General features: G+C 43.8%; 47 protein-coding genes, 1 pseudogene and 1 riboswitch (1 of these 49 running past the window's edge). Of the genes and pseudogenes, 26 read left to right on the top strand and 22 right to left on the bottom strand.

Translation table 11 applies throughout. The annotated features are described in order from the left end of the window. The 3 genes from AAC006_RS12715 to AAC006_RS12705 form a co-directional block, all read right to left on the bottom strand. Positions 1-1,172, bottom strand: partial view of a TonB-dependent receptor gene (locus AAC006_RS12715; protein WP_013783082.1) — the 5' portion only. Its footprint begins 943 nt before the window's first position; only the first 1,172 of its 2,115 coding nucleotides appear in the window; its start codon is at positions 1,170-1,172; its stop codon lies beyond the left edge, outside the window. 93 nt (positions 1,173-1,265) lie between these two features. Then, positions 1,266-4,523, bottom strand: coding sequence for a hypothetical protein (locus tag AAC006_RS12710; RefSeq protein WP_013783081.1), 3,258 nt, complete (start codon positions 4,521-4,523; stop codon positions 1,266-1,268). Positions 4,524-4,860: 337 nt separating this feature from the next. Continuing rightward, positions 4,861-5,754 (bottom strand): SDR family NAD(P)-dependent oxidoreductase, encoded by an 894-nt coding sequence (locus AAC006_RS12705; RefSeq protein ID WP_013783080.1) that lies wholly within the window; start codon positions 5,752-5,754, stop codon positions 4,861-4,863. Positions 5,755-6,487: 733 nt separating this feature from the next. Between AAC006_RS12705 and AAC006_RS12700 the strand changes: the two genes are divergently transcribed. The 7 genes from AAC006_RS12700 (at position 6,488) to AAC006_RS12670 (ending at position 12,970) form a co-directional block, all read left to right on the top strand. Continuing rightward, a complete protein-coding gene (locus tag AAC006_RS12700) occupies positions 6,488-6,907 on the top strand; it encodes a hypothetical protein (protein ID WP_013783079.1) in 420 nt (139 codons plus the stop codon). A gap of 214 nt (positions 6,908-7,121) precedes the next feature. Next, a complete protein-coding gene (gene cyoA / locus AAC006_RS12695; RefSeq protein ID WP_013783078.1) occupies positions 7,122-8,063 on the top strand; it encodes a ubiquinol oxidase subunit II in 942 nt (313 codons plus the stop codon). 2 nt (positions 8,064-8,065) lie between these two features. Further along, entirely contained in the window at positions 8,066-10,054 is a 1,989-nt protein-coding gene (cyoB, locus tag AAC006_RS12690) for a cytochrome o ubiquinol oxidase subunit I (RefSeq protein WP_126871583.1), read from the top strand. Beyond that, positions 10,051-10,677, top strand: coding sequence for a cytochrome o ubiquinol oxidase subunit III (gene cyoC, locus AAC006_RS12685; protein ID WP_126871582.1), 627 nt, complete (start codon positions 10,051-10,053; stop codon positions 10,675-10,677). The genes cyoB and cyoC overlap by 4 nt, the downstream gene beginning before the upstream one ends. Next, on the top strand, positions 10,677-11,069 hold the full coding sequence (cyoD, locus tag AAC006_RS12680) for a cytochrome o ubiquinol oxidase subunit IV (RefSeq protein WP_013783075.1): 393 nt from the start codon (positions 10,677-10,679) through the stop codon (positions 11,067-11,069). The genes cyoC and cyoD overlap by 1 nt, the downstream gene beginning before the upstream one ends. 53 nt (positions 11,070-11,122) lie before the next feature. Continuing rightward, complete coding sequence (gene cyoE / locus AAC006_RS12675) at positions 11,123-11,998, top strand: heme o synthase (protein WP_202945453.1); 876 nt, start codon at positions 11,123-11,125, stop codon at positions 11,996-11,998. A 228-nt stretch (positions 11,999-12,226) separates the two neighbouring features. Beyond that, a riboswitch (yybP-ykoY riboswitch) is annotated at positions 12,227-12,402 on the top strand. A gap of 7 nt (positions 12,403-12,409) precedes the next feature. Continuing rightward, on the top strand, positions 12,410-12,970 hold the full coding sequence (locus AAC006_RS12670) for a manganese efflux pump MntP family protein (RefSeq protein ID WP_339891537.1): 561 nt from the start codon (positions 12,410-12,412) through the stop codon (positions 12,968-12,970). A gap of 284 nt (positions 12,971-13,254) precedes the next feature. Here the strand turns inward: AAC006_RS12670 and AAC006_RS12665 are convergent, their stop codons facing one another. The 4 genes from AAC006_RS12665 to AAC006_RS12650 all read right to left on the bottom strand — a co-directional run bounded on the left by AAC006_RS12665 (position 13,255) and on the right by AAC006_RS12650 (position 16,414). After that, on the bottom strand, positions 13,255-13,779 hold the full coding sequence (locus AAC006_RS12665) for a DUF305 domain-containing protein (protein ID WP_013783072.1): 525 nt from the start codon (positions 13,777-13,779) through the stop codon (positions 13,255-13,257). Between the two features lie 272 nt (positions 13,780-14,051). Further along, a complete protein-coding gene (locus AAC006_RS12660; protein WP_013783071.1) occupies positions 14,052-14,744 on the bottom strand; it encodes an SDR family oxidoreductase in 693 nt (230 codons plus the stop codon). A 74-nt stretch (positions 14,745-14,818) separates the two neighbouring features. Further along, positions 14,819-15,370 (bottom strand): type 1 glutamine amidotransferase domain-containing protein, encoded by a 552-nt coding sequence (locus AAC006_RS12655; protein ID WP_013783070.1) that lies wholly within the window; start codon positions 15,368-15,370, stop codon positions 14,819-14,821. Between the two features lie 309 nt (positions 15,371-15,679). Continuing rightward, positions 15,680-16,414: a glutaredoxin gene (locus tag AAC006_RS12650; protein WP_339891560.1), complete on the bottom strand. Its 735-nt coding sequence runs from the start codon at positions 16,412-16,414 to the stop codon at positions 15,680-15,682. Between the two features lie 461 nt (positions 16,415-16,875). Between AAC006_RS12650 and AAC006_RS12645 the strand changes: the two genes are divergently transcribed. Then, positions 16,876-17,589 carry an alpha/beta hydrolase gene (locus tag AAC006_RS12645; protein WP_339891536.1) on the top strand — a complete coding sequence of 238 codons (714 nt, stop codon included), beginning with the start codon at positions 16,876-16,878 and terminating at the stop codon, positions 17,587-17,589. 178 nt (positions 17,590-17,767) lie between these two features. Here the strand turns inward: AAC006_RS12645 and AAC006_RS12640 are convergent, their stop codons facing one another. Then, entirely contained in the window at positions 17,768-19,582 is a 1,815-nt protein-coding gene (locus tag AAC006_RS12640; protein WP_339891535.1) for a DUF885 domain-containing protein, read from the bottom strand. Positions 19,583-20,092: 510 nt separating this feature from the next. Here AAC006_RS12640 and AAC006_RS12635 point away from each other — a divergent pair. Together AAC006_RS12635 and AAC006_RS12630 are read left to right on the top strand one after the other, a co-directional pair. Next, positions 20,093-22,654, top strand: coding sequence for a TonB-dependent receptor (locus AAC006_RS12635; protein ID WP_339891534.1), 2,562 nt, complete (start codon positions 20,093-20,095; stop codon positions 22,652-22,654). A gap of 217 nt (positions 22,655-22,871) precedes the next feature. Next, positions 22,872-23,111 carry a hypothetical protein gene (locus tag AAC006_RS12630; protein ID WP_013783065.1) on the top strand — a complete coding sequence of 80 codons (240 nt, stop codon included), beginning with the start codon at positions 22,872-22,874 and terminating at the stop codon, positions 23,109-23,111. Positions 23,112-23,396: 285 nt separating this feature from the next. On the opposite strand, the gene AAC006_RS12625 is transcribed toward AAC006_RS12630, so the two are convergent. From AAC006_RS12625 to AAC006_RS12615, 3 genes are read right to left on the bottom strand one after another with little or no spacing between them, the layout of a single operon-like run. After that, positions 23,397-24,446 carry a DUF2955 domain-containing protein gene (locus AAC006_RS12625; protein ID WP_013783063.1) on the bottom strand — a complete coding sequence of 350 codons (1,050 nt, stop codon included), beginning with the start codon at positions 24,444-24,446 and terminating at the stop codon, positions 23,397-23,399. A 10-nt stretch (positions 24,447-24,456) separates the two neighbouring features. Next, positions 24,457-25,521, bottom strand: a complete 1,065-nt coding sequence (locus AAC006_RS12620) for an HlyD family secretion protein (protein ID WP_288389635.1) — start codon at positions 25,519-25,521, stop codon at positions 24,457-24,459. After that, entirely contained in the window at positions 25,511-26,020 is a 510-nt protein-coding gene (locus AAC006_RS12615; RefSeq protein ID WP_339891532.1) for a MarR family transcriptional regulator, read from the bottom strand. Before AAC006_RS12615 ends, AAC006_RS12620 begins: the two co-directional genes overlap by 11 nt. Before the next feature lie 197 nt (positions 26,021-26,217). Between AAC006_RS12615 and AAC006_RS12610 the strand changes: the two genes are divergently transcribed. From AAC006_RS12610 to AAC006_RS12590, 5 genes are all read left to right on the top strand, one after another. After that, a complete protein-coding gene (locus AAC006_RS12610; protein ID WP_339891531.1) occupies positions 26,218-28,830 on the top strand; it encodes an excinuclease ABC subunit UvrA in 2,613 nt (870 codons plus the stop codon). Positions 28,831-28,955: 125 nt separating this feature from the next. Continuing rightward, positions 28,956-29,915 carry a YihY/virulence factor BrkB family protein gene (locus AAC006_RS12605; RefSeq protein WP_126871577.1) on the top strand — a complete coding sequence of 320 codons (960 nt, stop codon included), beginning with the start codon at positions 28,956-28,958 and terminating at the stop codon, positions 29,913-29,915. A gap of 69 nt (positions 29,916-29,984) precedes the next feature. After that, on the top strand, positions 29,985-32,009 hold the full coding sequence (locus tag AAC006_RS12600; RefSeq protein WP_339891529.1) for a RecQ family ATP-dependent DNA helicase: 2,025 nt from the start codon (positions 29,985-29,987) through the stop codon (positions 32,007-32,009). Positions 32,010-32,296: 287 nt separating this feature from the next. Next, positions 32,297-32,845 (top strand): YaeQ family protein, encoded by a 549-nt coding sequence (locus AAC006_RS12595; RefSeq protein WP_126871575.1) that lies wholly within the window; start codon positions 32,297-32,299, stop codon positions 32,843-32,845. Positions 32,846-32,957: 112 nt separating this feature from the next. Further along, on the top strand, positions 32,958-33,689 hold the full coding sequence (locus AAC006_RS12590) for a glycosyltransferase family 25 protein (protein ID WP_158306757.1): 732 nt from the start codon (positions 32,958-32,960) through the stop codon (positions 33,687-33,689). A gap of 28 nt (positions 33,690-33,717) precedes the next feature. Here the strand turns inward: AAC006_RS12590 and AAC006_RS12585 are convergent, their stop codons facing one another. Further along, positions 33,718-33,951, bottom strand: coding sequence for a hypothetical protein (locus tag AAC006_RS12585; protein WP_339891527.1), 234 nt, complete (start codon positions 33,949-33,951; stop codon positions 33,718-33,720). A 134-nt stretch (positions 33,952-34,085) separates the two neighbouring features. Between AAC006_RS12585 and AAC006_RS12580 the strand changes: the two genes are divergently transcribed. Then, entirely contained in the window at positions 34,086-35,006 is a 921-nt protein-coding gene (locus AAC006_RS12580) for a LysR substrate-binding domain-containing protein (protein ID WP_339891526.1), read from the top strand. A 7-nt stretch (positions 35,007-35,013) separates the two neighbouring features. Here the strand turns inward: AAC006_RS12580 and AAC006_RS12575 are convergent, their stop codons facing one another. The 3 genes from AAC006_RS12575 to AAC006_RS12565 all read right to left on the bottom strand — a co-directional run bounded on the left by AAC006_RS12575 (position 35,014) and on the right by AAC006_RS12565 (position 36,775). Beyond that, on the bottom strand, positions 35,014-35,310 hold the full coding sequence (locus tag AAC006_RS12575; protein ID WP_013783053.1) for a chaperone modulator CbpM: 297 nt from the start codon (positions 35,308-35,310) through the stop codon (positions 35,014-35,016). After that, complete coding sequence (locus AAC006_RS12570; protein ID WP_013783052.1) at positions 35,303-36,262, bottom strand: DnaJ C-terminal domain-containing protein; 960 nt, start codon at positions 36,260-36,262, stop codon at positions 35,303-35,305. The genes AAC006_RS12575 and AAC006_RS12570 overlap by 8 nt, the downstream gene beginning before the upstream one ends. A gap of 204 nt (positions 36,263-36,466) precedes the next feature. Further along, complete coding sequence (locus tag AAC006_RS12565; RefSeq protein ID WP_013783051.1) at positions 36,467-36,775, bottom strand: hypothetical protein; 309 nt, start codon at positions 36,773-36,775, stop codon at positions 36,467-36,469. 387 nt (positions 36,776-37,162) lie between these two features. On the opposite strand from AAC006_RS12565, the gene AAC006_RS12560 reads away from it, so the two are divergent. From AAC006_RS12560 to AAC006_RS12540, 5 genes are all read left to right on the top strand, one after another. Continuing rightward, positions 37,163-37,777 (top strand): hypothetical protein, encoded by a 615-nt coding sequence (locus tag AAC006_RS12560; RefSeq protein ID WP_013783050.1) that lies wholly within the window; start codon positions 37,163-37,165, stop codon positions 37,775-37,777. Between the two features lie 49 nt (positions 37,778-37,826). After that, a complete protein-coding gene (locus tag AAC006_RS12555; protein ID WP_208806373.1) occupies positions 37,827-38,270 on the top strand; it encodes a ricin-type beta-trefoil lectin domain protein in 444 nt (147 codons plus the stop codon). A gap of 192 nt (positions 38,271-38,462) precedes the next feature. After that, the gene (locus AAC006_RS12550) at positions 38,463-41,867 is read left to right on the top strand and encodes a winged helix-turn-helix domain-containing protein (RefSeq protein WP_339891522.1); all 3,405 of its coding nucleotides are present in this window, start codon (positions 38,463-38,465) and stop codon (positions 41,865-41,867) included. A gap of 19 nt (positions 41,868-41,886) precedes the next feature. Then, complete coding sequence (locus AAC006_RS12545) at positions 41,887-42,426, top strand: hypothetical protein (RefSeq protein WP_013783047.1); 540 nt, start codon at positions 41,887-41,889, stop codon at positions 42,424-42,426. 194 nt (positions 42,427-42,620) lie between these two features. Next, a complete protein-coding gene (locus tag AAC006_RS12540; RefSeq protein ID WP_013783046.1) occupies positions 42,621-43,049 on the top strand; it encodes a hypothetical protein in 429 nt (142 codons plus the stop codon). Positions 43,050-43,112: 63 nt separating this feature from the next. Here the strand turns inward: AAC006_RS12540 and AAC006_RS12535 are convergent, their stop codons facing one another. Further along, entirely contained in the window at positions 43,113-44,540 is a 1,428-nt protein-coding gene (locus tag AAC006_RS12535; protein ID WP_126871568.1) for a PLP-dependent aminotransferase family protein, read from the bottom strand. 261 nt (positions 44,541-44,801) lie between these two features. Between AAC006_RS12535 and AAC006_RS12530 the strand changes: the two genes are divergently transcribed. After that, a complete protein-coding gene (locus AAC006_RS12530) occupies positions 44,802-45,404 on the top strand; it encodes a LysE family translocator (protein WP_041452715.1) in 603 nt (200 codons plus the stop codon). Positions 45,405-45,546: 142 nt separating this feature from the next. Here the strand turns inward: AAC006_RS12530 and AAC006_RS12525 are convergent, their stop codons facing one another. The 4 genes from AAC006_RS12525 to AAC006_RS12510 form a co-directional block, all read right to left on the bottom strand. Then, entirely contained in the window at positions 45,547-46,098 is a 552-nt protein-coding gene (locus AAC006_RS12525) for a hypothetical protein (protein ID WP_013783043.1), read from the bottom strand. Positions 46,099-46,192: 94 nt separating this feature from the next. Continuing rightward, complete coding sequence (locus tag AAC006_RS12520; protein ID WP_339891518.1) at positions 46,193-47,287, bottom strand: YHYH protein; 1,095 nt, start codon at positions 47,285-47,287, stop codon at positions 46,193-46,195. Positions 47,288-47,503: 216 nt separating this feature from the next. After that, positions 47,504-48,001: a YgjP-like metallopeptidase domain-containing protein gene (locus AAC006_RS12515; RefSeq protein ID WP_013783041.1), complete on the bottom strand. Its 498-nt coding sequence runs from the start codon at positions 47,999-48,001 to the stop codon at positions 47,504-47,506. A gap of 207 nt (positions 48,002-48,208) precedes the next feature. Then, positions 48,209-49,036, bottom strand: coding sequence for a galactosyltransferase-related protein (locus AAC006_RS12510; RefSeq protein WP_013783040.1), 828 nt, complete (start codon positions 49,034-49,036; stop codon positions 48,209-48,211). 394 nt (positions 49,037-49,430) lie between these two features. On the opposite strand from AAC006_RS12510, the pseudogene AAC006_RS12505 reads away from it, so the two are divergent. Beyond that, positions 49,431-50,660: pseudogene (locus AAC006_RS12505) on the top strand (sodium:proton antiporter). Positions 50,661-50,747: 87 nt separating this feature from the next. Here AAC006_RS12505 and AAC006_RS12500 read toward each other — a convergent pair. Next, complete coding sequence (locus AAC006_RS12500; RefSeq protein WP_013783038.1) at positions 50,748-51,170, bottom strand: CBS domain-containing protein; 423 nt, start codon at positions 51,168-51,170, stop codon at positions 50,748-50,750. A gap of 429 nt (positions 51,171-51,599) precedes the next feature. Between AAC006_RS12500 and AAC006_RS12495 the strand changes: the two genes are divergently transcribed. Continuing rightward, a complete protein-coding gene (locus AAC006_RS12495) occupies positions 51,600-51,929 on the top strand; it encodes a four-helix bundle copper-binding protein (protein WP_013783037.1) in 330 nt (109 codons plus the stop codon). Between the two features lie 101 nt (positions 51,930-52,030). On the opposite strand, the gene AAC006_RS12490 is transcribed toward AAC006_RS12495, so the two are convergent. Beyond that, positions 52,031-52,543: a hypothetical protein gene (locus AAC006_RS12490; RefSeq protein ID WP_126873722.1), complete on the bottom strand. Its 513-nt coding sequence runs from the start codon at positions 52,541-52,543 to the stop codon at positions 52,031-52,033. A gap of 422 nt (positions 52,544-52,965) precedes the next feature. Between AAC006_RS12490 and AAC006_RS12485 the strand changes: the two genes are divergently transcribed. Both AAC006_RS12485 and AAC006_RS12480 read left to right on the top strand, forming a co-directional pair. After that, complete coding sequence (locus AAC006_RS12485) at positions 52,966-54,822, top strand: alpha-amylase family glycosyl hydrolase (protein ID WP_339891515.1); 1,857 nt, start codon at positions 52,966-52,968, stop codon at positions 54,820-54,822. A 350-nt stretch (positions 54,823-55,172) separates the two neighbouring features. Further along, positions 55,173-57,575, top strand: a complete 2,403-nt coding sequence (locus AAC006_RS12480) for a membrane-bound PQQ-dependent dehydrogenase, glucose/quinate/shikimate family (RefSeq protein ID WP_185864198.1) — start codon at positions 55,173-55,175, stop codon at positions 57,573-57,575. Positions 57,576-57,671 lie beyond the last annotated feature (96 nt).

Genomic DNA, 57,671 nt, shown 5'->3' with positions numbered 1-57,671 from the left:
TTTAAAAGAGATTCACCTACAAGCGAGCCACTAGCAGAGGAAACCAAGGTAAGCTCCCTTTCATCAATAGTTACCCCCTCCCGTCCCAACAACTGAACTTGCCAGTTTACCTGCCAGTTATTGATACGTGCGTTACTGCCAACATCAAATCCGAAGTCTAACGCCTCGCTTTCACTTTCGTTTATCCGATCCTCGGGTCTTAAAATGTGGGTGTCCAATGTGGATTGGTGCCACCAAAGGCTGCTAAATATATTAGAGAATGCAAACGTCATTTTGCCTAGCCAGTGCGTATTTTCTGGGTAGGTTGTTACTCTATCTTCTGGAAAGTCGCTACTGGATTTACCGATATCACGGTTGTCTGAATACAACGTCCAGGCTTCTTTCAGCACACCATTATCCGGCCGATGCCTTAAAAACAAGGCGGTTTGTTCAAACTTATCGAACAGGGTATTGCCTTGTGCGTCAGAGCCGTTATTGCCTTTACGATACGACAGGTTCCAGTCGGTATTGCCTGCATAATCGGCATAACTGTAGTCTTGTGCCTGCTGGTTACTGCTCCACCCTATTTGAAGGTTAGATTTAGTGTTGTACGGTAGTAACAAATCCACAGCGCCACCTATAGCGCCCGAACCTAAATAGGTAGAGGCAGCGCCAGGAATGACGGCAACACCTTGAATAAATGAGGGAGGAACAAACCCAACACTCGCCCCTGCGCGGCGATCACTCACAATAGGTACGCCATCAAGCAAGGTTTGTATTCGCCAGCGAGAAAAGCCCCTAATATTGATATTTTGAATTTGCCCACCTTGCCCATTTAAGTTAACTGAAGGCGATTGGAGCAAAATGTCATTAATGTGGGGGCTACCCACAAGATTCGATTTATCGTAAGTATATTGGGGGAAGATGCTGTTTAAGGTTTGATTGTAATAGGCGCGCTCTGCGGTGACAGTGTACCGCTCGACTTCCTTAGCGCTAATATCGTTGGAGCTTGCATTGTTAGCCCCTTCAGCATCAACACCTTCACTATCAGCGCCTTGAGCATCAGTAGCACTGGCACAAAAAACGGGGACGGCTAAAAAAGAAACGGTTAACAATAGTCTAAAAGGGGCTAATCCAAAACGCGAAAACTTAGCGGAAGATAAAAAACAGAAAGAATACGACAGGCTTTTCATTGGGTCTTGCTACGGTAGTAAAGCTAAAAAAGAAGGGTGAAAATAAAAAACGCGGCAGCGTAACGCTGCCGCATCTGTTTGCACTAACGCCCGTTAGTTTGCAATAACCGGAATGCCAGCGGTCCACGGACCACCTTCATTCACCACCGCTTGCTGAAGCGCAGGCAGCGTGGTTTCATGCAACGTTTTAATACGCGCAATTACTTGGCTTAATTCATCTTCAGCGTAACCAAGTTGGTCTTTATGCTGTTGAGTCGGCCCATAAGATGAATTTAATGCCGAACGTGCATAGCGCAAACGGCTCATAATATTAGCCGGTTTAATCCCTTTGCGATTGCGCGACTCTAAGCCAGTAAACGCTTTATTAATATCGTTTATTTCACTTTGAATACTCGCAAATTGTGCTTCAAATTGGGTTACATTACTTGGTGTGCGGTCAATTGCCACACGAAGCAACGCCATAGTGTCTTTTACCTGTTTAAGCACAGTGGTTGAAGACATTGCACGTTTCTGCGCTTTAGTTAAGGCGTTCCCATAAGTTGTAATTTCTTCAGCAGATGCCCCTTCAAGCGCACCTTCATAGATAGATTCCAACGTAAACTGAACAGGCTCAGCTAATTGAGTAACTGTTGCACCTTCACGCTTAAATAACGTCGCACTATAGGTTCCCGGCAATGCCATTAAGCCGTTATTTTTGCTGTCTTTCTTAGTAAGCGGCGTAGTATTCGAATACTTCATATCCCACGTAATGCGGTGAAGCCCTTTCTTGGTGCTGCCCGATACGCGATTTATTACGTCGCCCGCATTGTCACGAATCTCGACATAAACAGCAGGTTCTGGCTCTTGAAGTTCAGCTTCTATCGCTTCCCAACTTGGGTATTTAGGATATTTGTCATCTTCAAGTAGCTTTTTCTCAGCTTCTTGACGCTTACCCTTCGCGGTTAACAAACTGTCTTTTAAGAAATAGGTTAACGTAGCGCCATGTGCTGGGTTTTCAGCTACAAAGCGATCATCACCGTCCGAGTCAGAGTGCCTAGTGTCTAACTTAAACCATTTAACTGGGCGGCTGGGCGCAAATAAAAGCGCGTCTTGTTGCATCGATTTTTCAGTTAATGCGCGAAGTGGTGCGTAATCATCTAGAATATAAATACCACGGCCAAATGTACCGGCCACCAAGTCGTTTTCTCTGCGCTGAATTTTCACATCGCGAGTAGAAATGGTTGGTATACCGCCATCAAGTTCAACCCACTTTTTACCGCCATTCACCGTAAAGAAAACACCAAACTCAGTACCAATGAACATCAAATCTTTGTTCACATGATCCTGCACAATACGCCAAACAAGGTGTTTTGCAGGTAGGTCGTCAGCAAGTGACGTCCACTTTTTACCTAGGTTCGTCGACTTGATCAAATAGGGTTTGAAGTCGCCATATTTATGGTTGTCTAGAGCAACATATACGGTATTCGGATCGTATAAATCAGCACGGATATCATTTACATAAGCGGTAGCAGGAATACCTTTAATAGCGTCTAATTCAATCTTTTTCCACGACTCACCGCCGTTGGTAGTGACTTGAATGATGCCATCGTCGGTACCAGCCCACAGAATGTTTTCATCTACTGGGCTTTCAGAGAAGTTAGCAATGGTGTGGAATTCTGTCATGGCGTACAAATCCCAGCCCGCTTCTACCGACCACGTTCTGCCCATCATAGGCATATGCATACGGTTTCCGTTTTTGGTAAGGTCGCCAGAAACGGCTGTCCAGCTATCGCCACGGTTATCAGAACGCCATACGCGCTGTGATGCAAAATAAATACGAGCAGGGTCGTGGCTAGACACATTAATAGGTGCATCCCAATTATAGCGCTCAGCAGGGTCGCCCGGTAATGGCTGCGGCTTAACATAAACCCCTTCTTTGGTGGTCATGTCTACGCGGGTAAGGTTACCCTGTTGCCACTGAGAATACATAATATCTGGGTTGCCCGGCTCAACCGCTGGCTGATGCCCATCGCCGCCTAGGGTTAAGAACCAATCTTTGTTCTTAATACCTTCTTCGCGCATTGTGCGCGATGGCCCACCTTGGGTAGAGTTATCTTGTGCGCCCGCATAAATCATGTAGAAGGGTTTTGAATCATCCGGCGCCACTTTATAAAACTGCGTTAACGGCAAGTTCGCCATAAAACGCCAATTCGCCATTCTGTCATGAGACATATAAATGCCGCCATCTGATCCCATCAATACAAAATCAGGATCAGTCGGGTGGAATGCCATAGCATGGTCATCTACGTGCTTGCGCTTAGTATTGATTGGCGTCCATGTTTTGCCGCCATCGTCCGACACTTTGCTGTAGTTACTGGCAATATAAACACGGTCAAACTGGTGTTGATCAGCAAAGATTTCTTGGTAATAGTGAGGGCCTGTACCTGCACCTATTTCATCAGAGACCTTGGTCCAACTTGCGCCTTGGTCGGCTGAACGATAGAAACCGCCTTTGCGATTGTCAGTTTCGATAGTGGCGTAAAGCACGTCTGGGTTCATAGGTGATATCGCCATGCCTATTTTACCCATGTTACCTTCTGGCAAACCGGTTTTAAGTTCGGTCCAGGTTTCACCGCCATCGTCAGACGTATGAATGCCTGCCCCTTCGTTAGTCCCTACATATACGGCAATAGAACGTTGGCGAGCCCATGTGGCTGCATAAAGTTTATCTGGGTTACGCGGATCGATAAGTAAGGAGGTTACGCCCGTCCATTTGTCAGCAGGCGTGAGTACTTGCTTCCATGTGTCGCCACCGTCAGTGGTTTTGTAAAGACCGCGTTCACCGCCACCAGACCATAGCGGCCCTTGAGCAGACACCCACACAATATCAGGGTTGGTAGGGTGAATAATAATGTCAGAGATATGTTCAGACTTCTCTAGCCCCACATTATTCCATGTTTGACCGCCATCTACAGACTTATATACGCCGTCACCAAAGCTAATATGACGCCCGCCGTTGTTCTCACCAGTACCTACCCAAATAATGTTTGAGTTACTAGGTGCAATAGTCACATCGCCAATAGAGTAAACCGCTTGTTTATCGAAAATAGGCGTCCACGTATTACCTGCGTTTGTGGTTTTCCACACGCCACCAGAACCTACCGCGGTATACCATGTTGAAGGGTTATTTTGATCGATAGCAATATCAGCTATTCGGCCAGACATATAAGCAGGGCCAATATTTCTCAGCTCCATGGCTTTAAAAGTTGAACTGCTAAAAATAGGTTTGTCGTCGTTAGGTTTTTCTGCAAAAACAGTCGAGCTTGAGAGTGCAAGAGATACAGCTACTGCAGCTTTAAGAAGCTTTTTCATTATTATTATCCACAGAGTGTTTATTTGAATTTAGAATTATAGGTATTAACACTATATAGAGTTACTAACAAACCTATAAAGTTTCAATAAACACACGACCAACCACTGAATATAGAGGTTAAAAAATGGTCGTCAGTGGATAGGCATTGTAAGGGAAAATTTTTATACTCCCCCCAAATTATGGCTGGCATGTTTGATTTGTATGTCTGGTTTTAGGGGTAATAGCTATGCTTTTTTAACCGCTAAAATAACGGTTAAGAAGTACGGCGCTTATAAAAAGCGCAGCACTTGATAAGCAGCTCACAATAAGTAGCTCAAAATAAGCAAATGTATCTTATTAAAAAGTGACGATGTCATCGTTAATTAAATGCCCTACTACAGAACTGTTTTCAGCGTCGACAAACCCGTTGTCGATAGCTTTAGCACGGCCGCGAGTTACTTTGCGATAGTTAGGGTGGGTATAAATATAAGTTTGCTTTGAACGTAATGCTTCTAACACACGTTCTGCCAACATAGATACAGGAATACCAGACTCCACCGCCATCGTGGCCGCTTTGGCCCCTGCTTTTAGTTTTTCTTTATCGATACGCTTTTCTGTGGCTACCGCATATTTTTCTTGTCTGTTGCGATAAGACTCATGAATACGGGTTTTTACAAATGCAGGGCATAACACCGACGTGTGGATATTAAATGGCTCTAGCTCTGGCATCCAGCTTTCAGTCATAGATACTACTGCTGCCTTAGAGGCACAGTATGCGCCCGCGTATGGCATACCCATCAAGCCAGCCATCGATGCCACGTTTAACACCCAGCCCCCTTCACCATGTTCTTTAATGGCAGGAACACAAGCTTGAGCACCATACAAAACGCCCATCACATTCACGTCCATTACCCAGCGCCAAGTTTCAGCTTCAGAGTCTTCAATTTTTCCAGGAGAACCACCCACACCTGCGTTATTGATGACCATATGGATTTTGCCAAATGCCTCTTTGGCTTCAGCTACAACACCTTCCCATTGGGCATAATCGGTGACATCAAGTGAACACGTGATTACCTTGTAGCCTTTTGAGCGCAAGTCTTCGCTAGACTGTGCAAGCGCTGCGGCATCTATATCGGCCATAACAATATTCATTCCCTGCGCCGCTAATGCTTCACTTAGGGCTAAGCCAATTCCACCCGCTGCGCCAGAAATAACCGCGGTTTTACCTGAAAATTCATTAGACTGAGACATCTGCTCTCCTGTTGCCTTTATTCCTGCAGCTCAATTAATTGCTGCAACTGCCGTTTGCCGCCATCACTATGGCCGAATGCATATAAGGCCATCGAAATGCGAAGCATAAATAATGAAATAGTGAGTTGTTCAGCAAGTAGACTAGTCTGATGACGTAAGGGTAGATACTTTATTTGGCTAATTTCAGATACTTCATGAAATCAATAATATGGAGAAAACAGGCTACTGCTTTTTAGTGTGGCTAATAAAAATAGCGCGTTTTATGATTTTAATAATATGACGTCTTAATTAAATATGACTGATATTCATCAATATTTAGGTTGTAAGCCAAAATTGAGTGCTTCTACTCATCGCAAAAATCGGCTTACTTAACGGTTATCCTAACTTACTTCGTGAAAGCTAAAACATGCAGAAAGATAAAACATTAAATTAACAAAACGAGACTTTAGCGGTGAACAAAGCATACAAATAGAATGCACAGGCCCAATTTATCAAGTATTCAGCTAAAAATAGCATTTACACTCTCAACCTTTAAAAAATTAATTTTTTGTTAACACAAGGGAAAATAGAGAGTTTATATTGAGACGACTTCTAATAAGGTGGTCCTGCTCCCCCTTGTGATAAATAGAATTAATCATTACTCTCCCACGCTCAAATAACGGCTCAAGTTCATTCGATTATCTAGGCAATTTCAGTCTAGGCAATTGCAATTTTCGAGGATTCTTACGTAAGCATGGCCAATCCATACCCTTCCATTGATGTTTTTCTGCAGCCTGCTTTCGCAGCATTTGTGCAGAAGCTTCAACGCTACACCACGGGTGTAGGGGTATTCCTATGGATTGCGAACGCAGCCTTACTGCTTAACGTAGCATTGATAGCCAGCGGCACAATGGCCGATTCAGGCGAGTTTGTTAGTGCACTTCACGACAATATTGTTATTGAGCCTTTTTTCATTGCGGCTTTTAACCAAGCGCTTTCCCTGTTTTCTCTTCCAACCATAATATTGGTGCTGGTTGGCCTTCAAGTTCATGCCTGTGCCACCGCTAGAGCTCAATTTGTTGGCAATGACCAACCTGTTCCATTCGTTTTTCACAAATACCCTCATCCCTTTATTCAAAAAATTGGTAGCCGAGCACCTCCTACTCTTAGCTAACCGTTTTTGATGTCGATGTGTAAACACTAATCGTTACCCGAAAACGCTAAATTGCGTGCTTGTCTTTGCGGATTAAGCACAGCGGCTATCTATTGTCTTCGATATACATATCGATGCTCTATTTGCTGCTTATTTTGCTGCTCGTCGGTGCTGTTTATCTGCGCTGGCTAATTGCCGCACTCCCTTGAACTTACGGGTTATAGGAAAAATATTTTTGTCTATTCGTAACCTCTTTAAATTAACTTTTACCACAATCGTGCTGATGCTGGCCGGTTGCAGCGGCGGCGTACTCGATCCTAAAGGGCAAGTAGGTGTGGATGAAAAGAATCTCATCATTCTTTGCACCATTCTTATGCTCATTGTTGTGATCCCCGTCATTGTGCTAACACTTTATTTCGCTTGGAAATATCGCGCCAGTCGCGACTTTGAAATTTACACCCCGAAATGGGCCCACTCTACCAAAATTGAAGCCTTGGTATGGTCGGTTCCGGTACTCATTATTATTGCGCTAGGCGTTATTACTTGGCGTTCAACGCAAGCGTTAGACCCCTACGCGCCGCTCGAAGGCAAAGGTGAGCATCTCACTGTAGAGGTGGTGTCCTTAGACTGGAAGTGGCTATTCATCTACCCAGAGCAAGGCATTGCTACGGTTAACGAATTAGTTTTTCCTGCTAACAAACCCATCGCCTTCAAAATTACCTCTGAGAACGCCATGAACTCATTTTTCATTCCTCAATTGGGCAGTCAAATCTACTCAATGGCCGGAATGGAAACCAAGTTACACCTCATTGCAAATGAGCCTGGTACGTTTAAAGGCATTTCATCCAACTACAGTGGCGCTGGTTTTTCGGGCATGAAATTCGATGCTATTGCCACCCCTACTGAAGCTGATTTCGACGATTGGGTACAAAAGGTTAAGCAAGAAGATACAGTATTAACTTCTGGCACTTACAAAGAACTCGCAGAACCGACCGAAAATCACCCTGTGACCTACTACAGCGATGTAAGTGATGGGTTATTCCACGAAATACTAATGAAATATATGAAAGACCACGGCTCAATGGATTTTTACAGCAAGCCTAATAACGCTGCTACAGGTATGAAAAAAGCTATGCCTGATATTCACAAGGGTCATCATGAAGAGGTTAACGAATAATTATGTCTTTTTTAGGTAAATTATCTATAGAGTCAGTGCCTTACCACGAACCTATTATTATGGTTACGTTGGCAGTGATTGCTGTAGTGGGTATTGCTATTGCGCTACTCATTACAAAATACAAGCAGTGGGGCACACTGTGGAATGACTGGATCACGTCTGTGGATCACAAACATCTAGGCATTATGTACATTGTGCTGGCTATGGTGATGTTACTACGTGGTTTTGCCGACGCCATTATGATGCGTACCCAACTTGCGGTAGCGACTAATGGTGCGCCTGGCTATTTGCCACCGGAACACTACGACCAAATTTTCACCGCCCACGGCGTGATTATGATCATCTTTATGGCCATGCCATTTATGATTGGTTTAATGAACATTGTGCTGCCGCTGCAAATTGGTGCTCGTGATGTTGCCTACCCCTTTTTGAATAATTTAAGTTTTTGGCTTACCGCTGGCGGCGCCATTCTCATTAATATTTCATTAGGTATAGGTGAATTTGCAAAAACAGGTTGGGTAGCTTATCCGCCAATAGCGGGGCTTGAATTAAGCCCGGGGGTTGGCGTCGACTACTACATATGGGCCTTGCAGATATCAGGGCTCGGCACGCTACTTACTGCGGTTAACTTTTTAGTGACTGTATTTAAGATGCGTGCACCGGGCATGAAATTGATGCAAATGCCAATTTTCACGTGGACATGCACGTGGGCAAATATCCTTATTGCCGCGTCGTTCCCTATTCTTACGGCAGTGCTAGCCATGCTAACACTAGACCGCTATCTAGACTTCCACTTCTTCACTAACGAAGCAGGTGGTAACTCTATGATGTACATTAATTTATTCTGGGCTTGGGGCCACCCTGAAGTTTATATTTTGGTGCTACCAGCTTTTGGTATTTTCTCAGAAGTTATTTCAACCTTTACGGCAAAACGCTTATTCGGTTACACCTCTATGGTGTATGCATCGGGCGCAATTGCTATTTTAGGCTTTGTGGTATGGCTACATCATTTCTTTACCATGGGCTCAAGCGCCAATGTAAATGCGTTCTTCGGTATTATGACCATGGTCATCGCCGTGCCGACAGGGGTGAAACTATTCAACTGGTTATTCACCATGTACCGTGGCCGATTGGTACTCAGCGTGCCTGTACTTTGGGCATTGGGCTTTATGGTGACCTTTACCATTGGTGGAATGACCGGTGTGCTATTGGCTATTCCTGGTGCCGACTATGTGCTTCACAACAGCTTATTTTTGATTGCTCATTTCCACAACACCATTATTGGTGGTGCAGTATTTGGTTACTTAGCGGGTTTTGCATTTTGGTTCCCGAAAGCCATGGGCTTCAAGCTTGATGAAAGAACCGGTAAGGCCGCCTTTTGGTGCTGGCAAATTGGTTTCATGATGGCGTTCTTGCCTTTGTATGTGCTGGGCTTCTTGGGCATGACCCGCAGGCTTAATCACACCAATAACCCTGACTGGAACCTATGGCTCTACATTGCGGCAGTAGGTGCGTTTGTTATTGCCCTTGGTATTTTCTTCCAATTATTGCAGTTGTTCATAAGCTTTAAAAACAAAGACAAGCTTAACGATACCACAGGCGATCCGTGGAATGGACACACACTGGAATGGTCCACGGCGTCTCCGCCTCAATTCTATAACTTCGCCAATATTCCACACATCAAAGATATCGATGCATGGACAGACACAAAAGAACGTGGCGATTCCTATCAAAAGCCTGAGAAATACGCGCCTATTCACATGCCGAAGAATACCTCTGCGGGTGTATTTATGAGTATGAGCTTCACGGTAATGGGCTTTGCGCTTATTTGGCATATTTGGTGGTTAGCTGCTGTTGGGCTTATTGCTGGAATAGGTGTATTTATTAAGCGTTGTTACACCTCTGATGTTGATTACTACGTTCAGGTAGATGAGATTGAAAAAATTGAACACGCGCATTTAGCTGCCAATGCGAAAGGAGCGTCTGTATGAGCGCACTAGCAAATGATATAGCTCACGATATTCACGAAGAGCACGCTTTAGACCACGACCACGAACATCACGAAAACAATACGGTATTCGGCTTTTGGCTGTACTTAATGACCGATTGTTTGTTATTCGCTTCATTCTTAGCCACTTATGCGGTGTTATTTATGAACACCGCTGGCGGGGTATCTGGTAAAGATATTTTCGAACTAAACTTTGTGGCGGTTGAAACCGCTGCCCTGCTCGTTAGTAGTATCACCTTCGGCTTCGCCATGATTTGTGCGCACAAGCAAAACAAAAGCGGTGCGTTAGCATGGTTAGCTATCACCTGGGTTTTGGGTGCGACGTTCATCGGCATGGAAGTATATGAGTTCCATCACTTAATCGTACATGGCAATGGCCCTCAAGAAAGTGCGTTTCTTACCGCCTTTTTCTCGCTAGTAGGGTTACACGGGCTTCATGTTACGTCGGGGCTTATCTGGATGACCATTTTGTTCATCGAGGTATCCCGCCGAGGCTTACCTGAAAAAACCGTAACGCGCCTGAGTTGCTTAAGCTTGTTCTGGCATTTCCTCGATATTGTGTGGATTTGCGTATTCACCGTGGTGTATTTAATGGGGGCAATATAATGACAGGCCATCGTTCTAATAAATTTAGCACCAGTGCCTTAGCGGGAAATAGTGCTAACGATGACAATGCAAACTCAGTCAATCACGCTGCCGAGCATGGCAGCGTAAAAACTTATCTTATTGGCTTTGTGCTATCGGTGATATTGACGCTTATTCCATTTGTTATGGTTATGGAAGGCGACTTCTCAAAAGTAACTACCCTGTGGAGCATCGTCGTTTTCGCACTTGTACAAATTTGGGTTCACCTGAAGTACTTTCTTCACCTTAACTTTGTGACTGAAGACGGCAGAGCCAGTACCATTTCGTTTTTATTCAGCGCACTTATTATCTTCATGGTAGTAGGGCTGTCTATTTGGATAATTTACGAGTCTAACGCGATGATGATGTATTAGCGTATTGCTATTCATTATGCATAAGTAACAAGGTAAACAGTAAAATGAACGCGATATTTCGACGCTATTTATCGGTCACCAAGCCCGGTATCATCATGGGCAACTTAATTTCCGTAGCAGGTGGTTTTTTACTTGCCGCCCGCGGGGATGTTGACTGGCCTTTGATGGTAGCGACCTTGATTGGCTTGTCTTTAGTGGTGGCTTCTGGATGTGCAGTTAACAATTGCATAGACAGCGACATCGACACCAAAATGCAGCGAACACGCACTAGAGTGACTGTCACCGGCGAAATGTCGTTGAAAGCAGCCTTCTGGCACGGTGTAGTGCTAGGGGTTGCTGGTTTCGCTTTACTGGCTTTTTACACCAATCTTACGGCAGTGCTTTTCGCTGCCTTAGGTTATGTGGTTTACGTAGGCGTGTATAGCTTATACATGAAGCGTAACTCTGTGTATGGCACCCTTGTTGGTAGCTTATCTGGCGCGGTACCGCCCGTGGTAGGTTACTGTGCAGTAACCGTTGAGTTCGACACCGCCGCCGCGATTTTGCTAGTGATGTTCAGTATATGGCAAATGCCCCATTCTTATGCCATCGCTATCTTCCGTTTCAAAGATTATGAAGCTGCCAATATACCGGTATTGCCGGTGGCAGAAGGCATCGCAAAAGCTAAGCAACACATCGTATTATACATTGCGGTATATGCCATGGTTACGCTGCTGTTGCCAATTAGTGGTTATACGGGTGTGGGCTTTTTGGCAGTCGCATTTTCCACCAGCTTATGGTGGTTGATTATGGCACTGCGAGGATATCGCCGCGATATCAATATTGAAGGTTGGGCACGACAAGTGTTCGGGTTCTCTATCGTCAATATTACTGCGTTATCAATTGCTATGGCGGTAGATTATCACTCTCAGGCACAGTTTATTTTTTGATTATTTATATAGGGACCGGTGGTGTCTACAGTAAATACTCGGCCCCCATATCGTGTGATCACCAAGGGGAAACTGACGGTATACGCATCAAGCGGGTTTAACGCGTCTGATGTGACTAGTAGACGCTTATTCTTTTGAGAAAATCGCAACGCGCCACCTAACTTAAATATTACTAAGCAAATCTTGTGCTTAATCAAGTTGCTTTGGTTCCAAAATTTATATTATTATTTACACTTCGTTGGGGAGTAGCCTGTTTCCATTATCCATGGAAAAGTTTGTGTCAACATAATTGGTCACATGACCATGGTACAAACACCTCTTGGTTGGCGAGACCATCGATATTTCCATGCCCTAAGGTCAGGCGTGTGGTTTTATCGTGGACTCAATATTGCCTGACCGGAGTTTTGAAGTATGAGTATCTTTGCTCTCATTTTACTTGCCTTTGCTATGTCTACTGATGCTTTTGCTGCCGCTATAGGTAAGGGTGTCAAAATAAAGAATCCTCGTTTTAGCTTTGCTATCAAAGTCGGCTTTACATTTGGTTTAATAGAAGCAATCACTCCTGTTATAGGTTGGATAATAGGACATGCAGCTTCTTCTTATGTAGAAGCGTGGGATCATTGGATTGCGTTGATTATTCTTACCGGCTTAGGCGTTTATATGGTCTTTGAAAGCTTTCAACCTGCCATTGATGATGAAAGTAAAACGCAAAAGCAGTCGTTTATTTTGCTATGTGTGACTGCGTTTGGTACTAGCATAGACGCAATGGCGGTTGGCGCAAGCCTTGCCTTTGTTGATGTAAATATCATGACGGCCTCCGGCTTAATTGGTTTGGCCACGTTTTTGATGGTAACGATAGGTATTATGCTGGGTAGTTTAATGGGCTCTTTAATAGGCAAACGAGCCGAGACATTTGGTGGAGTCATACTTATTTCGGTGGGTATGTGGATTTTTGCAACCCACACTCTTTAGAATTCAATACTCTTTAGAATTCAATAGTTTTTAGAATACGACACTATAACAATGCCGCTACTTAACGTAGTTGCACATATCTGTAATCGCTAACTGTCTTCTTCATAGACTCAGCTTTATCTATAGTTCACTAAATCAAGGGCGACCTAGACAGCATGCTCGCCCCTTTCATAGTGATTAACGAATACTGCCGGTTAGCGTATAGAGCATTGTACGCCCACTTGCGTTAGTCGTTATTGGTCGGAGCAAGTGTTCCCCGCTCCATTGTTAGTCACGTTGCATGCCTAATTAACCTCTGGATTTAGTTTTGCCTCGAAATTCGGCACAGAACGCTTTTCAGCTTCAGCTGCCGAAGTAACTTTTCCGTTGCTCTCAATATCCTTAACAAGCCACTCCATCTCTTTTATCTCTCTGCGCTGCGCTAAGATGATATTGTCAGCGAGTTCACGCACTCGAGTATCCTCTATATTTGCCCGTTCACTAGTAAGAATTGCAATTGAATGGTGAGGGATCATCGCCTTCATATACGCTGAATCTGAAACAGTTGCTTGTGACCGAACTAAGTATAAACACACCGCAAACAAGGCGATTGCAGCAATGAATATAGACGCGTTCAGTTTCTTATTGGTATACATACCCAACATAAACGAGAGCATGATGATTGCCATTCCCGCGCCCATATACAACGCCATATAAGTACGGGTTTCGCTAAACCAAATATGGGAAATGGCATAAGTGTTTAGGTACATCATGATAAACATGACGATGGTAGAGGTGACTATCATCGCTGCAAATCTTGAATATTTCATATGTATTCCTTACCAATATTGAGCTGTTTGAATAATTTCATTCTCGCTTAAAATACGCTAGGCGTTTGTTGAACTGCCAAATTCAACTGTCAAATTCAACTCCCAAATTCCACTTCCGGATTTGACCGAAGATTGAGTAGATAAGAGTGGAGGCAAATGTAACGACAAACTTGTGAAAACTTTGAATCATCAATGCATATAGCAGGGGATTTCTTACATCCCCTGCTATATGCCTACTGCGAACTTGTAGGCAATTGAGCCTGTTACATTATTTACGATGTTGGCATAACGTACACTTCTCGTACGCAGGCCGAATCGTTAGCTGAAAGGGCAAACACAACCGACTTTGCTATATCTTCGGGCTGAAGTTTGTCTTCCTTGGGCTCATCGAAGAAAGGGGTGTTCACCATTCCAGGGCAAATTGTGGTACATCTACCGCCCCACTCTCTCATTTCTTCCGCTAAGTTTTGGCCAAAACCGTAGGCAAACCATTTACTTGCGCCATAAACCGAGCCTTTTAAAGCAATACGCCCTGCCACCGAGCTTGTTAGAATAAAGTGACCTTTAGTCTTTTTCAGCAAAGGAAGCCCAAGCTTTGCGGTGTACAGCAAGCCGTTCACGTTTGCGCCTAACATACTTTTCCATTCAGCAACGTCGCCGTTCTCAATACCGGCACTTTTTGCACCTGTACCGGCATTTGCAAATACTCCATCTACGTGGCCATAATGCTGAGCCACTTTGCTAAATGCTTTCTCTAAATCATTGAAATCGCTCACATCGGCAGTAACGGCAAAGGCATTAGCCTCGCCAAGATCTGCCACCAAATCGTTAAGCTTGTCTTCACTTCTGGCAATTAAGGCAACTTTATTACCTTCATCTACCAGTGCTTGTGCAGTCGCTTTGCCTATCCCGCTTGACGCACCGGTTATTACAATTACCTTTGAACCTGTTTTCTGACTAGACATGCATACTCCTGTTAACGCTAATTACTTGCTCGCTTAAAATTCTACCTGTGAGTTTATATTCTCACTTTACAAACCTAAGCAATGAGTTGACTAATCTTCTCTACAAAAGCTGGGATGTCATCTGGATTTCTGCTGGTTACCAATTTGCCATCTTGTACCACTTGCTCATCTTTCCAGGTAGCACCGGCATTAATTAAATCTGTTTTGATACTGGGAAAAGAAGTAACTGTACTGTTTCTTGCTAGCTCAGATTCAACCAGTAACCATGGCCCATGACATATAGCAGCAAGTGCTTTAATGCGAGGCTCTGCGTGGGCTTGCTTAATAAATGAAACCGCATCGTTATTAGTACGTAAGATATCTGGGTTAATTTGGCCGCCAGGCAATACGAGCGCGTCGTAATCACTTGGCGATACCGAGGAAACTTGAGCATCTACCGATATTTGTTTACCCCAATTCCCCTCATTCCATGCAGTGATACTGCTTTGATCATCAATTGAAAGTATCTCTACTGTAGCGCCTTGCTCGGTAAGCATATCTTTTGGCTGCACCAGTTCACTTTGCTCAAAACCATCAGTAGCTAAAATAGCGATTTTTTTGCCTTCTAAATTTTGCTGGTTGCTCATTGTAAAACTCCTATTTCTACTCAACATTATTGCCGCTTCCCATTCAGTTGTTTGCATAACGCAAAGCTGAAAAACGAAGATTAACCGGATGAACACTCATCAGCGGAACACCTTCTAAGCTGGCAATTCCAATAACAAACTTATATATGTAACTTGTGACTGCAATAACCAAACCATCACCCAAAACCTCTTAATCACTTGTTTATACTGAACTTTCATTCAGGCCAAAAAGTTATAGTGCTTTAGCCGGAACCTTTGGCATGCGACTTTTTCAGCATTTGTGAAGGTTTTACATGAGGATAAACCCAGCTACATATAGAAAAACATCAGCAGAGCACCGGCTATCATGAATAGATTTTCGGTTAGCGAAACAAAGCCCAATGGCACGTTGCTATCGCCCCCTACACAGGCACACTTGAGTTCACGTTTATCGATGTATACCGCTTTGACCACTGAAACCGCTCCCACCGAACCTATAAATAGGGAGAACGGCGCCACCGCTAACGCGGGCAGTTGAGCTACCATACCAATTCCAGCATAAGCCTCTACAAACGGGTAAATATAGCCGTATCGTAGCCACTTCATGGCTAGCAAATCGTAGGTAATAAACGAGTTAGTAAAGCTGAATAGGTCTTTGAGTTTTTGTACTGCCAGCAGCGACATTGAAAACGCGATAAATAGCATGAGAGTGCGAATGGAAAAATACGCACCTACTACCGTATATTGAAATGCTAACGCTAATAACGCAGCTACCGAAAATATGGCTATTACTGGGGTATAGGTGGTACCCGTTTGGCCCGCTTCGCCTTTTCCAAAATAAGTACGAAGATCGTCGTACCCACCTATACGCTCATCATTTATAAACGTCTGTGGGGTTGTTTTAACATTGTACTTTGTCTTGAACGCGTCGGTTTCTTCCCTAGAAGTGAGGGGACGATCATCTATGTTATACCCTTCTCTCTCTAACAAATCTTTGGAACGTAAACCAAACGGACAAATATGATTATCGGTCACCATTCTGTACAAAATTGCCTTTTTATTCATCATGCTCTCCTTTGTCTCACTCGCGCCAAAAGCTAACAGAAAAGGTTGTAGTTAATGTCGCAATAAGCTCCAAACTCGTCTTTATTCAAACCGAGCCATAAGCTTGAAAGAGTTCGGTCAGGTTATTAGTCACACCAAACTCCCCTGCCTCAAACTTGCCTCTAAATTAGATAGCGAGAAGAGATCCGTCATGTGAAATCCTTACGCGAATAGTTCATGAAGCTGTAAATTCCTCACAATTAACGACTCAAACCTTTCGGTTCTAGGTACCTTTATCAATACCGTTACAATTTCTATACCGATATATACTCAACGTTATTGTAGGAGTTATCGAATATGTCTCTTTGGGGGGAATCTGTAGGGCAATAACGCTTAATCAGTTGCTGGCCTTATCGCCTAGAACGTAGAATATTAATTCCTTTCGTTATAGAGTGAATAGAACTCTCGAAAAGGCATTTAAAATGACATTCGTATTTTTACATGGCTCAGGTTGCACGAATAACGTGTGGGCGCACCAAGTATCGTTTTTCAACAACAGTGTTGCATTAAACTTTCCTGGTCACCCTGATGGCGAAGTATTATGCGATGTAAAATCCATAGCTCATTGGGTGCTTAATACCGTTGAACAAGAAGATTTAACAGACGTGGTGTTGGTTGGTCATTCTTTAGGAAGTGCCGTAGCCATGCAAGCTGCTCTGCTGGCCTCAAGCGAATCAACGACTTTCGATTCAAGTAGACTAAAAGCACTGGTGTTAATAGGTGCGGGCGCTAAATTAAAAGTAATGCCACAACTGCTTACGTCACTAGCAGCGCTTATAGAAGGAGGCGGAGCATTCCCCGATTACCTATTGGCTTCAAACCAACAACTGCAAGAGCCGTTAAGAACTGAGGTAAATTCGGCAATCATTAACAATGGCGCCGCAGTGATGCTGAAAGACTTTACGGCTTGTGACAACTTTGACGTTATGCAGGAGATAGGTAGCATTACATTGCCAGTACAGCTTATTGTGGGTAACAAAGATATTATGACACCGGTGAAATATTCTGAGTTCCTGTTAGGCCAATTACCTAACGCAAAACTAAACATTATAGAAAATGGCACCCATATGGTCTTTGCAGAACAACACGCTACAGTGAACGGTTGCATTCAGGAGTTTGTAAACGGGTTAACCTAGTCTGTTTCCCTTCAGACACTTATTAAAATCTACTTATAAAAAAGGCGTTACGCTAAGCAGTAACGCCTCGTAGTTATTAAGCTACTTTGGCTTTACCTAGCCGGGTTAAACAACCATCTTTAATAGGAATCGTCGGGCAAGCCTACTGCCAATTGCTTAGTTTGGTATTATCAACAGTTTAACTAAGCGTGTCGGCAATATACTTATCGATAATTTGCTCTAGTACATCTAATGGCACGGCCCCGTTTTTCAGAACCGCATCATGGAATTCACCTAAAACAAACTTATCACCTAACGCTAGTTTGGCTTTTTCACGCAACTCAAGAATTTTCATCATGCCCACTTTGTAAGACGTTGCTTGCCCTGGCATAACAATATAGCGCTCGATTTCTGAGGTTACGTCAGACTCGGCCATACCTGTATTAGCTAGCATGTAGTCAATGGCTTCTTCACGGGTCCAGCGTTTCGCATGGATACCAGTATCAACCACTAGCCTTACCGCCCGGAAAAGCTCGGCTTGTAAGCGACCGATATTATCAAACGGATCATCTTGAAAACCGAGGTCCCACGCCAAGCGTTCTGAATAAAGCGCCCAGCCTTCGATATAGGCCACGAAGGGAGCGACCGTTCTAAAAATAGGTAAACCTTCTAGCTCCATTGCAATGGCAATTTGAAAGTGATGACCCGGTATCCCCTCATGATAAGCAAGTGTTCGCATGCTGTAGGTAGGGGTTGCTTTAATATCGTAAAGATTCGCAAAGAAAACGCCCGGGCGAGACCCATCAAACGCGGGGGCTTCATAATACGCACCTGGAGCTGTTTTTTCTTTAAACTGTGGAATACGTTTCACTTCCATACCCGCTTCTGGGCGTACTAAAAACGCATCGCCAAGGCCTGCGTCAATTTCATCTAGAATAGTTTGATAATCGGCTAGAATTTGCTCCCGTCCTTCGGCGGTATCTGGGTAATAAAAGCGTTCGTCCTCTGCTAGCGTATTTATTGCAGCAGTAAATCCTTGGCTAACATCAAATCTTTCTTGCGCTAATATCGCCAGAATCTCAGCTTGTATACGGTCAACCTCTGATAAACCCACATTGTGAATATAGTCGGCAGAATAATCGGTGGTAGTAAAAAAACGCAGGGCAAGTTTATAAGCTTCGCCTCCCCCCTCTAAGTGCCATAAGCCATCGTCGGTTCCCGCTTTTGGCTTAAGGCCTGTAAAGTAATCGATGAGCATTTGGTAAGTAGGATAAACCGTATTTTCTATTTCAGTCGCAACGTTGGATAAAAGCCCGTCGTAGTCAGCTTCAACAATTTCATCAGACTCTTTCATGCGGCGCTGAACCGAGGTATACAGAATGTTTTCTTTTACTGGCTTATCGATAAACCCCTGCATTTCGTCAATGACTCGCTGAATAACAAAGCGTGGCGGAAGGATATTCTTCTCTTCGCGCAACTTCATCCCTTCAAGCATTTGAGTGAAATAGCGCTTACTTTCACTTAAACGGCTAATGTAGAAATCAACGCTTTCTACATCGGTAATCGGGTGCTGCCCATCCATAAAGCTAGGAAAGTTGCTCTGTGCCCCTGACATTTGGTTAAAGGGGTAACTATGATATTGGTACTTTTCGAACCCGCTTAAGGTGTTGAGTAAGTACAGCGCGATGTCTTTGGATAATTGCTGATCTTCATCCAAATCTTCATACTGCACAAGCACATTTTTAACCTGCATAAGCTCATCAAACGTGGCTTGTGACGAGGCTGAGCTGGCATCATCAAGGTGGGCGTTATGACCTGTAATACCCATGCCATCCAACACACCTATGGACGTTAGCGTTTCTGGGCTCTTCAATGCCTGTTGAATAAGGGTTCTATCTAAAAATACGCGAAATGAAAATGGCTTTTCAGCATTCCACTCGTGTGTACCCCAGGCGGCTGCACCCAGTATAATTACCAGCACACCTATGCCTAACCATTTAAAGAAAGTTTTCATCTGTATCCCTGTTATTGTTATTTGTTCTATACAATTTAGACGCTGAAATTTGCGTTTGCGAGTTCTACATTATGCAGGTAAGCAATAAAGTCAATTAAAAGAAAGACAAAGCCAATTTAAGAGATTTCTTCCATACGTAGAAGTTAAAAAACTTTATAGAAAGATTTCGTCCTCTTTCGCTTTCTGAAATGAAATGCTTCATCGCGAAAATTCGACATGCCGCCGCTTGAAATACACGTCTCATCGAAACTATTAAAAATTTACAACTTTAGTATTGTATGACTAATTGATTTTGTGCTTAACTCAGCTCCATAAACGAAACTCGTTTATCACATCTAATAATTATAAGTCTTATCAGACAACACGGCTTTTAGCTGCACCCCGCAACAGAAAAGAAGTAACAGCAGTATGCGTACCAAAAATACGTGTAACTCGTGCATGCAAAAGCACTGCGCTACTGCAACGTTCATTCGCTTTAAAAATACACTTATAAAAATTCAGGAACACACAATGCAACAAGCAAATTTTAACGCTTCTGTTTTCAAGCTTTCCTTGATCGCAGGTGCTATAGCGGCTATACCGTTTTCAACGTCGGTAATGGCTCAAGAACAAACCAACATCGACGAGCAAGATGTTGAGCAAATCCAAATTGTTGGTTCGCGCCGCGTAGGCCGCACTGTTAATGACTCTCCGGTTCCTATCGATATTATCGATGCGTCTTCTATTGAAGCCACTGGTTTAACCGAAACCAACATGATCCTCAATTCGTTGTTGCCAAGCTTCAACTTTCCGCAACCTTCTGTTACTGATGGAACAGACCATGTTCGCCCAGCACAGCTTCGCGGTTTAGCACCAGATCACACGCTTGTTTTAGTAAATGGTAAGCGCCGCCATACTTCAGCACTACTTAACCTAAACGGTTCTGTGGGCCGCGGCTCTTCTGCTGTGGATTTAAATGCTATACCAGCTAACGCGATTAAGCGCATTGAAGTATTGCGCGATGGTGCAGCGGCTCAATACGGTTCAGACGCCATTGCTGGTGTTATCAATATTGTATTGAAAGACGCTAGCGAAGGCGGTGAAGTATCAGCCACTTACGGTGCAAACGTAACTACAATGGACGGCGTGCCTAACCTTGAGGGCGTTAGTGCCGATGCAGATGGCAACCTTGCAATCAATACAGGTTCAGATCGTGAACTGACCGACGGACAAACCCTTACCCTTCGTGGCAATATGGGCTTTGAGTGGGGCGATGACGGATTTATAAATGTTTCAGCTGAATACCGCGACCGTGGTGAGTCGAACCGTTCAGACTTCGATACTCGCGAAAATTATGCTCGTGACGCTGATGGTAATTTAGATGAAAGAGAATTCACTGTTAACCGCTACAACCATGTATATGGTAACGGTGAAGTAGAAGATTACGCGCTGTTTGTAAACGCAGGTAAAGCCATTAACGACAGTGTCGAATTTTACGGTACTGCGGGCTTTAGTTCGCGTGATTCTATTGGCGGCGGTTTTTACCGCAGAGCATCAGATAGCCGTAACATCACTTCTATCTACCCTGACGGCTTCTTACCATCTATTCAAACCGATATTCAAGATATGTCGGTACTAGGCGGCATTAAGGGTTACGGCGATGTGTGGAACTACGATTTGTCACTTACCCACGGTGGCAATGCTTTAGAGTACAGCGTAGTGAATAGCTTGAACACATCGCTTGGACCAACAAGCCAAACTAGTTTTAACGCGGGTGAGCTGGAGTACAACACTACCATTATTAACGCTGATGCATCTCGCTTAGTTGATACAGGCTATTTCTTCAGCGAAATGAACTTCGCTATGGGTGCAGAATACCGCCACGAAAGCTATGAGATTACCGCTGGTGAAGAAAACTCGTATGTCCAAGGTACGTTTGGCCCAGGTGGCGTAGTTACCGACCCTGTTGATGGCCCTTTTGGCTCAGCTGGCTCACAAGTTTTCCCTGGCTTCACGCCAGAGTCAGCAGGTGAAAACACACGTCACAACTACAGCTTTTATGTAGATGTAGAAGCCGATGTACTAGAAAACTGGAACGTAGCAGTAGCAGGTCGTTTTGAAGACTATTCAGATTTCGGTAGCACGTTTAACTGGAAGCTCTCTAATCGCGTTACTGTTACTGACACTTTTGCACTTCGTGCCTCGGTTTCAACAGGCTTTAGAGCGCCTTCCTTACAACAGCAGCATTTCACCTCTATTGCAACTGTGTTCGTGGATGGCGAGCCAACTGAAACGGGTACGTTTGCCGCCTCAAGTGATGTTGCACAGGCATTGGGTAGCCCAGGTCTTGATGCTGAAGAATCTGATAACTACAGCGCTGGTTTCACTTACTCGCCTACTGCCAATTTCAACCTAACCGTAGATTTCTACCGTATTGATATTGACGATCGTATCGTGTTGTCGAACAACCTATCGGGTGATGCTATTGAAGCGTTGCTCGAAGGCACTGGTGCTAACCAGGCTCGCTTCTTCTTGAACGCGATTAATTCTCGTACTGAAGGGGTAGATATTGTTTCTACATACACATTAAACACAGCTGATTTTGGTGCGTTTAACTTCAATGCGGGTATTAACTTCAACGATAATGAAGTGACCGATATTTTAGAAGCGCCAGAAGTGCTCCAAGGCGCAGGCTTCGATCAAAGTAACTTGTTTGACGATGTAGAACTGCGTCGTTTCGAGACAAGCTCGCCAGATAGCAAAGTGAACCTTGGTGTAACTTGGTCTTATGACCGTTACAATGCAACATTGCGCACCACACGATACGGCGAAGTAGAAGACCCATCATCAATTGAAGCACGTAACGAAATTATACCTTCTGAGTGGATCACAGATTTAGATGTTCGCGTAGCCCTTACTGACAACCTAGCGGTATCGGTTGGTGCGAATAACATCTTCGATGTTTACCCAGAAGCTACACGCGATTTAGTTGATGACGTAACGACCTTCTCGATGATTTTCCCATACTCGGGCTTCTCGCCCTATGGATTCACGGGCCGTTATGTTTACGGAAAAGTGACTTATAGCTTTTAATTAATCTTGTAAGTTAAAACTCAACAAAAATGCCGGATGTGAAAACATTCGGCATTTTTATGCTCTACTTTTTTCCCATCAAAATTATATGCGGTAAATTTGTATTTAACCTCCTTACACGGCAAGAACTATTCTCAAGATCAGTTACCTTTGTTAACAAGCGTGAGTATTTTAAGTGCTCCCACTTTTGGGTTAACACTTTTAGAAGAAATTAATAATGGAAGTTCTTACAAATAATGAGGTAGACCTTGTATCAGGCGGGTGCGCAGAGCACTGCTGGGGCGATTTTAGCATAGCAGGATTAGCTGCATCGATGGGAGCAGGAGCTCTAGGCGGTGTCCGTGGTGGTGGCTGGGTTGGTGCTGCTATAGGTGCTATTTCTGGTGGGTTAGGATATGCAGGTAGTAAAGTTGGCGACAAGATGTCCGAGCGCACCACATCCACAACTGATGAGTAATTTTAGGGGCTAAGGCCCTTTATTAGGAGCCAATATGCTGAAGAATATTAAACAGATTATAAGCTATACCCTTTTAATGGCATGTATTATTGTTATCACTGTAACCACCGTAAAGATTGTAGAAATGATCTGGCCTTTAGAGAATGCTAAAACGCTCTTGGTGATTGTGGTCGTTTTTTTGACCACGTTCATTTGCACCCAAGTAGCAAAAAAGTATGGCTTATTTACCCGTTAGTTTCCGCTTTCGATAAACACTCGGCTCAAGCCCTTGGTCATTCTACTTTGCTATTCATACGTATGGTGACGGGTAACGCTAAAGCGATTTAAAATATGATGCATGACGTAAACGGCACTCAAACTAAGGGCAATGGCTACGGCCACAGAGCTAAAACGGTAAAGCGCGCTGTAAACTAAATCTTGGTTGGGTGTTAGCGAGTTTCCAAACAAAATACCAAACGTGGTTAGCACACCAAACCCAATGCCCGGCATCCCGCCACCTAAAATATGATAGCGGCTAAAAATGAATGCTAAAATCCACAACACAAGCACCGGAAAAAGTAAAAAATCACTGTGATTGTACAAAAACAATTGCGCCAGCAGTGCTAAATTACAACCAATGAGTGTACCAATAGCCCGTTGCCACCCAGCGAGACTTGCCGCTTTCCAGCAAAGCGAAAATAGAATAAGCACCGATGACGCCTGAGCTGATATCGAGTCTTGCAGATCCAACGCTTGAAACACCACAAACGATAAGGTTGCCACACTTGCACATAACAGCACTTCGTGACGAATACTTTCTTTCGCCTTAGGCGGTGGAACACGAGGTATGCGCGGTGCAACATCCGGAAATATGCCATGCATGAGAACCGCAATAACAATTGATAAAAGCGTAGCTGCACCGTTACTCACTATTAACGGGTATACAGTATCTACGCCGGTTACATAGCTTGAAAAGTGTAGCTGTATTGAAAGCCCTACTGCACCTAACGCTCCAAACAAAAAGCCGCCGCCACTGCTCATTTGATAGAACAAGATACAAAAGCATAGAAACACAATAAGGGTCATCACCACTGGAATGTGGGAAAACAGCCCTTGCAATACCAATACAATAAAGGCGCTAAACCCCGCGCTGGCGATGAACTGCTTTAACACTGGCTTGCTAATAACAGGTACTAACCCCAGCAACAACATGGGATAAACCGTAAAGAAAATACCATAAGGCCAGTTCATCAAGTTACTGATGGCAAAGCCAAGGGTACAGCCACCCGCTACACGTAATGCTTGGCGCAGACCGTTGGCATCTAACTGCGGCCCTTGGCTAACTGTTGTCGACATTTAGCCTCCGTTAGTAAATGTAGTGTAACCAACTAATGGCGTTAATTTGTAACGTACCAAACCACTGACCTAAGGTTGATTCAGGTAACAGTTGTACTGTGGCTCGAGCACCACTTGGCATACCCTCTATCAAGTTTTCATTTTCTTGCAGAACAATATGAACCCGCTGACGTTGGGCGTCTCGCACCCATCTATTACTGGTTTCGGTTACGCTTAGCTTACCGTTAGCACTTAATTGACCATCGCTAACCCCAGCTTCGAAAGAGGCAATGTGCGCGTCGTATACTTCACCCGGACGACTATCGAACACCACTTTAGCGATGCTATGCGCTGGCATATGGGCCAAGGATTTTTCTCTGAAATCGGCAACCAAATCCGTTTCGCTTGTCACAATAGCCAACAACGGGCTTCCTTTTACCGCATAGGCGCCTTCACGTAACTGCATATTAGACACAACACCATCGTTGCGAGCACGTACTTGGGTATAAGATAGGTTTAGTTTGGCTTCAGCTAGCTGGTTCGCAGCATGGCGAACTGTGAGGTTACTTTCACCCGAATCGCCTCTTGCCAATAAGGCCTCAGACAACTGCGCCTCTAAGGCAGATTTATCGGCAATACTCGCTTCATAATTGGCACGCATCGCTTCGAGCTCTTGTTCTGAAATTGCGCGTTGCTCATACAAAGCATTGCTACGCTGTTGAAGTAACTTTTGCTCGTGCAGCTTGGCACTAGCCGCCTTAATTTGCGCCTCTAAAGATTTAATATTGGTATCAAGCCGTTTGTTTTGTAATTTGGCATCATCTAACGCTAACCTCGCTTGCGTTAACGCTATATCGTACGGCCCACTATCAATTTGAAACAATACATCGCCCACTTTTACTGTCTGATTATTGCGAACAAAAACCTGCGTTACTTCGCCACTTAGCTGAGGCGCAACTTGTACAACCGGGTGATAAATACGCGCTTGGGGCGTTACCGGCATGAAGGTATCGGCAATAAGGTAGTAAATAAAAACCAGCACAAAACCAATTAAAGAAAATCTTACGTAAAGTGAAAATTTCTGATCAGGCGTCATTAGTCCCCTCCTCTAATTTACTTGCTCTGCGTGTTTCCTGTAGAGAAATGCAGTCCGAGGCATTTTGTTCTATTTGCAACAACGCACGCGCCATTACATCTAGCTGCTCATGGGTTAACCCTGCATAAAACTGCTGCTTAACATCCGCAATTTTTTCATTTAGCGAATTCAAAACAACATGGCCTTCCTTGGTGAAATATAGTTTTTTTCTGCGCTTATCGTTGTTATCAACTTGGCGGCTAATCAGCGACAGCTCTTCAAGCTGCTTTAATGTGCGGGTTAGCGAAGGCATTTCTATGCCCAAGCTTTGCGCTAGCGCTAATTGGGTAACCCCTTCGCCAATTAAATTGATGTGCATTAACGCAAGCCACCTTGATTGCGTTAACCCCAAGGGCTCAACAGTCAAAGTAACGGCCTCTCTACACAACCGGTGTACTCGGCCCATATTTCCAATAAGCGTAAAATCTAACGTTTCGTGAAACGGCTTTTGTGCAGACATGCACACCCCCAACTTACTTAGCATGCTAACTATAATAACATTGCTTAGCATGCTAAGCAAATAAGAGAGAGTGGTTTAGCCCTTCTATCGATAGATTTATCTGCCCAATTTATGATCGTTATAAAAGCCTAAACCTTACTCATCCTAGGTTCGCCTTATTTTGCAAGGTTGGAAACGGTTAGGATGGTAAGGGACGCATGACAATAGATAATGATAATTTTCTGCAGATACGCGGAGCACGGGTTCACAATTTGAAAGACGTGGATGTTGATATCCCCCGAAATAAGATTGTGGCTTTTACGGGTATTTCTGGTTCGGGTAAGTCCTCACTTGCGTTTGGCACCCTATACGCTGAAGCGCAGCATCGTTATCTAGATTCGGTTTCCCCCTATGCTAGAAGGTTAATCGACCAAATTGAAACGCCCGATGTAGAGAGTATTGAAGGTTTACCCCCTGCTGTCGGATTACATCAAAACAGGGGCGCTCCCTCCATTCGCTCTTCGGTTGGCAGTATTACTACCATTTCAAATAGCCTGCGTATGCTGTATTCCCGTGCAGGTGATTATCCCGCTAATCAAAAGATCATTTACGCAGACGGATTCTCGCCGAATACGGTTGAGGGAGCCTGCGAGCAATGCCACGGCATTGGTACTGTATTTGATGTAACCGAAGACAAACTGGTGCCCGACCCTACCCTTACCATTCGTGAAGGAGCCATTGCTGCCTGGCCTGGCGCGTGGCAAGGTAAAAATTTAGTGCGGGTTCTACTGTCGTTAGATATTGATGTCGATATATCTTGGCAGGAATTACCCGAATCTACGCGAGATTGGATTTTATACACCGACGATACCCCCCAAGTACCGGTATACAGAAACTACAATTTAGCGCAAACCCAAGCGGCGAAGGAAGAGGGCGAACCTGCCAGTTATAATGGTAAGTTTATTGGCGCTAAACATTATGTACTTGAAACCTTTAAAACCTCTCAAAAAGAAAAGATTAAGCAAAAAGTCGCCCAATATCTTGCCGTTTCAACCTGCCCACAATGTCATGGAAAGAAGCTAAAACAAGCTTCACTTTCGGTGACGCTTTGTGGCTTAGACATCACCGCCTTCTCTCGGCTTTCTTTAAGCGACGTGGTGGAGCATTTACAAACACTTCTTGGAACCGCCGAAGCGCAAAATAACGAACGGGCGCTAGTTATTCGCAACATCGCTAAAGACATAGTGGCGCGGATCAACCCCATTATTGCACTAGGGTTGGGGTATCTTTCCTTAGAGCGAAGCACCACGACTATTTCAGCAGGTGAACTACAGCGGTTACGGCTAGCCACCCAAATAAAATCAAAATTGTTTGGTGTGGTATATATCATGGATGAGCCATCGTCTGGCCTTCATCCTAATGATGTAAATGCGCTACTAGAGGCATTTGATGCACTGGTAGAGGCGGGAAATAGCGTATTTCTGGTTGAACATAACCCGCGAGTCATTAAACACGCCGACTGGGTTGTTGATATAGGCCCCAATGCCGGCACAAATGGCGGGGAATTAGTTTTTAGTGGACCAGTAGGTACGTTGCAGCAAGCATCTAATTCAATAACCTCGCAGTATCTATTCGATAACGCACTAGCCCTTAGGCACCACAACCGCAAGCCCACTGGCTGGCTTTCATTAAAAGCCATTACCAAAAATAATCTTGAAAATATGGACTGCGCATTTCCTCTGGGGACTATTACCACAGTAACGGGCGTATCGGGGTCAGGTAAATCGAGCTTGGTCAGCCATGCATTGGTGGAGTTAGTGAAAGCGTCACTCGGCACTAGCAGAGCGCCGGATAAAAACGCTACTACTAATAGCTCTGCTGGCAAAAGCGCCGCTAGCAATAACCCTGCAGCAGTTATTACCGAAGCCACGTTGCTGGAAAGCAACGAAGAGCAACCAGCTAGCGGCTATATAGATAGCAGCAATATTAATAGTGGCAGTGAAGGTGGCATTGAGGGTTACAGCCCAGACGACAAAGCAAGCGATGCCGAACAAATAAAGCGATTAGTCGTAGTAAACCAATCCCCCATTGGCAGAACGCCCCGTTCGAATTTAGCGACTTACACAGGGCTATTCGACCATGTGCGTAAACTATTCGCCGCCACACCATTAGCGAAAAAACGACGCTACGATGCAGGTCGATTTTCGTTTAACACCACCAAAGGAAGGTGCGCCAACTGCGAGGGGGTAGGCTTTGTATCGGTAGAATTACTCTTTATGCCATCGGTGTATTCCCCGTGCCCGGTTTGCGATACAAAACGCTACAACCAAGACACATTAGACGTTACCTGGAATTCATTATCGATAGCCGATGTACTGTCGCTAAGTGTTGCAGAGGCACATAACCTATTCGCCAATGAAGCCCCTGTTTTTCGTGCGCTTGATGCGCTGGTGAAAGTGGGCTTGGGCTACTTACGATTAGGCCAACCCGCCACCGAACTTTCAGGGGGAGAAGCACAGCGAATAAAGCTGGCTACCGAGCTAAAACGAGCCGACAAAAAACACACCCTTTACGTACTAGACGAACCTACTACCGGGCTTCATCCTGCGGATATTTCGTTATTAATGAAACACTTAAATACATTGGTAGATGAAGGCAGCAGCGTGGTAATGGTAGAGCACAATATGCAAGTTGCGTCATCTAGTGATTACATTATAGATATTGGCCCAGGTGCGGGTGATGCTGGAGGAAACATAGTGGCTAAAGGCACGCCTGCTGAAGTTGCGAAATGCAATAAGAGTAAAACAGCCCCCTTTATCACGCTACGTTAATAGCGTTAAACAGGTTATCGCGCGTGTTAACTGTAACAACAAATGAACTAGCAGGTATTTTTTTGTAATCTTACTTGTTCTCTGCGCTGTATAAACCCATAGACAAGTAACGTGAACGGAATTACATGAGCACAACGCAATCTACTCAGGCAGAGTCTGCTTTGGGGTTAACGCTAAAAAACTGGTGGAGTATTGTTAAACGTACATTTACCAACATCCAAAGCCATAATATCCCTCTTATCGCCGCGGGCGTTGCGTTTTACTGCTTACTAGCGATATTCCCGCTTCTTGGTGCCACCATTTCCTTATATGGCTTAATGGTGTCACCCGAAGAGTTACAAAATCATATGGCCTTGCTGGTTAACGTAGTGCCTAGCGACAGCAGCTATATTATTGAAGAACAACTTAAAAACCTTACTCAAAAATCCAGCTCAGCCTTGGGATGGGGCTTCTTCCTAACGCTTTTCTTATCATTATGGAGTAGCAGTAAAGGGGCCAACGCACTTATTACCGCATGCAATATTACCTATATCGAAGACAATGGCAGAGGCTTTTTTAAAGGCTTAATTGCCCGCATAACTGGCACCATTTGCATGATAATCACCGTCATTGTTGCGCTAGTTTGCATTACGGTTCTTCCGGAATTAATAAGTTGGATTTCTGGCGGCTTAATAAGCTTCAAGCAAGCTTCATGGATAACCTGGCCTGTATTGCTGTTGCTCTTTAATATTGGACTTTCTGCACTATACCGTTACGCACCTCATAGACGTTCAGCACAGTGGCGATGGGTTACACCGGGGTCGTTGTTCGCCACTTTATTATGGATTGCTGCATCTTATGGCTTTTCTATTTATTTGAATGAATTCGCCAGCTACAACAAAACCTACGGCTCGGTAGGTGGAATTATCATTCTACTCATGTGGCTGTACTTAAGCGCCTACATCATACTTATTGGCGCTGAAGTAAACTCGTCAATCGAGCTTCAAACTACCGCAGACAGTACCGTGGGTGAAGACAAGCCTATGGGTGAACGAGATGCCGTGGTGGCTGATAATACGCCGGAAGATTTGAAAGAGAATAGATAAATTGAGGTAATATGCACCTGCTTAATTGCGGTATCATACCCCTAATTAAATACAGGAATGTGCAGCTTAATGACCACAGACTACTCTTCATTGTTACAAACCCTCTTTGGATTTCCATCGTTTCGTAGTGGTCAGCAAGAGGTTGTAGATAGTCTGCTTAATCAGCGCTCATCACTTGCCATATTTCCCACGGGTTCAGGTAAGTCGCTGTGCTATCAATTTGTAGCAACACAACTACCACATCTAACCTTAGTAGTGTCGCCGTTGTTGGCATTGATGAAAGATCAGCTCGCCTTTTTACATAGTAAAGGCATAGCTGCCGCCAGCATCGATTCAACACTAACCGCTGAACAAAATAAGCAAGTCATGAACGACGTACGTTCTGGTGAATGCAAAATACTCATGGTGTCGGTAGAGCGCTTTAAGAACGAACGTTTTAGGCAGTTTATAGAGTCGATTCAAGTTTCAATGTTAGTAATTGATGAAGCCCACTGTATCTCTGAATGGGGGCACAACTTTCGTCCTGATTACTTGAAACTACCAGCCTATCAGCAAGAATTAAACATTCCCTTAGTGTTACTGCTGACTGCGACGGCCACTAAAAAAGTGAAGCTTGATATGGCACGTCGGTTTAATATTGCGACAGATAATATTGTTCAAACGGGATTCTATCGGCCCAACCTTAATTTGAATGTACTGCCGGTTGTTGAGAAGAATAAAAACCAAGCCTTACTGGAAGAACTTCAGCGCCAGCAAGGCGCGGGTATTGTATGCGCGGGTATTGTATATGTAACGTTGCAACAAACCGCCGAACAAGTCGCACGGTTTTTAAAACAAAATGGGGTCGCAGCAAGCGCTTATCATGCCGGACTAGACAGCGATATTCGCCAAAACATTCAACAAGATTTCATGGTGAACAAGCTACAAGTGGTAGTGGCCACTATTGCTTTTGGCATGGGCATTGATAAATCTGATATTCGTTTTGTTGTACATTACGACTTACCCAAGTCTATCGAGAACTACAGCCAAGAAATTGGTCGAGGTGGCCGCGACGGACAAAACGCAAACTGCACTGTGCTGGCCAACCTAGATGGCCTAGTGACTATTGAAAACTTTGTTTATGGCGATACGCCAGACAAATCCGCTATTGAACGGGTATTTAAAGACATTGCCAGTCAAGCTCCTGAGCAAATTACTAGTGCCTCACACGGCAGCCCAAGTGGCGGTACGTACCAATGGGAAACCCAAATAAATAGCTTGTCGACCTTAAGTAATATTCGTCAGCTACCGCTTAAAACCTTGCTAGTACAACTAGAACTCGCCAAGGTTATTCGCCCTTTATACGCCTATTTTGCCGAATTCAAATACCGTTTTAATACCAATAAAGCCGACATTCTCAACCTATTTAGCAAAGAGCGAAGCGATTTTCTAAGCGCCGTTTTCACCCATACCGATATGAAAAAAGTATGGGGCGTAGTGAATTTCGACAGTATTTTTGAGCACTACGGGGCTGAGCGCGCAAGAGTAGTAACGGCATTAGAATATTTACACGAACATAATCATATCGAGCTAGCGTCGCGGTTAATTACCGATGTATATGAGGTAAATCAGCACGCACTGTTAGCAGATGATTCACCCAATAGCCTAGCCGAAAACCTCGCCCACTATTTTGCTGAAAATGAACGTAAAGAAGTAAAACGTATTGCCGCCTTAGTACGGTTCTTCGAGCTTAACACCTGTTTAAACTATAACTTATCGGCGTATTTTGATGACCAACAGGCGCCAAAAGAATGCGGCCACTGCAGTGTGTGCAATGGTAAAGTGGCCAAATTAGACTATTCAACGCCTATCCCCTTGCCAGATAAAGAACAAGTAGCCCAGGCGATGGCTGCCCTTAATACTCACCTTGAAGGTAAGTTTAACGAAACCATCACTGAATCTATCTATTGCCGTTTTTTAACCGCCATGACCATGCCTTTATTTACCCGTTTAAAAGTAAGGCAAGTTGCAGGGTTTGGCAGCTGCGAGTTTTGCAGATATGCGGATGTGAAAGCCGTTGTTAGCGAGATTTTAGATGAAGGTGCTAGGCCTTAATACCTGTTATCCCTAATATCTGTTACTCTACGCGGCAAATATGCGCGGCATATAATCTCAGTTACATCGTGTATCAGTTACACCGAGTCTCAGTTACACCGTGTCGCAGTATCACCGTGTCGCAGTAACACCGCGCCGCCCAAATCGTATACTTGCATAAAAACGCTACCTAAAAGTGCTAGCACCAAATAACAATAGTGCGGGCGCTACATAAAGATAAGTATAAAGATTAATAAGACTAGCGTTAGGCCTTACATAACGCGCTCAGCAAAATACTCAGGATTACCATGGCTCTTAAAGCAACCATTTTTAAAGCGGATATATCAATTACCGATATGGATCGCAATTACTACAATGAGCACAATTTAACGATTGCTCGTCATCCCTCTGAAAACGATGCACGTATGATGCTTCGTATTGTTGCTTTTATTGTGAATGCTCATGAACAGCTGCAGTTTACAAAAGGGTTATCTGACGACGAAGTGCCAGACATTTGGCAAAAGGACTTCAGCGACGTAATAGAACTGTGGATTGAGTTGGGCCAACCGTCCGAACAACGCATTAAAAAAGGCTGCAATCAAAGCCAGCAGATGATGATTTATGCTTACGCAGATAACAGCTTCGATGCTTGGTGGAAGAAAGAACAAAACAGCCTACGCACAAGAAAGAACTTATCGGTTTTCACCTTGCCAGAAAGCCTTTCTACCTCGTTAGCTAATGCCGTAGACCGTTCAATGCAAATGCAAGTAACGGTGCAAGATGGCCAAATTTGGCTAACTATCGAAAGCGCTGGCAAGAGCGAATGTATAGAAGTGGAAATTGAAAAGCATTTGTAATTTTTCTAACGGTGCCGAATAGATAGCCGTTAGATGCTGTTCTGGCCGACATAATGTTGCAATAAATACCTAATAACATGATTGGTTATGATTCTTCTATATATATATCCAAGTGAAAATACTACTAATTAACTTGCCGGAGTCCATCGACCGACTCAACTTGTTTACGCAGAGCGCAAAACACTATTCAGCTGAATTTTCAGTCATAACGGCAATTAAAGGCTCGTCAGATAATGTTATGCACCAAGGATATTCAAAGCGTGCTAACAAGCTAAATTACTATAAAAAATTAACCTTAGGGGAAATCGGCTGCTTTCTTAGCCACAGAAAAGCCTGGTCTTTTATTGTCGAGCACAAGCTAGCGTTCGCCGTAGTACTAGAAGACGATGTGATGTTCGAGCATAGCTTTCAACAACTAGATAAAGTAATAGATAAAATCAACGAGCCTTGGGACTACATAAACCTTAACGAAGTGCATGAGAAACGTTCTGCGACAACCGTCTTCATGTCTGAAGGTGTTTCTGTGGTCAAATATAATAAATTACCTATTGGCGCTTCTGCACAAGTCATTTCCTATAGTGGCGCTGAAAAGTTGCTAAAATATACAGAATCGTTTTCTAGGCCCTTGGACGTTGAACTTCAATGGTTAGCAGTAGATAAAATAAAAGCTTTAGGTATTAAGCCTTACCCGTTTAAAACAAGAAAGCTACATAGCGACATTGACCAATTTGGTAGAAGAAATAGTGTAAGTGGGAACCCTGTTGTGAAAGTTTTTAATCTAATAAAATTCCAGGCTCACCTTTTTAAACATTTCTGCCTCAATTTTTGGTTTTTAAATCATTGAGAAAGCCTAAACACTCTCTTAAATACCCTTACTTAAATGCACTCCACTTTGATAAGCACAACTTATCTCCCATTTTTGACAACATACTTTTTTTAGTACCACTTCCATTGTTTTCTTCTGACATTTCTTTATTAGCCATTATAGGCTGTTCACCCACTATTGAACGTGTGCTGCCAACGCGAGAATTACCAATCACAAACCTAGTCATGTTGATTTTTATCGCGCTAAAGCATGCGCCAACCCTGCTCGTTTTCGTGTTCATTTCGCCAATCCCTTTTCGACATAAATTCGTAAGTTTTTCCTCATTCGGTAACGTAAGTGTCGCGATTAACCCTTTACTTCACTAACGATAAAAACTAACTTAAAAGATAAGCTGAACTTATATAATAATGATTAATGGACAAACGATTACGATGGCTGAATAACCTGCTTTGTTTTGAAGTAGCCGCCCGGCATCAAAGCTACAGCAAAGCGGCAGAAGAGCTGTATATCTCGCAAGCCGCGGTAAGCCAACAAATGCGGCAGCTAGAGTCTAATTTAGGGGTAAGCTTATTTCGTAGGCAAGCTCGAAAAATGCTGCTAACTGGGCCGGGCAGAACCCTTTATGCATCCTGTGAGAAAGGCTTTAGTGAAATCGTAAGTGGTTTGAATCAAGTACATGAAGAGCCCTTGGAAGGCAGTTTAACCGTTACCTCCACTCAGGCTTTTTGTGCATTGTGGCTTATGCCCAACTTATTCGAGTTTTTTAATCAGTACCCCACCATAAATATTAATATTCAAGCATCTAATCGCATTGAAAGCTTACATAAAGGTGATATTGATATCGCCATTCGCTTCTCAACCTCTAGCACAGCGGCCAAGGATGACAGCCTTATTGTACAAAGGTTCGGTGAAAATGGCGTAGTGCCCGCCTGCTCCCCTGAGTTTCAAACTCAAATGCAGCTGCATAGCGTTAAAGACATGTTGGGGGCACGCCTACTCGCACTTGCAGGAGAAGAGAACGCAAGTTGGGAAGCATACTTTGAACACAGCAAAATTAATCTTTCAAATAAGATACTAAGAAAGACGGTGGTATCTTCGAGCGATCTTGCCGTTAGCGCAGCACTGGCAGGCCAGGGTGTTATGTTAGCTTCTGATGTTATGATTGGTCAGTATTTGAAATCAGAGCAATTGGTGGTACCCATTGATATTCCCCATCCAGTGCGCTGGAAATCTCATTTTGTATATCTAAAGAACTCACCAAAACAACAACGCATAGCGCATTTCTGTGAGTGGCTTACAGAAAAAATGGCAAACCATGAAGCACTACAAACGTAAAAACAGGTTAAAACCGCGTTAGCCGACGGTGAAGATATTCATTTTCTTCCGTCAGCTTTTCTTTTTGTTTCAGTAACTCAACAATCATCGCTACCGCTACCCAATCCAACTCTAATTGAGAATATAGCGTTATGGCTTTTTTGACCCAACGAACACTGCTGGTATCGAACATCCAGTCGTTCTTATCGTCGCCAGAAACAGGTTCAGCTATCCCGTAATCAATAACTTCAACTATCAATTCTTGGTTTAACCGTTCAACTTGGCAAAGTTCTTCGAATGATATTACTAGCAGCGTATCAACCATTTTCTTTACTCCATTGTGAGCGAGGGTCGTCGTGTTTTAATTCCGCTAGTTGTTGCCATAATACGTTGTCTTCATCACTGGATGTGTTTGGTATAACGATTTTTAAAACTGCAATCATATCGCCAACGCCGGTTTTCATTTTAAGCCCTTTACCCTTAACCCGTAATTTTTGGCCTGTTTGACTATTTGGCTTGATATTTAAACTAATTTTGCCGGTCAACGTTGGCACTTCAACCTTGCATCCCAGTGCTGCTTCCCACGGTAAAACAGGTACAGTTAGAACAAGGTTATGCCCTTCAACATCAAACAATGGGTGCGGTACTAAACGTATGTGTAAATAGAGATCGCCATCTCTACCTTGCCCCTGCCCTTTGCCACCCTGGCCTTTAAGCCTAATCCGCTCTGAGTCAACCACGCCGACTGGTATTTTAACTTTAAGGGTTTTATTGACGTGTTTTATCTGGCCGTTTTCTAGTGATGGTACCGAAAACTGAATTGTTTTTGGCGCTTCTGAAAACAAATCTTCAAGGAATACTGGCACTTCAATCTCAGCATCTTGGCCGTGATTGCTAAACCCTGAAAAATCATCTGCTTGATGACTACGCGGCCCCTGATTAAAACCACCGCCAAATACGGAATTAAAAAAGTCTGAAAAGTCCCCGCCAGTGTGAGCACCATTGAAATCATTATTGCTCTGCCAGCCTGGTGGCGGTTGAAAATTATCGTGTGAAGTAGCACCATATTTTTTCAATTCGTCATATTCAGCTCTGCGCTGCGGATCTTTAAGCACCTCATAAGCTTCAACTAATTCTTTAAATTCTTCATCGGAATTACTGTCAGGCTGCATATCTGGGTGCAGCTTTAGGGCAAGCTTACGATAGGCTTTTTTTATTTCCTTTAAATCAGCATCTTCTTTAACACCAAGGATCTGATAATAATCTTTAAATTCCATTCAATGATGCTCAGCGTAGTGACTATAAAGTACTTAATATAGCGGATGCCGATAAAGTATCGTTTGATATTGATCAAATATCGTCAGGACTGCAAAAAACGGGGAAGGTTATGATTAACGTTGTATAGGAAGTTTGGCTTCAATTTAGGCTAAAAATGAAGGGGGCTAATGCAATGTGACCCGCACAAAAAACGCAAACCTGATTTAATCATCAGGCCCTTCTACAGTAAAGACCAGGTGTCTTCGCATATCTTTTAGAATAACCCCTTTTTTCACCATGGCGGCGCTTAATCGCTTTCGCCATTTTAATAATTCCGGTTCCGCGGCGGCTAAGGATTGTTCATCTTCAAACTGAAAGCGCAGTAATAAAGAACTTGGGAACATCTCGTATTTCATATCAAACCAGCACTGCACCATGCCAGGAATTTCAGCGCGCCCTTGCTCTTCAAGCATGTTCGCGACATCAAGGACAAGTGCTTGTTGTTTAATTTGCACTTTAGAAAGTTTTTTCATCGATAGGGTCCATCTTAGGGGCTAACGTTCGCAGACGCTAAACTTAAACGAAAACCTAGATAAATACCAAGAAAGCAGAGCTAATCAACAAAAAACTTAAAGCAAAAAGTTCACTATAGAATAGTTTTAACACGCCTTTTAGTTGCGCAAACAATAGCTAAACCCAATATCTTACAAACTCACCGAAACAACCTAACCAACTGAATTAAATACACTTACCCATCCCGTAAGTCTCACTTCATGACGTATTTTTAAACCGTTAAGTTTCCGTAAGTTCTTTTTCGTAGGATCCGGCAATACTCACTCCAACACCAATCGCTCTATAGATGCAGATTGCTGTCGCTTCACGATGGATTGGTAATTTCCCCCCTACTTTAAGGAATGAACATGAAACAGTTAATGCTAGGTTGTTGTGCAATGATCTTGGTGTTTCCTGCTTGGGTAAGCGCAGTTACACAAACAGACAATCACTATGCTGCCAATAAAAGCAATGGCTATATTGCCTACATGAGTGAACCAGAAACCCTGGTTATCGAGCAGGGAAACAGCACTTTGAAACGTGAAGTTCACCTGCCCCGAGTTCATCAAGCCGCTGAGTTTAGTTGGTCGAATGACAATCGCTACCTAACCTTTACTACCCATAAGCAGCACCTGTGGCTATATGATTTACACCTTGCCACGCTTCGGCTTATTGAGTCGATGCCAAGCACAGCACCTGAAAGCAAATACTCACCCCAATGGTCAAACGCAGGAAATTGGTTGCTATTTATTTCGCACAACCAAACGGAAGCTCGCCCTCGCGTTTACTCCCCATTACGTAAGCACAGCTATGCCTTGCCCATGTCAGCCGATGATTTCAGTCATATTGCGTGGGCCAATCACAGTAACGAAATAACCTTATTGGATTTCGTTGGGAAGCGTGAACGCCTTGCCTCTTTTAAGTTATTTGGCATCACCCTGACCGCCACTGATGCTCGCAGTTTAATGGCCTTAAAAAATTAACCTAGGCCCTAAATCTAATATCGAAAAATTGATAGAAAAGGAAACGATAATGAAAAACGTCATTAGAAAAGCTGCCTTTAGCCTAGTACCTGCAGTGCTCTTATTCGCTACTGTGCAAGCGGCAAATTTTAACGAATTGAACAAAGTAGGTGTTGTGAATAACAACCTAGATACGCCCCGCCAGATGGTCATTTATAACAGCGACCAAACTAAGTGCTTGTCGACATACGGCCATAACCGTAAGAGTACTAATGTATTAAATTATGAAACCTGCCGTGTAGATGGTTACGATACCTGGACAATAACAAGCTCAGGCAAGATTAAAAATCAACGTAGCGGAAAATGCCTTACTTCGCCTCAAGGCAGATGCACCTTAACGCTTGCTCGATGTAATACGTCTATTAAACGCGGTTACACCGCCTACAACTTCGTTATTCTGAATCACCTAGACGTTCCCACAAATAGCGGTATCGAAGTAGCCCAATTAGATTAACTGTGGCGTCTTATCCCCTGCCGCAATGCTGTTGCGGCAGGGCTCCACCTACTTAAAACCTTAGAATCGATGAATAGTCTTGCAAACTCACCCGCTCGGTTTAGACTTATACATGGCAAATTGAAGACCCGAAAAAATGAAACATCAAGGGGTTGGAGTTCAGTCTGTCTTGGATATGGGATATCTGTAGACATGAGCGAAACCTTTCAACTTGGTGACTGGGAAGTCAATACTTCGTTAAATTCCCTGTCTCGTGATAACACATCTGTTCACCTTGAACCTAAGATGATGGACGTGCTTGCCTATCTGTCAGCCCATGCAGGCGAGGTGATTAGTACCGAACAATTGCTTATCGAATTTTGGCAGGGCACTTTTTATGGCGATGCCCCAGTCCAGAAATGTATCGCCATGTTGCGCAAGAAGCTTGGCGATAATTCAAGGCAACCTTCATACATAGAAACCGTTCAGCGCCGAGGTTATCGCATTATTGCGAATGTGGTGCTATTAGACGAGCGTCAGCGGTGGGGCAATCTTCAAAAACTCAGCCAATGGACCCAAGGCTCACCCTATCGGGGGCTACAAACCTTTCAGCCCGAACACGCGGCGATATTCTTTGGACGCAATAAAGCAATCGCAGAAGTGGTTCACCATCTTAATCAGGCAATGGATGATAACTTCAGCTTTTTACTATTAATGGGAAAAAGTGGCAGCGGAAAATCATCACTGTTACGTGCGGGGGTTATTCCGTTTATTACCCGAAGTGAAGGTTTAGCGGGTATAAAAGTGCAGCACTACACAGTTATCACCCCCACCCGCGGCAAAGCTAGCAGTATATTCAGGCAGCTATTAGGTGCCCTTAATGATATGAGCATGCTGGTTGATACTTGGAATTTAGACGCGCATGCCTGTGACCTAAGCCAGCACCCTTCCCATCTAAAAGCCCTGCTTAAAGAAAGTGAGAGCATAACTGAATTGAATGATGGCGCGACCTCAACTCACTCAGTAGCGCGCCCCCACAACCTCATTGTTATCGATCAGTTTGAGCAAGTGTTGCAAGACTCAAGCTTGTCGAAAGAAGACGCGGCTAGCTTAATGAGCTTTTTAACCGTGCTTGTAAAAACTCAACGCCTTATTCTAATTGTGTCGTTACGAAACGACTTTTATGCCAACAGTATGGAATTAGAAGGATTCGCACGGCTCAAAGACGAAGGCCAGCAATACGACCTTCAACCTCCTAACGCCACCGATATAGCCCGTATGATACGCCTGCCAGCGCTTTCTGCAGGCCTAAGCTTCGAAGAAAACGTACAAACTGGAGAAAAACTCGATGAGGTTTTGCTAGAAGCAGCGATTGGTCACCCCGATGCGCTGCCCTTAATGGAGTTCACTCTAGACTTGCTCTACCAGCGCCGCGACAAAGAGAACACGTTGCTGTTTTCTGCCTTTGCCAACATTGGCGGTTTAGAAGGTGCAATAGCACAACAGGCCGAAACCACTTATCAAGGTATGAGCGAAACGGCTAAAGCAAGTTGGAAAAGCGTGATGCACGAATTGGTGACCATTAACGATGTGAATCAAACCGGCTTAATTGCTAGAAAAGTACCCATTGAGCAGTTTAGTGACGAGAACGATTTAGCCTTTATTCAGCAGTTTGTTGATGCACGATTATTCGTTACCGAATCAGACCTTGGTGCAAATGAACTTACTTATAATACATCAGCCCCTGATGCGAAGAGGAATAAGCGTGTTTGCGTTGCCCATGAAGCCTTATTAAAACACTGGGATCGCATTACCGACTGGGCACAAAAAAATCGTGCGGCTTTACTAAAAAGAACGGAGCTCAATACCGATTGCAGCCGCTGGTTAAATGCGGGTAAACCTCAAGACATGTTACTGCCCTCTGGTAGAAAGTTAGACGACGCTCGCTGGATGGCAAAGCAACCCCACTTGCACTTAACACCGCAGGAAACATTATTCATTCACCTTTCTGAAGGCCAGCATAAAAAAACGCAGCGCTATAAAACGTCGGCCATTGCCGCCCTGGCGATATTGGCTGTGTCCACAACGGGGTTGGCCATTTATAGCAATAATCAAACTCAACTCGCTGTTGAACAAACCCACCAAGCACAGGTACTTCGAAACAAAGCTGAAAGCTTAGTAGATTACATGTTGGGCGACTTACGCAGCCAGCTAGAGCCCATAGGGAAACTGGACGTGCTCGAAGGTGTTGGGCAGAAAACATTAGATTATTATGCAGGTATTGAAACCGGTGATGGGCTAAGGCAAGCAAACTCGTTGAAGCTTTTAGCCGAGATAAACATTAACCGAGGAGAGTTTGAACATGCCGGTGAACAGTTATCTCAAGCGTTAAATATTTTAAATAAACAGGACGCAGAGCAGCTAAAAATACAAGAAACAGCACCGAATGGCATTGCATCAGCAAACGCGTATTCACAAAGTACAACGCAAACTAGCGAGCAAGTGTTGTTCTTAAAAGGGAACATTCACTATTGGATTGGCGTCATCGCCTACTTCAAACAAGACTATACCACTACCATCGAAGAATGGACAAAGTACCTTAACTATTCACAACAACTGTTAGTGCTTGATGAGCTAAACCCCAAATGGATGTTGGAAGTAAGTTCGGCTCAACACAATATTGGTAGTTTAGCGCTTCGTATTTCCCAGTACGAAAGCGCCAGCCAAAATTTTCGTGACTCCATCGCTTTAAAACGCAAAATGTTAATCTCGCAACCTAACCATAGTGAAGTACAAGCCTCGCTGCGGGGTTCTTTGTTAGGACTAGTAGCAGTGGCCTTTCAAACTTTTGAATTCAATGAAGCAGAAAAATTGGCAGAAGAAGCCTATACCCTTGCGGTTAAATTACTGCTCGAAAATCCTGACGACTACAACATTGTCTATCAAACTTTGTCATCCGCTAATTTGCTAATACAAGCGCAAATGTCCGTTGGCAACAAATCAGGTGCTGATAAAACAATAACCGACGGTGTCATGCTGGCGCAGAAACTGGCTAAACAAGAACCCGAAAATGAAGCCTGGATGACCAAAGTTGCGACATTAATGTTCTTCTATTGGGATTATTATTTGCTCTTCGACACAAAAGACAGCCCCCCTAATCCAGCACTACTTAACCTTACTCGCGCTGCTTTTAACAAAACCAAAAACCTGCCTATAAAACAGAAAATTTACAGTGTGAAATTGGGTTTCGAAAACCGCGAAAATTCAGAGGTGATGACAGATATTGCCCAACCATCCCTTGAGTTCAATAGTGAATCCACCCCGCGTCTACTGTGGGAGTTACATTTAAAATGCCGCAACCACCCCTGCACCATTGGTGAGGATATACGAAAAGAGGTTGGGAAAGGTGAACGTAAAAGCTTAGCCCTCACGCATTTTACGTTAGCGAACACCGAGAAACCGTCGAACGATATGAATGCTTCACTAACTGAATTCTATTTTTTACTTGTGTCATCTAAGCGAAGTGCGGCTAGAGATGTGCTATTGAGTCTGGAAAAGCAAGGGTACTTACATCCCCAATTAACAGACGCAATTAATCGCGCTAAAGACGACACTTAAACCCTGAAAGGAGCTTCAGATGGAACATGATGATCAATGTCGTAAAATAGCTTATAGCTACACCTTAAATTTATCAGTATTTACTGACAATTTATTGGAGCAAACGCTGAAAGAAGGCGAAGGTACTGCAGAAGGCGAAACCTACTTTTTTAAGTATGAGGGGAAAGGCTTTTCAAACGGAATATTATCAATACCCCAAAGTTATTTTGCCGATGGGGACGTGAGGATCACTATCTTACTGAATCAAACTGCATCAGCTCACAAGCACGGACCGGCGGGCTATAAATTTGCCTGGATCCATGCACGCCGAGCGGGTGATAAAGAAGAATATGTAGGACGGGGGCAGAGATTCGAAATGGAAAGCTGGCAAAATGACAAAGTTTCATTTCTGTTAACCGGTAAAATGCAATACAAAACGACTAAGGGCTGGGTAAACGTAAACACCTGTGAGTTGGCGCTAGATGTTTGGGTACACCACACCTACCGCTCGCAATTAACCAAGGAATTTACTGTAGATAAAATTAACTGCGACCCACAAATTGAAATTCAACCCTCTTAATGAATCAGTGAGTTCAAAAGTAAGTGGGGTCATAAATACTCTTTACACTTTGACGAATATTTAGGCTAGACTGGAACCATCAAATATTAGTTATAAATAGGCTAGCAGCATAATCTAGTTTAGCGCTAATAGATGAATGTAACATTTTCACTAACCTTAACATTTGCACTAAATTCGGCAAAAGGAGTTTTACCATGAAAAACAAAGCAATTGCGTTAGCATTATTACTGTCTGTAGTAGGTTGTTCTGAGTCTAATAAAGAGGCAACGGAAGAAGCCAAAAAAGAAGCCATGATGGAAATGGAGAAGGCTGGCGACGAGGCAGCTGACGGCTACGAAGAAGGAAAAGAAAAAGCAGCTGATGCTTGGGATGAAACTAAAGACTCTGCATCAAGTACCTATGAAGATGGTAAAGACATGGCTTCTGATGCTTATGAAGACGGCAAAGACATGGCTTCCGATGCATATGAAGACGGCAAAGATATGGCCTCTGACGCGTACGAAGATGGTAAAGAAAAAAGTGCTGACATGATGGATGCTGGTGCTGAAAAAGTGCGTGAAGCATGTATCGCGATGAAGGAAAAAATGGGTGGTGACGTAAGCGAGTGTGATAGTAAAGACTAACTTACCGCCCCCAGCATTGTGTGTTTGCTACACTTTTTTACCAAACGCACAATGCTTTTCCCCTTATTCAGCTAATGACTCAATCAATTCGCCAAGCAACTTTATACTTTGTGTACGAACTTCCTGCGAGCCATCAATAAAATTGAACCGCAAACAATTTCGATATTTTCCAGTCGCTGAAAACATTTGCCCAGGGGCAACATAAATACCATGCTCTTTGGCTTTATCAGCCAGTTTAACCGCGTCGTATTTCGCATTTAATTCAACCCACAGTACGTATCCGCCTTGCGGATAACTTACGCACGTATCTTGTGGAAAATAGCGTTTAATATCAGCGCGAAGTGCGTCTCGTGCACTCAAATAATAATGGCGCATTGCCCGTATGTGCTTATCGTAACCGCCTTGTTCGATATAACTTGCTATGGCGAGCTGAGGCAATGTGGGGCACATGGAGCTGCTAACATACTTCGCATGAAGTACTTTGTTCCTGAAACTTCCAGGCGCTATCCACCCCACCCTAAACCCTGGTGCTAAGGTTTTGGAAAATGACGAACACAATAAAACCCGACCATCCTCATCAAACGATTTAACCGTTTTGGGGCGCGGGTAGGAATACGCGATGTCTCCGTAAATATCATCTTCAATAATGGCGACATCGTATTCTCTTGCCATATCGTAAAGTGCTTTTTTCTTATCATCGGGCATAACAAAGCCCTGAGGATTATTGACCGTTGGTGCTACCAATATGGCTTTTACCGGCCATTGATCTAGCGCCAGTTTCAATGCATCTAAACTCAGGCCAGTTTCAGAGTCTGTAGGTATTTCTAGTGCTTTTAAATTCGCACCTTTTATGGCTTGCATGGCACCGTAAAAGCCCGGTGACTCAACCACTATTACATCCCCTGCATTGGCCACCGCACGAAGGCATACCGATAATGCTTCTTGGCAACCTGATGTAACGATAAACTCATCCGACTGCAGTCTACAGCCCGAGGCAGCAGTAAGCCTGCTAAGCTGTTTTCTAAGGCTCTGATCACCTTTCACATCACCGTACACCATGCCATCAAGCGGCCTGTTCTTTGTTAACTCATGCAGGCGTTTTGTTAGTGGCTTTAGGGTTTTTGCGGTCATGTTAGGCATGGCGTGCTGGAACTGACATCGCGTTTCAATACCACTGTCTTTGTTAAACGTATTCAACAGCATGTTGAGTACATCTTCCCACTGAGACACATCCATCGGCCGTTGCGGCGGCTTAGTCATTTTGGGCGTGTTATTCAATGTGGTATTTGACGATACGAAATAGCCTGATTTAGGCTTCGCTTCAACGTACATTTGAGACTCTAGAACCCGATAGGCTTCTTGTACTGTAGCGATACTAACGTGGTGCTCTTTAGACAATTGCCTTACCGAGGGAAGTCTATCTCCTTGTTCAAATAGCCCACGATCTATTTGCGCTTTTAGTTCACAAGCAAGCGACTCATACAGTGTCATTCATTCTACTCGATACAGACAAAAACCATACAGATAACTATACCCTAACCTATCGCTATAACTTACCATACAGTTGCAATAATAAATGAGCATACAGTCATTGTTTCCTCTCATCTGTATGGCATATTTTTAGGGCTTTTGGCCCTAATACATACAAACTTTTAAATGTACCATTCTGTAGCGTTGTTTAGTAACGCCTATAAATTTGCAACTCAACCGTCGCTTATTGGCTTAAATAGAAGATTAGAGAAAAGGACCACCATGGAAACTTCGTTACTTTTTGCACTCGCTACCTTTGCTTTTGTTAGTACAGTAACGCCCGGGCCTAATAACTTAATGCTATTGGCATCTGGGGCGCAGTATGGTTATAAAAAATCGCTTCCACATATGTTTGGTATTGTTGTGGGCGTTGCAGGCTTAATGATAAGTACGCTGATGGGCGTGGGCGCACTTTTCACATTATTTCCCGCCTTGTATACCGTACTAAAAGTACTAGGCATAGCGTATTTGTTGTGGCTGGCCGTTAAAATTGCCACTGCCCCAACTGATGAAATTGAAATCAAGAAAACCACCCGCCAAGGACCACTAAAATGGTGGGAGGGCGCACTGTTTCAATTAATTAATCCTAAAGCGTGGATGATGGCATTGGCTAGCGTAGGCACATTTTCGGTTCCCGGTGAACACTACGCAGAATCGGGGCTTGCTATTGTTATGGCTTTTGCGCTTATTGGATTTCCGTGTATTTCTATTTGGGTCGCAGTTGGTGCAAAAATAAAAATTTGGCTTAGCTCGCCCATGCGCAGAAAGCGCTTCAACTTCACCATGGCAGCCGCCACGGCTGCTACATTGTTTTTGATTATTTAAAATAGGGAAGTGACGTGTGAGTATGTTATTGACTAGACGATGTACTCCCCCACGCTAACGCTCTGCTTAAAATGGTTTAGCCGCTTTGGGTTGCAAGTAAGCTAAGGATAACTTGCTACGGCTAAACCCGTTTTAACAAGCACTAAGGCGCGAAAAAGAAGCCTTTATCTACCCCACTAAAATTGTTTTTATGGTTCAACAAGTACTTTTTGTTCTTCGCGCCATCTATCAATCGTAAGATATTGTTCTGCGAGTCCTTGTTAGCCATGTTGCTAATACGAAACTTCAACTGCGTTACATTTTCTGGCATGCCCAGAATTTCAAAGATAAACACCGACAAATGATCATCGAGTTTTATTTTGCCCTCGCCCAAACGCAATTGGCTTGTGGTCACTTCTTGCGTTTTTTCACCTCGGCTAAAAGCCTTCACATCAAAGGCTTGTTTAATGTGGGCCACTAAACGTTGCTTATAAGCGGTGCTGCCTTTTGGTATTGCCTTGAGCTTAGCTTTATTGCTACTGCTGGCAATAAGCGATTGATCTATACCGTACAATGGCGTCATCACTTCATATATCCAGCGACCATCATCTAAATGGCGAATTTGAAAAGTGGCAATATTGCTATCGTGCGCATTACTTACGCCTGAAAACATCAATACACCAACCAATAAGATAAATTTAACTTTTTTACGCATATGCAGTACCCATAAGCCTTATGCCGATATATTTAAAGGCATAAGGCATCAACCCTTTACGTTTTAAACAGTGATGGCGATTGAACAGTCATGGTCATTGAACTGTAAAATCGTTTCTATCGACGTAACTTCCCATCAAACAGACCGGTACCGTTGGCGCCCCCGTTTCTAAGGCGTGGTAGTGGTATGCGCCATCTGGGAACTCTTCCGTGGCATGAGTATGACCATTACACTCATCAGTAGTGGCTACATCAGCAGGAAGGGTATTGGCGCCGTCAATCAAATCGTAAGCGGCGTAAATAGGAAAACCGTCTTTCGCTAAGCCAGCAAACGCCGCGTGATCTTCATACTCAATATAAGTATTGGTACAACTAATACCGTACAGATTTGTGAAGTTGTATTCTGGTGCATCGGACACGGTATTGATAGATTGAGGAATAAAGTGCCAGTGATAATATCCGGCAGGATCGGCATGGCCACCGCAATGATCTAACGCGGGGATATTTCCGCTACCCGTGCCACCAATACCGGCTTCAGCAGTCGTAACACTAGGCGGATCGCCTTTAATTGGAATACCATTAATACCTAAACCGATACTGCCAACGGTGGGAATATAATACGCTTCAGAGCGAAATTCTGGGGTGACGGGTATTAAATAGGTTACTGTTAAACTTGAATCGAAAGCCATAGACAAACAGTAACTGAAGTCGCCACCGCCACCGGAGCGAATATTCCCATCTTCATCAACAATATCGTAGCCGTCTGCGTCCATTCCTTGCGCCGCATCAACGAGCGACTGAAAGCCAGGATTGGTTTCACCGTCGTAAACTCCTAAACCGGCTTCAATTCTAGGGGTAGAAATGGAATCGGGGCAATAAGGCCCAACGGTCCCCTCGCCTTCGGTATCACCCACGGTATTGGCTGCAAAGGTTAGTTCATAACAGGTGGTTTCGCTGCCGTTTTCAAGAGTACAGCTCACTTCGTTCTCGGTAAGTGGTAATACGGTAAATAAATCAACGTTGTAGTACGTAGTGACCGCGTCATCCACTGGGTCGTCTGCAGAATCATCTTGAGTATCATCGTCAGCACTGACCTCATCCACAACACTTGTATCATCACTTGACCCACCACAACCCACTAAGGTTACAGAGAATATGAACGCCATTAGAAACCATTTAATACTATGCATATTGGCAAACCTTTTTACTCCCAAAATGAGATGTTATGCCTAATTTTTTTGTTTTGGGAGTATGAAAGGAAAACTTCACAGTAATTGCACATTTCGTCAGTGCTGTAATGCACATAAATGAGTGGTGCCTTAGTAAGATATGATGACTGCAACGTCGGATAAATACCTCCACCATAGCGACATTCTGGCGTGAGCACTTATCGGTAGCGAGAGCACTTATAGGTAAGGGTTTTCGCCCATAGCAACGGCAACGCAAAACAATCGCAAATCTAATTCTAACTGATGGTATTGCGGCTCCATATAACAGCAAAGTTGATAGAAACTTTTGTTATGGTCTTTTTCTTTAAAGTGAGCGAGTTCATGTACCACTAGCGCTTTTAATAAAGGCTCGGGGGCGTGCAATAAGTCGCTGTTAATGGCTAAGTCATGCTTACGTGTTTTGCCCTGCATTCGATAGGTATGTGTACCCAACGCATTCGTGACCATATCACCTTGCTTTTTAAACGCCGCCCGCCCAAAAGGTGGCGCGTTTTTTATGTAACGGTTTTTTAGGTCGGTTGCATAATTATAAAGTAACTTGTCGGTCGTTATAGTATGCACATTGGGGTACTTTTTAACGAGGTAATGGCTTAACTTATTTTCGGCTATTAGTTGCAGTGCTTGCTCAACAACGGTCTGTGGGTAGCCATTAAAATATCGTGCGTATTCACTCACTTTACTTTCTCCTTAGTACGCACAATTATAAAGGAATTCAAAAGTAGGGTTTAAGCCTTTTTTGGAATTAGGGTCGGAATGAGGCTCAGAGTACTTTAATTCTGCTAACCGTATGTAAATCTGGAGACTATAACGCAAAGGTTTACACGCCGGAGTCAGGTACGTTGACTCTTAGGTGATAATGTACTCTGCCCCCTTTATGTCCCGCTATTTAAAGTACTGCTCCTCTTGGGTCGGTAAACGAAGAATATGAAGTTCTTCTTTCTGGAAGCTCTGGTTGATGTAGCCCTTATCCGCAAAGTCCTGCAATATTTCTGGGCATGGGTATTCACCCCACTTTTGTTTATAGCGCCCTGCATTAGAAACAAAGTCGATTAGATGATTTACGGGGCATCGATAATTTTCGCGCTCTTTAATAAAGGTGATCAGATCTATACGTTCAATATCAAGATTCGCATTTATACATGTTTGAAAGAAGTCTTCATCATTCAGGCCATATCCTCGATATCCCTCATCGAAACCGCCAATACGCTTTAAATCGTCGGTTCCAATGCAAAAAAGTGTACTATTTTGTCGAATACTAAAAGCGCAGTCAGAGCCATTCTCCTTTGTTTCGGGATTATTGTTAGTGTGCTCAATTAAATCGGAATAATCGGTAAGGCTTATATCTTCTGAAACACATGATATTTTGCTGGTTATAACACGAGATTGAGACCATGAGTTTTGCAAGCACTTAAATAGCTGAGGTGAAAATATGCTCTCAACGTTCATAAACAAACACAGAGAAGATGTAGCTGCTGCTAACCCTCTATTTCGCGCCCCCGCAATATCTAATTCTTCACAGTTATCAAACCGATGAACAATGTTAAATACCTCACTTTTGTAAAGCGAGTGTTCTGAAGGCCTTCCCATCCAGACCACGATTAATTCGCGGGGTGGTAGCTCCGCCTTTTCAAGTCGATTTACGAATGCGGTAAATGCCTCTATGCGGGATTTCACTGTGATGATGACACTAATTGAAGAATGTTGATTCATGAGAAGTCTCTGATAGGCCAGAACAAATATATAAACGAGCAAAGGGCATACCCATATTAATTCACTACTAATCAAGGTGTTGCAAAAAAGACAGCGATAGCATATGAAATTTTTGTAATGTTAGGGGAAAGTTTTACGTACTCACTCTTACTAGCGACGTTTTCGCTTCCTATTTTCCACATATGATATTTTGGCGTCATTAAGATAATTTGAGCGGTTGGTAAATTGAACAATATTTGCGTTCTACCACTATATAATCATAACTCGGTTTCTAGAGCAGGCTCATAGCTCTGCATCGGTCTACATGATTCGCCTTTCTCTGAATTAGTACACTGATACTCTACGCAATACGGGGCTTTAAATAGAAAGGAAAAATGACAAGGAGGGGTAACACTTGAACCAGTTAAATCTTGCCTTAATAACTATTGGCGCGGTTGTCTTAACGTTAGGCATGCTTACGCGAGTGATAAATCGTTCTTACCTTTCCATGCCACTTCTCGCGTTTATTGTAGGTGTTGTCCTCGGCCCAATAGGCACTAGCATACTAACCCCTGATTTATGGGGCGATAGTAATAAACTCCTTGAAGAATGCGCTCGCGTTACAATCGGCATCAGTCTAATGGCAATAGCGCTGCGGATTCCTAGAAACTACTTATTCGACCATAAAAAATCGTTCTTTCTGTTGCTAGGTGCAGGAATGCCTGCAATGTTTTTTCTCAGCAGCTTAATGGCACACTGGATATTAGGGGTACCTCTACTTATTGCGCTTCTAATTGGCGCGGCTATCTGCCCTACCGATCCCGTGGTCGCAAGTTCAATCGTTACCGGCGGATTAGCGCGAAAACACCTGCCAGATCGATTCCGCTATGGCCTGTCTACTGAATCAGCCATAAATGACGGTTTGGCTTACCCCCTAGTGCTATTACCAATTCTGTTGTTGACGCCAGCATAACATAGCCCTTGGCTAACTTGGGGGCTGCGAGTAGTGTTGTGGGAGATTGGTGGCGCTATTGTACTAGGGGCGTTATTAGGCTGGATTGTCGGCAAGTCGCTGTTATTAGCTGAACACAAAAAAACCCTCGACCATTCAGCTTTTTTGGCTACCACCTTGGCATTGACGCTGCTGACATTAGGCGTCGCTAAATTCCTATCCACCGATAGTGTCTTAGCGGTATTCGTTGCAGGTATGGTTTTCAGTCAGCTGGTAGGCGGTTCAGATAGAGCGAAAGAAGACAAAGTACAAGAAACCGTTAATCTTTTTTTCACCCTTCCTATTTTCATATTTTTAGGCTTAATGTTACCTATAGATAGTTGGTTTGAGCTTGGGTGGGACGGCGTGTGGTTTGCGCTGGCCATTCTACTTGTTAGGCGCATACCGGTTATTATTGCGCTCTCTACTTTTCTTCCTATATGGAACAATTGGAAGTTAGCCCTATTAGCTGGGCATTTCGGCCCTATAGGGATCTCTGCGCTATTCTACGGTATGGTAATCTTAGATAAGAGTGGACATGATATCGCGTGGACGGCGGGTAGTTTGGTTATTACCGCTTCACTAATTGTTCACGGAGTAACAGCGGCACCTTTGGCTAAACTCTGGGCAGTTAAGAAAGAAGATAAGGAATAATGGCTATAAAAAGGAGAGTACTACTCAGTTCTCCTTGAGTAAGCTCTCCTTGAAGTATATCTTTTTTGCTAGATTACACCGGATCGACTAATGATAATGTTTACAGCAATCCACTATAGATTTCGCCGTATCGCTACTCTCACACTTACTGGCGATATCACCTACCGATACTACCCCAACTAATTGCTTATTTTCTTCACTATCTAATACTACAAGACGTTGAACCTCATTTTTGCTCATATTCCCTAATACAGTATCGGTGTCGTCGTCTTTGAAACAATAGAGGACAGGCTCACTTAAAATAGAGGAAATGCTGTCATCTAAGCTGACTCCCTTTGCCACTGCATTTACAACTAAATCTCTGTCAGTCACGATACCAACCAGTTTATCGTTGTTGTAGACAGGCATAAGGCCAGCCTTCATTTCGGCCATTTTTTTTGCTGTTTCCATCACTGTGGTATTAGAAGGTAGTATTTCGGTATTGTTAGTCATAACTTCATGTATATACATTCATCTTGCTCCTTTTGGTTGAAGCTTGGCGAACGCCAAGCTCTCTTTTACTATGCAAGTGTTCTACCAGTATCAAAGCCAGTTTGATAAGGGGTTCGGCGCCTTAAAAAACCAAAGTTATGTAGAAAATACATTTTTTACGTAAAGATTATAGTTATGGACGACAACTCGCTTCAAAAATTTGGTTCCATTACTGACTTCAAAAACCGGCGCCCATAAAAGCAGCTCGCCATAGCCCGTTCATGAACTTGCAAAATCGCTTTTTCCAATAACGTATCGTAAAAACAGTAAGCACTGGCATGAATCCCGCAATTCTCTCCGTGTATCCTTAAGCTTGCTATTGGCGTGCAGAAGTCTCACTTCATATAGCGACAATAAGTTTAGGGAACTGAAATTCTATTTATGAACTTTGAAAATTAGGAGAATATTATGTTACCTGAGGAATACCGCGAATGTGTTGATGCTTGTAATCGCTGTGCAGATGCTTGCGACCACTGCTCTACTGCCTGTTTGGAAGAAGACAATATAGCCGAAATGGCGGAGTGTATACGTTTAGATATGGACTGTGCTGCCCTATGCCGATTCGCTGCCGCTGCAATGGCGCGTGGCAGTAAGTTCGCCCCACAAATATGTAAGCTCTGCGCAGAAATATGCGATGCGTGTGCGAAAGAATGTGGTAAACATGAAGCACCACATTGCCAAGCTTGCGCTAAAGCGTGTAGCGAATGTGCTGAAAGCTGCCGTGCAATGGCTGCCTAAACCCAAAAATGGTGGCAGAGTACCTTTTCACTTACGTCTTCACCTACGTCGAAATCTAGATTCTTCGGCAGACGGAAACAGCGTACTCCGCCCCTATTTCTCTACAAGCTGCTGGTTACTGAAACGGCTGTTTTGCCTAGTAGGTTATATGCTTGCTCTGTTTTTTCATGGGAAGGACTATTGACTACTACTACCCACTTGCCTTCTCGGGTGGCGTTTCTAGCCTGATCCACCACACCATCCTGATCTGGCCTAAGGGATATAAAGCCTGCAATCATTAACCCACCAAACAAACCCAATATTGAAAGCGCTAGTGTGGTCATCATGGGGCTATCTTGTGTATAGCTTGGCCCAATAAAAGATAAAATTGCAGCGATGACAACACCGACAACAACGCCGACTATGCCCATCGCGATATGAGCTTTGAGCATAAAAAAGCCGACCTGGCTGTCCTTATTCTCTATCTTCTGGTCAAACTGAGTGTCGTGAGGATTTAAAATGTTGACCTCATCAGGCTTCAACGCAGCTTTTTCTCGTACCGACTCGGCGGCAGTTTTGGCGCTAGTTTCATCGGTATAGATGGCGCAGACTTTTCCTCTGATCTCATTACTCATAATGTTTCCTTTTTGTAACGCTCAGCATTAGGTTAACGAACTCGGACTAACTTCAGTTATAAAATAAGAATTGCAAAACTCATTCCCTTAAAAGAAATTACCGATAAAAGCTGTTGTGAAGCTGTTAGAAATACTCAACAGGCCCCCTTAATTAAGTGAATTTAAGTAAACGCGAAAAGGCACCGTTATACATATAGTGCTGACAAATTTACCGTGAAATTGCAAAAATTACTTATTTCCTACTCCCTACCTTACGAATTCAAAATGGTGTGGATGGCACTTAAACAAGTAGAAAATTTAAACACAGCGGGCAAAGTTCGTGGCTTTCAGACAAGCCCTCGTTTTTATTTATCTATAGATGCTGTGTTGGCGCGTTTTACGCTTAATGATGGGTTCATATTACAACTCTACTGAGAGCTCAAATGCCACAGCATAATCCCCCTCCTATGGGTTTAAGCAAGTTAGATAAAGGCTACAAAGTTTGTGTTTGGGCGCCGCATGCGGCTAGCGTATCCATACATGGAGAATTTGACGACTGGAGTGACGACGGACTTGCGCTATCTAAAGAAGACGGTGGGGTATGGGCTGCAAACGTACCAGAGCTAAAAAACAATCAGCAATACCAATTTCTTATTACTACCGAATCTGGCGACGTATTAAAGCGCAACGATCCTAGGGCTCGATTGCTTACCAACAGTGTCGGAGCCTCAATTGTTTATGATGATGACTATCATTGGCCTGATGCTCCCTTCTCTATGCCCGACAAAAAGTCGCTGGTTATTTATGAACTGCACATAGGCACATTTAACTGCAAAGAAAGAGACGAAAATGGAACGCCGAATAAGCCTGGCACATTTGATAGTGCTATCGAAAAATTAGATTACCTTGCAGAACTCGGTATTAACTGTATTGAATTGATGCCCGTTAATGAATTTGCAGGTGACTTCAGCTGGGGTTACAACCCTGCCTACCCGTTTGCGGTTGAAGAAGCTTACGGTGGACCAAATGGCTTGAAAGACTTTGTTCGCGAAGCTCATGCACGAGGTATCGCCGTAGTATTAGATGTGGTTTACAACCACTTTGGACCAAGTGATCTTCACCTTTGGCAATTCGATGGCTGGTCTGAAAACAATAAAGGCGGTATTTACTTTTACAATGACTGGCGTAGTGACACCCCGTGGGGCGATACAAGACCAGATTATGGCCGACCAGAAGTGCGCCAATACATTTTTGATAATGCAATGATGTGGCTAGATGAATACAGACTAGATGGCTTGCGTATGGACATGATCCCCTATATGCGTTCTGTATCTGGTTCAGAAACCCCAGAAGACTCCATTGAAGAGGCTTATGATTTAATTCGCTGGATAAACAGCGAAATACAGCAACGTCACCCAGAAAAAATCGTCGTTGCCGAAGATCTTCACGGAAATGACTTCGTCACCAATTCCACAGAAGACGGTGGGCTTGGTTACACGGCACAATGGGATGCACACTTTGTCCATCCAATACGAGATGTTTTAACCCAGCCAGACGACGAGAATAGAGATATTGCTACCGTCCAAAAAGCGCTTACACAGCAATACTCCGAAGACCCTTTTCGCCGCGTGATTTACGTGGAATCCCATGATGAAGTGGCAAACGGTAGCGCGCGTTTAGCAGAAGAAATAGCTCCTGGTAACGTGGATAAAGACTATTTCGCTCGTCAACGTTCTGTAATAGCTGCAGCACTTACCCTCACAGCGCCTGGTATACCCATGTTATTCCAAGGCCAAGAGTTGCTAGAAGATCTCTGGTTTGATGATATGGACCCTCTAGATTGGTCGAGAGAACAGAATTTTCCTCAGTTACACAAAGCCTACAAAGCCTTAATCGCGTTACGCAAGGGTAGCCCAAGCTTACATAGTAATGAAGTAACAGTGACGCACTTCGATAAAGACAATGGCGTACTGGCCTACATCCGAGGCGATAACGGCGATGATGATACAAACCAAGCCGGAAACGACAAGGTAATGATGGTCATAAACTTTAAGGATCAAGCACACGATAATTACGAAATACCCAACCTAAACAAAGGTAAATGGCATTGTATTTTTAATTGGTACGGGGGATATCACGATCCAAGCGACTTTTCATTTTTGAATGATACCGCTGATGAAGAACATAATGATCATGAAAAAGATGATGATCATGAGGAAAATAGTGATCGTGAAGGAAATAGTAACGCCATGCTTTACCTGGAAGCCTATCAAGTCTTAATTTTTCAGCTTAATCATTAACAAAGGCAAACGCACTACAAGAAAATCAGGTGCTAATGCTACGGTAAACGATAAAGAAATCGCGCTTAGTTTAGCCGTAAATTTCTCATAAACTAACCGCATTTCTCAATTCACTAATCTAAGTAATTGTTACACCCACCGTGAAATGATTTCATTTTGCGGAGGGCTTCCCCCTTAATTCGCCCGAAATTACCGTTAATTCAAGATGGTGCGTGCTTTGCATTGCATTGGCTTACTTGAGTCATCTTTAAGTGAGTAAAACGGATTGTTCTGACATAACGTTGATTTTAGATTTGCCATGAACTTAATTCTACGCTCTTCGTTCCACCTTGAAAAAAGGAAACGGTAAAATGCCTTCCTCCTCAAACCATCGCATCTCTAATTGGCTGCTAAGAATATTCTCAGTAGTAAGCTTTTTTATCGGGTTATATTTAGCAGTAGGCGGAGCTTGGCTAGCTATAGAGGGCGGCTCCTATTACTACCTTATTGCAGGGGCTACGTTAATATTAACGAGCCTCTTACTATATTTCCGTCAACGTTTGGGCTTATGGCTTTTTGCCCTTTTATTCTTGGGTACCCTTGGCTGGACTATTTGGGAATCAGGCTTAGATTACTGGCGCTGGGTACCGCGCATGGGTGTACCTGTTCTACTGGGGTTAATTCTTGCGCTTCTACTTCCAAGCTTTAACATTTCGAGACGAACGAGTTTTTCTCTTGCCGGCGCATTTTTAGTTATTTTTGTAGGTGCCTTTTGTATGGCGTTCGTGCCGACTAACTGGACTCATAACGCTACCACTGCAGAGGCAGGAAGTAGTTCGATAAAACTCGGTAGGGGTAACGGGCTTGGCGATATTAGCGATGATGATTGGCCGGTGTATGGGCGAGATAACAATGCCAGTCGGTATTCACCAATAACCGATATAACTCCTGAAAACGTTTCTTCGTTAAAACGGGCATGGCAATACAGAACAAGAGATATCCCCTCTAAGCGATATGGCGCTGAAACCACACCCATTAAAATCGACGACAAACTATATTTGTGTTCAGCAAGAAACCAATTAATTGCTTTAAGCGCTGAGAGCGGTGAGGAAATATGGCGTTATGATCCCAAAGTTGCCGACGAAGACATACCTTATACTGCAGCCTGTAGAGGCGTCGCCTATTACAAGGTACCAAATAGCAATAACCCATCTACCACGCAAGCCTGCAATGAACGAATAGTGAGCGGAACGTTAGATGGAAGGATCATCGAAGTCGATGCACAGTCGGGTAAGCCCTGTCTCGATTTTGGTAATCAGGGTGAGGTCGATATTAAAAAAAATATGGGAAAAACCCCCAGTGGATTTGTAGCGATTACCGGCGTTCCCGTTATTGTTCAGGGGGTTATTATAACAGGTCATCAAGTATTAGATGGCCAAAAACGTTATGCCCCATCAGGCGTTATAAAAGGGTTTGATGTGCAAACTGGTGAGCTTCGCTGGGCATGGGACATGGAAAAGCCTTACATCACCAAACTACCGCCAGAGGGGGAAACCTATACCAGAGGTACGCCAAACATGTGGACCTCAGCCACCGGCGATAATGATTTAGGTCTTGCTTATTTGCCCATGGGTAACTCGTCTGCCGACTACTGGAGTAGCTCACGCACTTCTGAAGAACTCAAATACTCAACCTCGCTAGTGGCGATGGACGTTAATACGGGAAAACCTGCTTGGTCATTCCAAACTGTTCACAAAGACGTTTGGGACTACGATTTGGGCTCTCAAGTTAGCCTTATAGACTACCCTACTGATAACGGACCTATACCTGCAGTTGTGCTACCAAGTAAGCAGGGTGATATTTATGTATTAAACAGAGAAACCGGTGAACTACTGACGGGCGTAGAAGACCGCAAGGTCCCAACTGGTGGTGTAGGGCCAGAGAAGCGTTCTAGCACCCAGCCATTCTCAACATTTCACACGCTTCGTAAACCGGACCTAACCGCCAGAGACATGTGGGGCGTGACCATGTTTGACCAACTGGCTTGCCGAATTCAATTTCAAAAAGCCAGCTATAAGGGCATTTATACCCCACCAACCACAGATCAACACTGGATCCAATATCCCGGGTACAACGGCGGCTCCGATTGGGGAAGCGTAGCAATCGATCCTTCTCGAGGCGTACTCATTGCCAATTATAATGACATGCCGAATTTTAACCGACTGGTTAGCCGCGAAGAAGCGAACGAGCGAGGCTGGAAACCACGAGATGAAATGGAGCATGATGAGGGTGGTCCGGAAGGTGCCGGTGACCCTCAACAAGGCACCCCTTACGCCGTGGATGTGAATGCGGGATGGCGCTTAGGGTTTACAGAATTATTATGCAAGCAACCTCCTTACGGTGGTATACGTGCTATAAGCTTGGAAGATGGCAGTACATTGTGGGATCGCCCACTAGGTACAGCGCGAAATAACGGTCCTTTTGGATTTGCCTCAGGTCTACCGCTAACTATAGGTACGCCCAATAATGGCGGAAGTGTTGTTACAAAAAGCGGTTTAATTTTTATCGCAGCAGCCACCGATAACCTTATTCGCGCTATAGATATCAATACCGGGGAAACAGTTTGGCAAGACGCGTTACCCGCAGGCGGGCAAGCGAACCCAATGATGTATCGTGAAAATGGAAAAAGTTACTTGGTCATCGTTGCTGCCGGCCACCACTTTATGGAGACACCACCAGGGGATTATGTCATTGCGTACGCACTAGACCAGTAGCAGAAATTGGGTCAGATTACATTTTTAGTTAATTTACTCTGACCCTGAGGGATCCCCACGAATTTAATTTCATGTACCTCCACCCCAGGCTTCGTC

Source organism: uncultured Alteromonas sp., assembly GCF_963976965.1.
GTDB lineage: Bacteria > Pseudomonadota > Gammaproteobacteria > Enterobacterales > Alteromonadaceae > Alteromonas > Alteromonas naphthalenivorans.
This window is presented reverse-complemented; position numbering and strand designations above follow the sequence as displayed.

What these genes read in the sequence shown, in the direction of transcription:
- AAC006_RS12510 (WP_013783040.1), bottom strand. Translation starts at nt 49,036, where the DNA reads ATGAATCAACATTCTTCAATTAGTGTCATCATCACAGTGAAATCCCGC.
- AAC006_RS12525 (WP_013783043.1), bottom strand. Translation starts at nt 46,098, where the DNA reads ATGCGTAAAAAAGTTAAATTTATCTTATTGGTTGGTGTATTGATGTTT.
- AAC006_RS12560 (WP_013783050.1), top strand. Translation starts at nt 37,163, where the DNA reads ATGAAACAGTTAATGCTAGGTTGTTGTGCAATGATCTTGGTGTTTCCT.
- AAC006_RS12485 (WP_339891515.1), top strand. Translation starts at nt 52,966, where the DNA reads ATGCCACAGCATAATCCCCCTCCTATGGGTTTAAGCAAGTTAGATAAA.
- AAC006_RS12630 (WP_013783065.1), top strand. Translation starts at nt 22,872, where the DNA reads ATGGAAGTTCTTACAAATAATGAGGTAGACCTTGTATCAGGCGGGTGC.
- AAC006_RS12530 (WP_041452715.1), top strand. Translation starts at nt 44,802, where the DNA reads ATGGAAACTTCGTTACTTTTTGCACTCGCTACCTTTGCTTTTGTTAGT.
- AAC006_RS12570 (WP_013783052.1), bottom strand. Translation starts at nt 36,262, where the DNA reads ATGGAATTTAAAGATTATTATCAGATCCTTGGTGTTAAAGAAGATGCT.
- AAC006_RS12490 (WP_126873722.1), bottom strand. Translation starts at nt 52,543, where the DNA reads ATGAGTAATGAGATCAGAGGAAAAGTCTGCGCCATCTATACCGATGAA.
- AAC006_RS12565 (WP_013783051.1), bottom strand. Translation starts at nt 36,775, where the DNA reads ATGAAAAAACTTTCTAAAGTGCAAATTAAACAACAAGCACTTGTCCTT.
- AAC006_RS12625 (WP_013783063.1), bottom strand. Translation starts at nt 24,446, where the DNA reads ATGTCGACAACAGTTAGCCAAGGGCCGCAGTTAGATGCCAACGGTCTG.
- AAC006_RS12605 (WP_126871577.1), top strand. Translation starts at nt 28,956, where the DNA reads ATGAGCACAACGCAATCTACTCAGGCAGAGTCTGCTTTGGGGTTAACG.
- AAC006_RS12595 (WP_126871575.1), top strand. Translation starts at nt 32,297, where the DNA reads ATGGCTCTTAAAGCAACCATTTTTAAAGCGGATATATCAATTACCGAT.
- AAC006_RS12620 (WP_288389635.1), bottom strand. Translation starts at nt 25,521, where the DNA reads ATGACGCCTGATCAGAAATTTTCACTTTACGTAAGATTTTCTTTAATT.
- AAC006_RS12495 (WP_013783037.1), top strand. Translation starts at nt 51,600, where the DNA reads ATGTTACCTGAGGAATACCGCGAATGTGTTGATGCTTGTAATCGCTGT.
- AAC006_RS12520 (WP_339891518.1), bottom strand. Translation starts at nt 47,287, where the DNA reads ATGCATAGTATTAAATGGTTTCTAATGGCGTTCATATTCTCTGTAACC.
- AAC006_RS12635 (WP_339891534.1), top strand. Translation starts at nt 20,093, where the DNA reads ATGCAACAAGCAAATTTTAACGCTTCTGTTTTCAAGCTTTCCTTGATC.
- AAC006_RS12655 (WP_013783070.1), bottom strand. Translation starts at nt 15,370, where the DNA reads ATGAGCAACCAGCAAAATTTAGAAGGCAAAAAAATCGCTATTTTAGCT.
- cyoC (WP_126871582.1), top strand. Translation starts at nt 10,051, where the DNA reads ATGAGCGCACTAGCAAATGATATAGCTCACGATATTCACGAAGAGCAC.
- AAC006_RS12670 (WP_339891537.1), top strand. Translation starts at nt 12,410, where the DNA reads ATGAGTATCTTTGCTCTCATTTTACTTGCCTTTGCTATGTCTACTGAT.
- AAC006_RS12580 (WP_339891526.1), top strand. Translation starts at nt 34,086, where the DNA reads ATGGACAAACGATTACGATGGCTGAATAACCTGCTTTGTTTTGAAGTA.
- AAC006_RS12645 (WP_339891536.1), top strand. Translation starts at nt 16,876, where the DNA reads ATGACATTCGTATTTTTACATGGCTCAGGTTGCACGAATAACGTGTGG.
- AAC006_RS12640 (WP_339891535.1), bottom strand. Translation starts at nt 19,582, where the DNA reads ATGAAAACTTTCTTTAAATGGTTAGGCATAGGTGTGCTGGTAATTATA.
- AAC006_RS12665 (WP_013783072.1), bottom strand. Translation starts at nt 13,779, where the DNA reads ATGAAATATTCAAGATTTGCAGCGATGATAGTCACCTCTACCATCGTC.
- AAC006_RS12545 (WP_013783047.1), top strand. Translation starts at nt 41,887, where the DNA reads ATGGAACATGATGATCAATGTCGTAAAATAGCTTATAGCTACACCTTA.
- AAC006_RS12660 (WP_013783071.1), bottom strand. Translation starts at nt 14,744, where the DNA reads ATGTCTAGTCAGAAAACAGGTTCAAAGGTAATTGTAATAACCGGTGCG.
- AAC006_RS12575 (WP_013783053.1), bottom strand. Translation starts at nt 35,310, where the DNA reads ATGGTTGATACGCTGCTAGTAATATCATTCGAAGAACTTTGCCAAGTT.
- AAC006_RS12500 (WP_013783038.1), bottom strand. Translation starts at nt 51,170, where the DNA reads ATGTATATACATGAAGTTATGACTAACAATACCGAAATACTACCTTCT.
- AAC006_RS12480 (WP_185864198.1), top strand. Translation starts at nt 55,173, where the DNA reads ATGCCTTCCTCCTCAAACCATCGCATCTCTAATTGGCTGCTAAGAATA.
- AAC006_RS12710 (WP_013783081.1), bottom strand. Translation starts at nt 4,523, where the DNA reads ATGAAAAAGCTTCTTAAAGCTGCAGTAGCTGTATCTCTTGCACTCTCA.
- AAC006_RS12550 (WP_339891522.1), top strand. Translation starts at nt 38,463, where the DNA reads ATGAGCGAAACCTTTCAACTTGGTGACTGGGAAGTCAATACTTCGTTA.
- AAC006_RS12705 (WP_013783080.1), bottom strand. Translation starts at nt 5,754, where the DNA reads ATGTCTCAGTCTAATGAATTTTCAGGTAAAACCGCGGTTATTTCTGGC.
- AAC006_RS12650 (WP_339891560.1), bottom strand. Translation starts at nt 16,414, where the DNA reads ATGAATAAAAAGGCAATTTTGTACAGAATGGTGACCGATAATCATATT.
- AAC006_RS12615 (WP_339891532.1), bottom strand. Translation starts at nt 26,020, where the DNA reads ATGTCTGCACAAAAGCCGTTTCACGAAACGTTAGATTTTACGCTTATT.
- AAC006_RS12585 (WP_339891527.1), bottom strand. Translation starts at nt 33,951, where the DNA reads ATGAACACGAAAACGAGCAGGGTTGGCGCATGCTTTAGCGCGATAAAA.
- cyoB (WP_126871583.1), top strand. Translation starts at nt 8,066, where the DNA reads ATGTCTTTTTTAGGTAAATTATCTATAGAGTCAGTGCCTTACCACGAA.
- AAC006_RS12555 (WP_208806373.1), top strand. Translation starts at nt 37,827, where the DNA reads ATGAAAAACGTCATTAGAAAAGCTGCCTTTAGCCTAGTACCTGCAGTG.
- AAC006_RS12540 (WP_013783046.1), top strand. Translation starts at nt 42,621, where the DNA reads ATGAAAAACAAAGCAATTGCGTTAGCATTATTACTGTCTGTAGTAGGT.
- AAC006_RS12600 (WP_339891529.1), top strand. Translation starts at nt 29,985, where the DNA reads ATGACCACAGACTACTCTTCATTGTTACAAACCCTCTTTGGATTTCCA.
- AAC006_RS12700 (WP_013783079.1), top strand. Translation starts at nt 6,488, where the DNA reads ATGGCCAATCCATACCCTTCCATTGATGTTTTTCTGCAGCCTGCTTTC.
- AAC006_RS12535 (WP_126871568.1), bottom strand. Translation starts at nt 44,540, where the DNA reads ATGACACTGTATGAGTCGCTTGCTTGTGAACTAAAAGCGCAAATAGAT.
- AAC006_RS12610 (WP_339891531.1), top strand. Translation starts at nt 26,218, where the DNA reads ATGACAATAGATAATGATAATTTTCTGCAGATACGCGGAGCACGGGTT.
- cyoD (WP_013783075.1), top strand. Translation starts at nt 10,677, where the DNA reads ATGACAGGCCATCGTTCTAATAAATTTAGCACCAGTGCCTTAGCGGGA.